The sequence below is a fragment of the Kitasatospora sp. NPDC057940 genome (assembly GCF_042887425.1).
Lineage (GTDB): Bacteria > Actinomycetota > Actinomycetes > Streptomycetales > Streptomycetaceae > Kitasatospora.
The window spans coordinates 1-56,089 of the sequence record NZ_JBHVPH010000036.1 but is presented as its reverse complement, the minus strand read 5'-3'; the positions used below and the strand labels follow the sequence as shown (position 1 = coordinate 56,089).

At 74.6% G+C, this 56,089-nt stretch carries 49 protein-coding genes and 1 pseudogene (1 of these 50 cut by a window edge); 23 read left to right on the top strand and 27 right to left on the bottom strand.

The genetic code is table 11. The features are described from left to right. The 3 genes from ACFVTF_RS34575 to ACFVTF_RS34565 all read right to left on the bottom strand — a co-directional run. Window positions 1–598, bottom strand: partial view of a DUF6643 family protein gene (locus ACFVTF_RS34575; RefSeq protein WP_371521154.1) — the 5' portion only. The gene continues 212 nt to the left of window position 1, outside the view; the window shows 598 of its 810 coding nt (coding positions 1–598); the start codon lies at window positions 596–598; the stop codon falls past the left edge of the window. Between the two features lie 345 nt (window positions 599–943). Then, window positions 944–1,393 (bottom strand): large conductance mechanosensitive channel protein MscL, encoded by a 450-nt coding sequence (mscL, locus tag ACFVTF_RS34570; RefSeq protein WP_387817978.1) that lies wholly within the window; start codon window positions 1,391–1,393, stop codon window positions 944–946. Window positions 1,394–1,600: 207 nt separating this feature from the next. Then, entirely contained in the window at window positions 1,601–2,731 is a 1,131-nt protein-coding gene (locus tag ACFVTF_RS34565) for a glycosyltransferase family 4 protein (protein ID WP_387817977.1), read from the bottom strand. A gap of 323 nt (window positions 2,732–3,054) precedes the next feature. On the opposite strand from ACFVTF_RS34565, the gene ACFVTF_RS34560 reads away from it, so the two are divergent. Continuing rightward, window positions 3,055–4,308: a glycosyltransferase family 4 protein gene (locus ACFVTF_RS34560; RefSeq protein WP_387817976.1), complete on the top strand. Its 1,254-nt coding sequence runs from the start codon at window positions 3,055–3,057 to the stop codon at window positions 4,306–4,308. A 127-nt stretch (window positions 4,309–4,435) separates the two neighbouring features. Beyond that, window positions 4,436–5,110, top strand: coding sequence for a thiol:disulfide interchange protein DsbA/DsbL (locus ACFVTF_RS34555; protein ID WP_387817975.1), 675 nt, complete (start codon window positions 4,436–4,438; stop codon window positions 5,108–5,110). A gap of 50 nt (window positions 5,111–5,160) precedes the next feature. Here ACFVTF_RS34555 and ACFVTF_RS34550 read toward each other — a convergent pair whose 3' ends face one another. Together ACFVTF_RS34550 and ACFVTF_RS34545 are read right to left on the bottom strand one after the other, a co-directional pair. Continuing rightward, window positions 5,161–5,907 (bottom strand): SAM-dependent methyltransferase, encoded by a 747-nt coding sequence (locus tag ACFVTF_RS34550; protein WP_387817974.1) that lies wholly within the window; start codon window positions 5,905–5,907, stop codon window positions 5,161–5,163. A gap of 57 nt (window positions 5,908–5,964) precedes the next feature. Continuing rightward, window positions 5,965–7,113, bottom strand: coding sequence for a glycosyltransferase (locus ACFVTF_RS34545; RefSeq protein ID WP_371521170.1), 1,149 nt, complete (start codon window positions 7,111–7,113; stop codon window positions 5,965–5,967). Between the two features lie 57 nt (window positions 7,114–7,170). Between ACFVTF_RS34545 and ACFVTF_RS34540 the strand changes: the two genes are divergently transcribed. After that, window positions 7,171–7,956, top strand: coding sequence for a glutamate racemase (locus ACFVTF_RS34540; protein WP_387817973.1), 786 nt, complete (start codon window positions 7,171–7,173; stop codon window positions 7,954–7,956). A gap of 399 nt (window positions 7,957–8,355) precedes the next feature. Here the strand turns inward: ACFVTF_RS34540 and ACFVTF_RS34535 are convergent, their stop codons facing one another. Then, the gene (locus tag ACFVTF_RS34535; RefSeq protein ID WP_371521176.1) at window positions 8,356–9,381 is read right to left on the bottom strand and encodes a polysaccharide deacetylase family protein; all 1,026 of its coding nucleotides are present in this window, start codon (window positions 9,379–9,381) and stop codon (window positions 8,356–8,358) included. Window positions 9,382–9,754: 373 nt separating this feature from the next. Here ACFVTF_RS34535 and ACFVTF_RS34530 point away from each other — a divergent pair, with 373 nt between their 5' ends. From ACFVTF_RS34530 to ACFVTF_RS34520, 3 genes are all read left to right on the top strand, one after another. Beyond that, window positions 9,755–10,027 carry a hypothetical protein gene (locus tag ACFVTF_RS34530; protein WP_350884215.1) on the top strand — a complete coding sequence of 91 codons (273 nt, stop codon included), beginning with the start codon at window positions 9,755–9,757 and terminating at the stop codon, window positions 10,025–10,027. Between the two features lie 328 nt (window positions 10,028–10,355). Further along, window positions 10,356–10,865 (top strand): sugar transferase, encoded by a 510-nt coding sequence (locus ACFVTF_RS34525; protein WP_371521179.1) that lies wholly within the window; start codon window positions 10,356–10,358, stop codon window positions 10,863–10,865. A 66-nt stretch (window positions 10,866–10,931) separates the two neighbouring features. Then, window positions 10,932–11,420: an NUDIX domain-containing protein gene (locus ACFVTF_RS34520; RefSeq protein ID WP_363586869.1), complete on the top strand. Its 489-nt coding sequence runs from the start codon at window positions 10,932–10,934 to the stop codon at window positions 11,418–11,420. A gap of 119 nt (window positions 11,421–11,539) precedes the next feature. Here ACFVTF_RS34520 and ACFVTF_RS34515 read toward each other — a convergent pair whose 3' ends face one another. Continuing rightward, on the bottom strand, window positions 11,540–11,947 hold the full coding sequence (locus ACFVTF_RS34515; RefSeq protein WP_371522959.1) for a PTS-dependent dihydroxyacetone kinase phosphotransferase subunit DhaM: 408 nt from the start codon (window positions 11,945–11,947) through the stop codon (window positions 11,540–11,542). A gap of 476 nt (window positions 11,948–12,423) precedes the next feature. Here ACFVTF_RS34515 and ACFVTF_RS34510 point away from each other — a divergent pair, with 476 nt between their 5' ends. From ACFVTF_RS34510 to ACFVTF_RS34500, 3 genes are all read left to right on the top strand, one after another. After that, window positions 12,424–12,663 carry a DUF397 domain-containing protein gene (locus tag ACFVTF_RS34510; protein WP_387817985.1) on the top strand — a complete coding sequence of 80 codons (240 nt, stop codon included), beginning with the start codon at window positions 12,424–12,426 and terminating at the stop codon, window positions 12,661–12,663. A 720-nt stretch (window positions 12,664–13,383) separates the two neighbouring features. After that, the gene (locus ACFVTF_RS34505; RefSeq protein ID WP_063350170.1) at window positions 13,384–13,878 is read left to right on the top strand and encodes a hypothetical protein; all 495 of its coding nucleotides are present in this window, start codon (window positions 13,384–13,386) and stop codon (window positions 13,876–13,878) included. Between the two features lie 318 nt (window positions 13,879–14,196). After that, window positions 14,197–15,480 carry an acyl-CoA dehydrogenase family protein gene (locus tag ACFVTF_RS34500; protein ID WP_387817971.1) on the top strand — a complete coding sequence of 428 codons (1,284 nt, stop codon included), beginning with the start codon at window positions 14,197–14,199 and terminating at the stop codon, window positions 15,478–15,480. A 36-nt stretch (window positions 15,481–15,516) separates the two neighbouring features. Here the strand turns inward: ACFVTF_RS34500 and ACFVTF_RS34495 are convergent, their stop codons facing one another. Continuing rightward, a complete protein-coding gene (locus tag ACFVTF_RS34495; RefSeq protein ID WP_371521186.1) occupies window positions 15,517–16,734 on the bottom strand; it encodes a phosphotransferase in 1,218 nt (405 codons plus the stop codon). A gap of 473 nt (window positions 16,735–17,207) precedes the next feature. On the opposite strand from ACFVTF_RS34495, the gene ACFVTF_RS34490 reads away from it, so the two are divergent. Then, a complete protein-coding gene (locus ACFVTF_RS34490) occupies window positions 17,208–18,689 on the top strand; it encodes a hypothetical protein (protein WP_371521187.1) in 1,482 nt (493 codons plus the stop codon). A gap of 115 nt (window positions 18,690–18,804) precedes the next feature. On the opposite strand, the gene ACFVTF_RS34485 is transcribed toward ACFVTF_RS34490, so the two are convergent. Then, window positions 18,805–19,329 (bottom strand): hypothetical protein, encoded by a 525-nt coding sequence (locus ACFVTF_RS34485; protein ID WP_371521190.1) that lies wholly within the window; start codon window positions 19,327–19,329, stop codon window positions 18,805–18,807. A gap of 286 nt (window positions 19,330–19,615) precedes the next feature. On the opposite strand from ACFVTF_RS34485, the gene ACFVTF_RS34480 reads away from it, so the two are divergent. Then, window positions 19,616–21,127, top strand: coding sequence for a HEAT repeat domain-containing protein (locus ACFVTF_RS34480; RefSeq protein WP_387817970.1), 1,512 nt, complete (start codon window positions 19,616–19,618; stop codon window positions 21,125–21,127). A gap of 123 nt (window positions 21,128–21,250) precedes the next feature. Here ACFVTF_RS34480 and ACFVTF_RS34475 read toward each other — a convergent pair whose 3' ends face one another. The 3 genes and pseudogenes from ACFVTF_RS34475 to ACFVTF_RS34465 all read right to left on the bottom strand — a co-directional run. Next, window positions 21,251–22,093, bottom strand: coding sequence for an undecaprenyl-diphosphate phosphatase (locus ACFVTF_RS34475; protein WP_371522961.1), 843 nt, complete (start codon window positions 22,091–22,093; stop codon window positions 21,251–21,253). A 310-nt stretch (window positions 22,094–22,403) separates the two neighbouring features. Beyond that, window positions 22,404–23,117 (bottom strand): class I SAM-dependent methyltransferase, encoded by a 714-nt coding sequence (locus ACFVTF_RS34470; RefSeq protein WP_387817969.1) that lies wholly within the window; start codon window positions 23,115–23,117, stop codon window positions 22,404–22,406. A 90-nt stretch (window positions 23,118–23,207) separates the two neighbouring features. After that, a pseudogene (locus ACFVTF_RS34465) lies at window positions 23,208–23,420 on the bottom strand (PadR family transcriptional regulator); the annotation flags it as partial. A gap of 21 nt (window positions 23,421–23,441) precedes the next feature. On the opposite strand from ACFVTF_RS34465, the gene ACFVTF_RS34460 reads away from it, so the two are divergent. The 3 genes from ACFVTF_RS34460 (at window position 23,442) to rox (ending at window position 26,577) form a co-directional block, all read left to right on the top strand. After that, window positions 23,442–23,987 carry an alpha/beta fold hydrolase gene (locus ACFVTF_RS34460; protein WP_387817984.1) on the top strand — a complete coding sequence of 182 codons (546 nt, stop codon included), beginning with the start codon at window positions 23,442–23,444 and terminating at the stop codon, window positions 23,985–23,987. Window positions 23,988–24,016: 29 nt separating this feature from the next. Further along, complete coding sequence (locus tag ACFVTF_RS34455) at window positions 24,017–24,958, top strand: aminoglycoside phosphotransferase family protein (protein ID WP_387817967.1); 942 nt, start codon at window positions 24,017–24,019, stop codon at window positions 24,956–24,958. Window positions 24,959–25,149: 191 nt separating this feature from the next. Further along, window positions 25,150–26,577: a rifampin monooxygenase gene (gene rox / locus ACFVTF_RS34450; RefSeq protein WP_387817966.1), complete on the top strand. Its 1,428-nt coding sequence runs from the start codon at window positions 25,150–25,152 to the stop codon at window positions 26,575–26,577. A 76-nt stretch (window positions 26,578–26,653) separates the two neighbouring features. On the opposite strand, the gene ACFVTF_RS34445 is transcribed toward rox, so the two are convergent. The 5 genes from ACFVTF_RS34445 to ACFVTF_RS34425 form a co-directional block, all read right to left on the bottom strand. After that, complete coding sequence (locus tag ACFVTF_RS34445) at window positions 26,654–27,517, bottom strand: biotin-dependent carboxyltransferase family protein (RefSeq protein ID WP_387817965.1); 864 nt, start codon at window positions 27,515–27,517, stop codon at window positions 26,654–26,656. A 94-nt stretch (window positions 27,518–27,611) separates the two neighbouring features. Continuing rightward, window positions 27,612–28,238: an allophanate hydrolase subunit 1 gene (locus ACFVTF_RS34440; RefSeq protein ID WP_387817964.1), complete on the bottom strand. Its 627-nt coding sequence runs from the start codon at window positions 28,236–28,238 to the stop codon at window positions 27,612–27,614. Then, window positions 28,235–29,011 (bottom strand): LamB/YcsF family protein, encoded by a 777-nt coding sequence (locus ACFVTF_RS34435; RefSeq protein ID WP_244293516.1) that lies wholly within the window; start codon window positions 29,009–29,011, stop codon window positions 28,235–28,237. Before ACFVTF_RS34435 ends, ACFVTF_RS34440 begins: the two co-directional genes overlap by 4 nt. A gap of 140 nt (window positions 29,012–29,151) precedes the next feature. Further along, window positions 29,152–29,688 (bottom strand): hypothetical protein, encoded by a 537-nt coding sequence (locus tag ACFVTF_RS34430; RefSeq protein ID WP_387817963.1) that lies wholly within the window; start codon window positions 29,686–29,688, stop codon window positions 29,152–29,154. 277 nt (window positions 29,689–29,965) lie between these two features. Beyond that, complete coding sequence (locus ACFVTF_RS34425; protein ID WP_387817962.1) at window positions 29,966–31,009, bottom strand: IPT/TIG domain-containing protein; 1,044 nt, start codon at window positions 31,007–31,009, stop codon at window positions 29,966–29,968. Window positions 31,010–31,203: 194 nt separating this feature from the next. On the opposite strand from ACFVTF_RS34425, the gene ACFVTF_RS34420 reads away from it, so the two are divergent. From ACFVTF_RS34420 to ACFVTF_RS34405, 4 genes are all read left to right on the top strand, one after another. Then, window positions 31,204–32,748, top strand: a complete 1,545-nt coding sequence (locus tag ACFVTF_RS34420; RefSeq protein ID WP_371522965.1) for a hypothetical protein — start codon at window positions 31,204–31,206, stop codon at window positions 32,746–32,748. 66 nt (window positions 32,749–32,814) lie between these two features. Continuing rightward, window positions 32,815–33,690 carry a hypothetical protein gene (locus ACFVTF_RS34415; protein WP_387817961.1) on the top strand — a complete coding sequence of 292 codons (876 nt, stop codon included), beginning with the start codon at window positions 32,815–32,817 and terminating at the stop codon, window positions 33,688–33,690. A gap of 54 nt (window positions 33,691–33,744) precedes the next feature. After that, window positions 33,745–38,337, top strand: coding sequence for a hypothetical protein (locus tag ACFVTF_RS34410; RefSeq protein ID WP_387817960.1), 4,593 nt, complete (start codon window positions 33,745–33,747; stop codon window positions 38,335–38,337). A gap of 10 nt (window positions 38,338–38,347) precedes the next feature. Beyond that, window positions 38,348–39,112 (top strand): metallophosphoesterase, encoded by a 765-nt coding sequence (locus tag ACFVTF_RS34405; protein ID WP_387817959.1) that lies wholly within the window; start codon window positions 38,348–38,350, stop codon window positions 39,110–39,112. Window positions 39,113–39,134: 22 nt separating this feature from the next. On the opposite strand, the gene ACFVTF_RS34400 is transcribed toward ACFVTF_RS34405, so the two are convergent. After that, window positions 39,135–39,485, bottom strand: a complete 351-nt coding sequence (locus ACFVTF_RS34400) for a hypothetical protein (protein WP_350884255.1) — start codon at window positions 39,483–39,485, stop codon at window positions 39,135–39,137. Window positions 39,486–39,659: 174 nt separating this feature from the next. Then, window positions 39,660–40,355, bottom strand: coding sequence for a FadR/GntR family transcriptional regulator (locus ACFVTF_RS34395; RefSeq protein WP_371521227.1), 696 nt, complete (start codon window positions 40,353–40,355; stop codon window positions 39,660–39,662). A 178-nt stretch (window positions 40,356–40,533) separates the two neighbouring features. On the opposite strand from ACFVTF_RS34395, the gene ACFVTF_RS34390 reads away from it, so the two are divergent. Next, window positions 40,534–41,100 (top strand): gluconokinase, encoded by a 567-nt coding sequence (locus ACFVTF_RS34390; RefSeq protein WP_371521230.1) that lies wholly within the window; start codon window positions 40,534–40,536, stop codon window positions 41,098–41,100. Between the two features lie 2 nt (window positions 41,101–41,102). Beyond that, entirely contained in the window at window positions 41,103–42,491 is a 1,389-nt protein-coding gene (locus ACFVTF_RS34385; RefSeq protein WP_363624848.1) for a gluconate:H+ symporter, read from the top strand. A gap of 84 nt (window positions 42,492–42,575) precedes the next feature. On the opposite strand, the gene ACFVTF_RS34380 is transcribed toward ACFVTF_RS34385, so the two are convergent. The 6 genes from ACFVTF_RS34380 to mmuM all read right to left on the bottom strand — a co-directional run bounded on the left by ACFVTF_RS34380 (window position 42,576) and on the right by mmuM (window position 49,476). Continuing rightward, complete coding sequence (locus tag ACFVTF_RS34380; RefSeq protein WP_387817958.1) at window positions 42,576–43,058, bottom strand: hypothetical protein; 483 nt, start codon at window positions 43,056–43,058, stop codon at window positions 42,576–42,578. A gap of 111 nt (window positions 43,059–43,169) precedes the next feature. Then, window positions 43,170–44,765 (bottom strand): FAD-dependent oxidoreductase, encoded by a 1,596-nt coding sequence (locus ACFVTF_RS34375; RefSeq protein ID WP_371521234.1) that lies wholly within the window; start codon window positions 44,763–44,765, stop codon window positions 43,170–43,172. Window positions 44,766–44,938: 173 nt separating this feature from the next. Further along, the gene (glpK, locus tag ACFVTF_RS34370; RefSeq protein ID WP_371521237.1) at window positions 44,939–46,459 is read right to left on the bottom strand and encodes a glycerol kinase GlpK; all 1,521 of its coding nucleotides are present in this window, start codon (window positions 46,457–46,459) and stop codon (window positions 44,939–44,941) included. A gap of 94 nt (window positions 46,460–46,553) precedes the next feature. Further along, window positions 46,554–47,291: an MIP/aquaporin family protein gene (locus ACFVTF_RS34365; RefSeq protein ID WP_371521240.1), complete on the bottom strand. Its 738-nt coding sequence runs from the start codon at window positions 47,289–47,291 to the stop codon at window positions 46,554–46,556. A 280-nt stretch (window positions 47,292–47,571) separates the two neighbouring features. After that, window positions 47,572–48,336: an IclR family transcriptional regulator gene (locus tag ACFVTF_RS34360; RefSeq protein WP_371521243.1), complete on the bottom strand. Its 765-nt coding sequence runs from the start codon at window positions 48,334–48,336 to the stop codon at window positions 47,572–47,574. Between the two features lie 195 nt (window positions 48,337–48,531). Further along, entirely contained in the window at window positions 48,532–49,476 is a 945-nt protein-coding gene (gene mmuM / locus ACFVTF_RS34355; protein WP_387817957.1) for a homocysteine S-methyltransferase, read from the bottom strand. Between the two features lie 161 nt (window positions 49,477–49,637). Between mmuM and ACFVTF_RS34350 the strand changes: the two genes are divergently transcribed. The 3 genes from ACFVTF_RS34350 to ACFVTF_RS34340 are packed head-to-tail and all read left to right on the top strand — an operon-like array spanning window position 49,638 to window position 53,301. Beyond that, window positions 49,638–50,540: an NUDIX domain-containing protein gene (locus tag ACFVTF_RS34350; RefSeq protein ID WP_387817956.1), complete on the top strand. Its 903-nt coding sequence runs from the start codon at window positions 49,638–49,640 to the stop codon at window positions 50,538–50,540. Window positions 50,541–50,573: 33 nt separating this feature from the next. Then, window positions 50,574–51,146: an NUDIX domain-containing protein gene (locus ACFVTF_RS34345; RefSeq protein ID WP_387817955.1), complete on the top strand. Its 573-nt coding sequence runs from the start codon at window positions 50,574–50,576 to the stop codon at window positions 51,144–51,146. Between the two features lie 46 nt (window positions 51,147–51,192). Then, window positions 51,193–53,301, top strand: coding sequence for an acetoacetate--CoA ligase (locus ACFVTF_RS34340; RefSeq protein WP_387817954.1), 2,109 nt, complete (start codon window positions 51,193–51,195; stop codon window positions 53,299–53,301). Window positions 53,302–53,368: 67 nt separating this feature from the next. Here the strand turns inward: ACFVTF_RS34340 and ptsP are convergent, their stop codons facing one another. Continuing rightward, window positions 53,369–55,039, bottom strand: coding sequence for a phosphoenolpyruvate--protein phosphotransferase (gene ptsP / locus ACFVTF_RS34335; protein ID WP_363586841.1), 1,671 nt, complete (start codon window positions 55,037–55,039; stop codon window positions 53,369–53,371). Between the two features lie 99 nt (window positions 55,040–55,138). Continuing rightward, the gene (locus ACFVTF_RS34330; protein ID WP_387817953.1) at window positions 55,139–55,588 is read right to left on the bottom strand and encodes a PTS glucose transporter subunit IIA; all 450 of its coding nucleotides are present in this window, start codon (window positions 55,586–55,588) and stop codon (window positions 55,139–55,141) included. Window positions 55,589–56,089 lie beyond the last annotated feature (501 nt).

Below are 56,089 nucleotides of genomic sequence, written 5' to 3'. Positions count from 1 at the left end.
GGCCGCCGAAGCTCTGCGGACCGGCCTGCGGCTGGCCGCCCGGCTGCCCGGGGCCGAACGCGCCCGGACCGCCGATCGGCTGCGCGCCGAAGGACTGCTGGCCGCCCTGGCCGCCGATGAAGGTGTTCTGGCCGCCGAAGCTCTGGCCGCCGGTCGGCTGGTAGCCGCCGCCGGCGGTCTGCGCGAAGGCCGGTGCGGCGGGCTGCGGCCGCTGGTACTGCTGGGGGGTGCCGTAGCCGGGGACGGGCGGCTGGGGCGCGGAGGCGTACGCCGGCGCGGGCTGCGCGGGGATGTACGCCGTGGCGGGACCGGCGGAGGGGCCGCTGCTCGGGCCGGGGCCCAGGGCGAGGCGGGCGGGCGGCAGCGCGGGGAGGTTGCTGCCGGCGCTCTCGTACCCGTTGCCGTACCGGTTCTCGTAGGACGGGCCGGCGCTGGCCCCGTAACCGGACGACATGGCCGGCGGCAGGGCCGCCGGCACGTTGATGGGTGCGATCTGGGGGACGCCGCGCTCAGCCACGAGGCTGTCGTAGATCGGCGTGCCGGAGGAGAAGGACGGAGAGGGGTAGCCGACTCCGTCGTAGGAGCGGGGCGAGGTCATGGGGCATACGGTAAGCCCACAACGCGCCTGCTGAGGAGAGCGGGAGGGGGAGCAGTTCGACTGTTTACACAGTCTTCGCTCGCACAAAGGTTTCGAAAGTAGGAAGAACGGACATACCGGCGCTCAGTTCCGGACAACCTCGGCGTGCCGTCAGTGATCGAACAGTACCCGGACGGCGGCGCGGCGAACCCTTGCGGTGACCGGGCGGTGGACGGTTCGGGGCCCGCCGGAGAAACTTTTGCGGACAGGGCGTGCGCCGGCGCATTCGAGCCCCCGCCGACGGTCCGACGAGGGCTCGTGAATGTTTCGGGAATAAAGTCCCCGTCAGCGGCCTCGGGCCCGTGGTCAGCTCGCCTGCAACGCTTGCGCCTGCGCCGGGAGGCCCGGCCGGCCGGCGACCTCCGAGGTGCAGAAGGAGCAGCGGGTCGCCGCGGCCGGAATCGGGCTCAGGCACTCCGGGCAGTCGACCTTCACGACCGGCGCCGGCTCGGCCGACTCGAAGCGCGCCTGGAGCCTGCCGACCGGCAGCACCACGGCGAAGTAGATCACCGCCGCGACCAGCACGAACCCGATCAGCGCGTTGACGAAGACCCCGTACGGGAACCGGGCGCCGGCCACCTCGAAGGTCTTCTGGGTGAAGTCGCCGACGGCGCCGGTGGCGACCCCGATGAGCGGGGTCAGGAAGGCGGTGACGAACCCGGTGACCACGGCGGTGAAGGCCGCGCCGATCACGATGCCGACTGCGAGGTCCACCACGTTGCCGCGCAGCAGGAAGCTGCGGAATCCCTTGAACACCGGGTGACTCCAAATCCGTACGGGGAAGGGGGAGATGAGGCAGCGTGACGGGCGCCCCGGCCGGACATCCTGCCGACCGGGCCGGGCCGAGGTCCAACCGCGTTCACCCGATCCGCGTAACCGGCCGCAGGGCGCGCCGGCCGGTTCCGGGCGCAGCCCGGGCGCTCCGCGTACGGGTCGATCCGGCCGCCCCCGGGCCGGAGGGGTTCAGAGCGGCCGCACCCGCAGCGCGCGCTCGTAGAACTCGACCATGTGCGCGGACACCTGGGAGAGCGTGAACGAGGCCAGGAACCGTGCCCGCGCGGCCTTCGCCCGCACCCGCGCCGCCGCCCGGTCGTCCAGCGTGTCGACGACCGCCGCCGCCAGTTCGGCCGGCCGCTCCGGCGCCACCAGCCGGGCGTAGTCCTCCGAGCCGACCGTCTCGCGCAGCGCCGGCACGTCCGCGCAGACCAGCGGCACCCCGACGCCCATCGCCTCGATCGCCGTGCCGCCCTGACCCGCCCAGCGGGACGGCACGGCGAGCACGTCGGCAGCGGCCATCAGATCGGCCACGTCCTCGCGCGGCCCGAGCAGCCGGACGCTCCCGGCGGACTCGGCGAGCGCCCGCAGCCGTGCGCTCTCCGGGCCCGCCGCGCCGGCGAGCAGCAGGACGGCCCCCGGCTGCGCGCGCCGGACCGCCGGCCAGGACGCCAACAGCACGTCCAGGCCCTTGCGGTGGTGCTGGCCGGCGGCGGCCAGCACCACCGGCACGTCCTGCGCCAGCTCCAGGGCGCCGCGCACGGCGGCCCGCCGCTCCGGGGTGGCCGTGCCCAGCAGCTCCGGGTCGAGCCCGCGCGGCACCACGTCGATCCGCCGCCGGGGGATGCGCAGCCGCCGCGCCATCGTGCCGGCCACGTGCCGGGTGAGCGCGTGGAAGCGGCGGGCGCCCTGGGCGGTGGCCGCGTCCAGGGCCTGCGCGGTGCGCATCCGCCAGGGGCTCGCCCCGTGCGCCGCAGACTGCTCCGGTCCGTACGCCGGGTCGAGCAGGCTGGAGACCACCGGGGTGCGGGCGGCGAGGGCGGCGGCCCGGCCGAGCACGTCCGAGGCGTGGCGGGCGGTGTGGACGAGATCGGGCCGGCGTTCGCGGATCAGCCGGCGCAGCGCGGCGGCGGTGGCGGCCCCGGTCGGTCGGCCGACGCCGAACACGGCGGCGCCCGCCGCGGTCAGCTCCGGCTGCCAGCCGCCGGGGGAGTCGTAGAGGTAGGCGACGTCCAACGTGACGCCGGCGCGCACCAGTTGGGGAGCCATCGAGACCAGGGCGCGCTCCGCCCCGCCGGCCCGGTTCACGCTGTCGACCACCAGAAGCACCTGCACCGGCCACCCCCGCCCGCTGCGGGCGCGTCCGTTCTCCCGTGCCGGACGCCCCCTGACTGGTGATCAGCATCGCAGGTGGCCGTCAGGCCCGCCAGCCGTACGGCGGCCGGGGTCGGACGCCGGGGTGCGGCGAGGCGAGGCGGGGTGAGGCAGGGCGAGAGGGGGCGGAACAGGGCGCACGACGGGAGCAACCGGCGCACGGCCGCAGTCGAGCAGCGCACATCAGGTGTATTCACGCGGGCGCACGGGCCACCACCAGGTTGCGCGAAGGGGCTGTACGGCGCGGGGCGCTGTGCCAAGGTCGGTCCATGCCCGACCATACGTCGGCCGACCCGGCCGGAACCCGTCCCCGCGTCCTGCACCTGATCAGTGATCCACGCCGCGGCGGCGCCCAGAACTTCGCCCGTGACCTCCACCGGGAACTGCGCCGCCGGGGCCAGGCCTCCGCGCTGTGCGCCCTCACCCCGCACCAGGCCGCTGGGCCCGCCCTCCCCGGGCCCCGCGCCGCGGACCGCACCGGAGTGCACGCCGGAGCCGGTCCGGGCGCCCGCCCCGACGGGCTCGACCGGCAGCCCGGCCCGCACCCCGGCGCCCGCGCCGACGAGGAGGACTTACGCGCCGCCGTCCTCGGCTCCGGCCGCCTGCGCCCCGGCACCCTGCGGGCGCTGCGCGCGGCCGCCCGCGGCGCCGACGTGGTCCTCGCCCACGGCTCCGACACCCTGGCGGCCTGCGCCCTCGCGCTGGCCGGCACCCGCACCCCCTTCGTCTACGTCTCCGTCGGCCACCCCCGCTACTGGACGGCGAACCGGCTGCGCCGGGTGCGCGGCGGCGCGCTGATGCACCGCGCGGCCGCCGTCACCACGCTCACCGACGAGGCCCGCGCCGTCCTGGAGGGGCAGTTCCGGCTGCCCGACGGCAAGGTGCACGTGATCTCCAACTCCCGGGCCGCCGAGAGCTATCCGCCCGCCGACGGCCGGGCCGACCGGCGCGCTGCCCGGCACGCGCTCGGCCTGCCCGCCGACGTCCTGCTGGTCGCCTGGATCGGCGCGATCGCCCCGGAGAAGCGGCTCGACCTCGCCCTCGACGTCCTGGACCGGCTGCCGGACGTCCGGCTGGCCATCGCCGGGGACGGCCCGCTGCGCGAGACGCTGGCCCGCCACCCGGCCGCCGCCCGCGCCCACTTCCTCGGCGCCCTGCCCGACCCGGCGCCGCTCTACCGGGCCGCCGACGCGCTGCTGCTCACCAGCGACAGCGAGGGCGTGCCCGGCGCGCTGATCGAGGCGGCGCTGGCCGGCGTGCCCGCCGTCGCCACCGACGTCGGGTGGGTGCGCGAGGTGGTCCGGGACGGTGCCACCGGCGCGCTCGTCGCCCCCGGGGACCCGCTCGCCCTCGCCGAGGCGCTGGCCAAGGTGCTGGCGTGCAACCGTGCGGGCCTCGGCGCGGCCGCCCGGGCGCACGCGTTGGAGCACTTCGAGCTCGGGGCCGTGGTGGACGCCTGGCAGGGGCTGGTCGCCGAGGTGTGGGCGGGGGGTGGTGGCCCGGGGGTGCGCACCGGTCCGTGACGGACCTGTGGCGGCGGACCGGGCCCGGCGTCGAGTCGCGCGCCGGGCTGGGCCGATCGGGCGAATCCGGGCCAGCGCGCCCGGCCGAACTCGACGGTAACGAACCGCCGCCAGCACACTTCCCGGTGTGAACTCGAAGTCGCTGCTGCGGTCCACCGTCCTGTTCGCCATCGCCGCCGGGATCGCCGTGTCCCCCCTCCAGGCCGGCGCGGTGAGTCACCAACCCCCCTCCGAGGGCTCCCAGTTCGTCAAGCTCGACCGTCCGCAGCCGGTGCGCGAGAGCGTCCGCACGGAGGCGGCCGAGTTCTTCTGGTACGACTGCTTCCACTCCCAGCAGCTCGAACAGCCCCTGCAGGCCTGGGCCGAGAAGCACCGCGCGGACGTCGCCCTGCGGCGCGTCCCGGCGATCTGGCCCGGCAGCCCGGACGAGGGCGCCCAGCGCGGCCACGCGCGCCTGTACTACACGCTGGAGCGGCTGGGCCTGGTCGAGCGTCTGCAGAGCAGCGTCTTCCGCTCGGTGCAGACCGACCGGACCGACCTCACCACCGAGGCCACCGCCACCGACTGGGCGGAACACCACGGCGTGGACGCTCAGCTCTTCCGCCGGACGTACCGCTCCGACGAGGTGGCGCGGTCGGTCGACGAGGCCGCCGCCGAGTTCGTCCGCTACGGCGTCGACGAGCTGCCGACGGTGGTCGTCCAGGGCGAGTACCGGACTTCGCCGAGCAAGGCCGGCGGCGTCGAGGCGATGCCCGAGGTGCTGGACTACCTGGTCCAGCAGGAGCAGTTGCGCGGGCACTGAGCCCGCCGCGGGCCGGGCCGAACAGCCCTCCGGCGGCCCGGCCGGGCGGTTCAGTCCCGGCGCAGCAGATACGTCACGAAGCCGAGCGTCCCCCGGTAGCCGTGCAGCCACTCCCGCCGGTGCCGGTCCGCGGCCTCCCGGGCGGCCGCCGCGTCGGGGTCGTCCGGGTGCTCCAGCGCCCACTCGGCCAGCGCGCCCGTCCACGCGAACTCGTAGTCGTCCCACTCCTGCGGGCTGCTCACGTACCCGGACACCGGTGTCCAGCCGTCCGCCAGCACCCGGTCCGTGGTGGTCGCCAGGTCCGCGTAGTCGCCCCGGGCCGCGCCCAGCCCGTCCAGGGCCGCCCGGGACGGCTCCCGCTCCCAGAAGCCCTCGCCGACCAGCACCCGCCCGCCCGGGGCCAGGTGTTCGCGGGCCGCCGCCAGCGTCGGCAGCAGCCCGCCGAAGGCGTGGGTGGCACCGACGCACAGCACCAGGTCGAAGGGCTCGACCGAGCTGAACTGCCGTGCGTCCACGTGGTGCAGGCCGATCCGGCGCACCACGCCGAGCGCGGTCGCCGCCTCCCTGGCCCGGGTCAGCGCCGCCGCGTCCAGATCGACCCCCACCGCCCGCCAGCGCGGACGCGCCGCCAGCGCCCGGACCAGCCACGCCCCCTCGCCGCAGCCGAGGTCCAGCGCCCGGCCGTCCGCCGCCCCGGCGGTCGCGCGGTCCAGCAGCAGGGCCACCGACTCGTCCGTCAGCGGTGCCGCGATCGGGTGGTGGGCATGGGCGAGACGGGAGATCCTCTGGCGGTCCATCCGAGCAGTATGGAGCCAACCGGACCGCCGTGCCCGCGAATTCGGACCCCGGAACGCTCAGGCCCGTGAGTACGTCCGGCCCTTCCACGCCGCGCCCCGGCCCCGCCAGTGCTGCACCGCCGAGTCCACCGTCATCAGCAGGTACAGGCCCGCCGTGAAGGGCAGCAGCAGCACGGCCGGCGCCGGCTGCCGGTAGTACCGCACCATCGGCAGGTAGGTGCCCGCCATCAGCGCCCAGGCCGCCCCGCCGGCCACCGCCACCGCCGGCGCCCCCGCGACCAGCCCGGTCACCGCGGCCACCGGCGGCACCAGGTACACCAGCCCCAGCCCCAGCACCGTCCCGAGCAGCAGCAGCGGCGAATGCCGCAACTGGGCGTACGCGCTGCGCGACACCATCCGCCACAGCTGCTCCAGCCGCGGGTACGGCCGGACGCTGTCCACCGCCCCGGCCAGCCCCAGCCAGGTCCGCCCGCCCGAGGACTTCACCGCCCGCGCCAGCGACACGTCGTCGATCACCGCGCCCCGGATCGCGGCCACCCCGCCGGCCCGCTCCAGCGCCTCCCGCCGCACCAGCGAGCAGCCGCCCGCCGCGGCCGCCGTCCGCCCACCGGGCCGGTTGCTCCGGCGGAACGGGTACAGCTGCGCGAAGAAGTAGACGAAGGCCGGCACGATCAGCCGCTCCCAGCCGGTCTCCACCCGCAGCCGGGCCATCTGCGACACCAGGTCCAGCCCGTTGCTCTCCGCCGCAGCCACCAGCTCCGCCAGCGAGTCCGGCCCGTGCGCGATGTCCGCGTCCGTCAGCAGCAGGTACTCGACGTCCGGACCGGCCAGCTCCACCCCGTGCCGCAGCGCCCACAACTTGCCCGTCCACCCCGGGGGCAGCGGGGGAGGGGTCGTGACGGTCAGCTCCAGCCCGTCCATCGTCCGCAGCTCCGCCGCCACCGCGCCCGTGCCGTCCGAACTGTGGTCGTCCACCAGGATCACCCGCGCCCGCCCCGGGTACTTCTGCGCCAGCAGCGTCGGCAGGCTCACCGGCAGCACCTGCGCCTCGTCCCGGGCCGGCACCACCACCACCGCCTGCGGCCAGCGAACCGGCGGACGGCGCGGCGGAAGCCGCACATCGGTGCGCCAGAACAGCCCGTGGCAGCACGCCAACCAGAGCCAGACCAGCAGGGAGGACGCGGCGATCCAGAACAGGACGGTCACTCCCGCAGTTTGCCGCAGAACCGGCCGGATCGGGCGGATCGACTAAAGTCTTGCCCCGTGAAGATCGCACTGATGGACTCCGGAATCGGCCTGCTGGCCGCCGCCGCCGCCCTTCGGAAGCTGCGCCCGGACGTCGATCTGGTGCTCTCCTCCGACCCGGCCTCGATGCCCTGGGGGCCGCGCACCCCCGAGGAGGTCACCGACCTCGCCCGAGGCTGCTCGCTCGCCGCCGCGGCGCTCGAACCGGACGCGCTGGTCATCGCCTGCAACACCGCCTCCGTGCACGCGCTCGCCACCCTCCGGGCCGAACTCGAACCCGGGCTGCCCGTCGTCGGCACCGTCCCGGCGATCAAGCCCGCCGCCGCCTTCGGCGGCTCCGTCGCCATCTGGGCCACTCCGGCCACCACCGGCAGCGCCTACCAGCGCGGCCTGATCCGGGACTTCGGCGGCACCGCGGACGTGACCGAGGTCGCCTGCCCCGGCCTCGCCGACGCCATCGAGCACGGCGACGACGCCGGCATCACCGCCGCCATCGCCGACGCCGCCGCCCGCACCCCCGCCGGCACCGCCGCGATCGTCCTCGGCTGCACGCACTACGAACTGGTCGACGACCGCATCCGTGCCGCCGTCGCCCCCACCGCCTCCCCGGCGCTCACCCTGCACGGCTCCGCCGACGCCGTCGCCGCCCAGGCCCTGCGCCGCGTCGCGGACCCCACCCGTACCGGCGCCGGCACCATCACGGTGCTCCACGCCGGCGCCCCCGCGGCCCTTCCCCCGGCCGCACTCCTCTACCCCCAGGGGCGCACCCTCGCCGCCCTGATGGGCAGCGCGCTGCCGGCGTGACCGCCACCCTCACCGCCGACGGGCCAAGTTTCGCCCGCCGGCGGTCCGCCCTTGGGCCCGCGCGGAAGGCCACCGCAGCTGATCCCCGTCCGGGGCAGCCGAGGGCAGGTTCTCTGCCAGGACTTGAGGGGCCATTCTTTGCCCTCCAACGCCCGGGAGTCGGGCGAGGGGCCGCGTGCTGGTCGGCCGTCCCGGTCTTCCACGGGGGCGGCCCGGCCGGGGCGGCTGACGCAGGAGGTCGGCCTGCCCGACGTTCTGTGCCCGTGGGGCAAAACTTTGCCCCACGGGCGGGTGGTTGGCCGCCGAGGCAGGGCCAAATTTAGCCCCCCAAGAGACCCCGCGCCGATCCCCGAGGCGGGGCTCATTTTTGCCCCTACGTCCCCCGCGCGTCCCGGCCGGTCAGGCGACGGCTTGGCGGCGCCAGCGGCGGTAGGCGGGTTCGAGGCCGGAGAGGATGGTGTCGAAGCGGCGGGTGCTGGTGGTGGAGTCGACCTGGAGCCGGCTGATCTGGAGCGGATGGGAGGGGATGCGGGGGCCGAGCCGGTGGTCGGAGAGGAAGCCGAGGCGGTAGCCGAGCTCCTGGAGGACGGCTTCGGCCCGCGGGTCGTGCCCGCCGTCCGGATAGGCGAAGGCGGTCGGGGGTTCGCCGAGCCAGTGGGTGAGGGCTTCGTGGGCGCCGGTGATCTCGGCACGGACGGTGGCGTCGTCGCAGCGGCCGAGGCAGGGGTGCCCCTGGGTGTGGTTGCCGATGGCGACGCCGCCGTCGCGCAGGGCGAGCAGGTCGGCGGGGGTGAGCTGTTCCTGGCGGGGTGGGCGGCGGTCGGCGCTGACCCGTAGCTCGTGCAGGCTGCGCCGCCGGTCGGGGTCGGGCATGGCCTTGAGCCGGGGGAGCAGCTGGGAGGGGTGCCCGCAGTCGAGCGAGCGGGCACGGCCGCCGTGCCGGGCGAGGAAGTCGGCCTCGTGCCACCAGAAGGGGCGTTCGGTGCCGATGAGCTCGGAGATGACGAAGGCGGTGGCGGGGATGCCGCGGGCGTCGAGGGCGGGCAGGGCGTGGGTGAGGACGCTGCGGTCGGCGTCGTCGAAGGTGACCAGGACGCTGCGGGGCGGCAGCGGGCGCTGTTCGGTGACGGCTTGGAGGACGGCGGTGAGCGAGACCGGGGTGGCCAGTCTTCGGAGCCGGTCGAGCTGGGCGCCGAAGGACCGGTGGTCGGTGACGCCGTGGTAGGCGAGGACGGCGAGGCGTTGTGCGGCGCGGGCGCGGAACAGGGGCTGGACGGGGGCGAACCGCAGCCATTCGCCCCGCGCGTCTGCCCGGCCCCGGTCGGCGGTCGGGTGGCGGCGGGTGGCCGTCGGCAGCGGGCGCACGAACGGGACGGGCCTGGTGGGGGCCATGGAGATCGACGTGGTGGACTGGGACTGCGGCACGGTTCCCCCTCGGTCGCCGAGCGGCGTGGCGGTACCGCCGGAGGACGGAGCCCGGCCTCCGACTCCAGGAAGCGGCGGCTCCGCCTCCTGGGTATTCCGGTCCGCGGTGGGGGGCTCGCACCCTTCCCGCGAACGGCTCCTGGATCGCTCAATGCCATTGAGACCGCTGCACCGAGCGGATGGTTGTACCGGGGGGACGAGGATTTTTCGTGGACTGATGTGAACTGATGTGGACTGATTGTGGAGCCGGAATGCACGACCGGGGCCGGGCCGCGGGGGGCTCGGGCGAGGTCGGCGGGCCGGTCGCACCGGGTGGTCGAACGTTCACTCCCCGCGGGCTGCCGCCGGCGTTCGCCGGGGGTACCTTGGGCTCATGGCAGATGCGGACCGTGATCCCTTCCACCTGCACGGCGCGACCAGGATGGCCCGTGCGTGGAGTGGTGGCGCCCTGGTCACCCACCAGCTTCCGCTGGCGATGGTGGGTTTGGCCTGCCTCGCGCTGGGCATTGTGGTGGCGGTGATCGTTCCGGACAGTGACGGTCCGGCCTGGGCGATGGCGGTGGCGGGCTGTCTGGCCGCGGGAGTGCTGCTGCTCGGCCGGATCGCGTTCGGGCTGCTGCGGTACCGCCGCCGCGCCGCGCTCTGACCGCCCCGGCGACCGGCCGGCCTTCGGCGGACGGCTGTCCTTCGATTGCCCTCGGCATTCCAGGCGGCAGATCGAGCAGCAGATCGAGCAATATTGGTCAGATCGACCGAATTTCGGCCTGTCGGACAATCCTCTGCCCACTTCTTTGACCATTCCCGGGCCACGGCTCCGAGGCGCCCCTACTGTGAATGCGTTCTTGCGGCTCGACGGTGCCGTGGACCCGACGGTGCCGTGGAGGGGAAGAGATGGGCGGCAGCGCCACGTCCGATCCGGTCGGTGAGCCGGGCGGGAAGCCGGACGGCGCACCGCGCACCACCGCGTCCGCCGGATGAGGCGCGGCGGGGACCTCGCCCTCGCCGCCCTGGCGGGGATCGTCGCGCTCCCGCTGGCCCTGGTGATCGCCGCCCTGCTGCGCTGCACGGCGCGCGGCCCGGTGCTCCTGCGGCTGACCCGGGCCGGACGGCACGGCCGGGAGTTCCAGGTCCTCCGCTTCCGGACCAGCCGGGGAGGGCGGCTCGGCGCGCTGCTCCGCCGGACCGGCCTGGACGAGCTGCCCCGGCTGTGGAACGTCGCCCGCGGCGAGATGGGGGTGATCGGCCCCCGGCCCGTCCGCCCCGACCAGGTGGTCCGCTACTCCCGCCGCGAGCGCGGCCGGCTCGACGTCCGGCCCGGACTGACCGGCTGGGCCCAACTCCAGGCCCGCCACCCGCTCGCCCGGCCGGACTGGGCCGAACTCGACCTCTGGTACGTGGAGCACCGCTCGCTCCGGCTCGACCTGCGGATCCTCGGGCTGACCGTGCTGGCCCTGCTGCGCCCGGAGGGCGGCCTCGCGCGATGAGCCCGCGCGCCGTACGTCGGTGGCGTCGGCCCGGGGCCCCGCCGCACAGGCCCTAGGCTGCGGCGCATGGCCATTCCCCCCTTCCTCGCCGATCTCCGTGCCCTGGTGGGCACCCGTCCGCTCTGGCTGACCGCCGTCGTCGCCGTCGTCCTGGACGACCGCGGCCGGGTGCTGCTGGCCCGACGGGCCGACGACGGGAGGTGGGCGCCGGTCGGCGGCATCCTCGACCCCGGTGAGCAGCCCGCCGACGGCGTGGTGCGGGAGTGCCTGGAGGAGAGCGGAGTGGTGGCGGTGCCCGAACTGCTCGCCTCGGTCACCGTCTCGCCGCAGGTCACCTACCCGAACGGCGACGTGACGCAGTACCTGGTGCTGACCTTCCGGTGCCGGGCGGTCGGCGGCGAGGCGAGGGTGAACGACGACGAGTCGCTGGAGGTCGGCTGGTACCCGCTGGACGGGCTGCCGCCGATGATCGAGGTCGAGCACGAGCGGCTGCGCCACGCGCTGGAGTGCGAGGGGTCGACGGTCTTCGTGTGGGAGGGCAAGGAGCGCCCCTGACCGGCGCACGGCGGACGGTCCGCAACCTCGCCTCCCCTCCCCGGGCGGGCCGGGAGCCCGGACCCTTCGCCGATGGTAGCCGCCCGGTCACCCCGGGTGGGGGGAGTTCGCGAGGCCGCTCAGCCCTTGCGCTGCCGGTAGGCCTCCTCCGCGGCGTCCAGGACGGCGGCGAGGTCGCCGCCCGCGGTGGCGGTGGCGGTGGCCGCCACCGCGCCCTCGACGAACGGCGCGTTCGCGAAGCGGACCGGGAACGGGAGGCCGTGCTCGTCGGCGTCGGACAGCAGGGCGCGCACGGTGGTGACGGCGCTGCCCAGGTCGGCGAGCACCACGACCCCGTGGCCCTGGTCGACCCGGCGGGTGGCGGCGGCCACCAGGACCGCGCTGATGCCGGGGCCGCCCTGGTCCCCGCCGGTCGCGGCGATCGGGGCGGGGGAGTCGGATCCGGTCAGTGCGAGCGCGAGGGTGCGCACCGCGATGGCCAGTTCCTGGCTGTGCGACACCAGGACGATCCCGACCCGGCCGTGCACGGGGGGCCGGCCGGAGGCGGGCCGGGGCAGCGTGGCGGGCGCGGGTGGCGTGCGGGGCGCCGGGGGGTGGGCCGAGGGGGCGTCGGAGATGGGGATGACATCGGCGCGGGTGCCGTCCCGGCGGCTCATCGGCTGCTCCCTCTGGGCGATGGTGGGCGATGGTGGGTGGTGCTGGGCGGTGCTGGGCGAGGTGGTGCGGGCCGCGTCCGGTGCGCATCGGGTTCCGCGGGGCCGGGACGGGCCGTCGAGGGCCCGCGTACGGCCGGCGGGGGGTGGTCCCCCGCGCTGCCAAGCACTCTGGCAGCTCCGGTGGCCCCCGTCGGGCGGGACACGCGTTGAGCGGTCCTCCGGCGGCGTCCGGGCCCGGCTGGTGGAGTCCTCGTCAACCCGCTGACCGGGGCGGGCGGGTGTGGTTAGGCTGGCCGGGAAAGCCGTCGGGAGGAGACCGGGTAGTGGCAGTCAACAGCGGGATCGACGTGGAGGCGGGCGGCGCGAAGCCGCAGCTGGCGCCGAGCGGGAAGCCGAAGGTGGACTTCACCGGGGCGAAGTGGCTGTGCAGCAGCCAGGGCGTCGGGGATGTCCAGATCGCGTTCGTGGACGGGTACATCGGGATGCGGGACGGCCGCCAGGAGGACGGTCCGGTCCTGGTGTTCACGCCGGGGGAGTGGCGGGCCTTCGTGCTCGGTGCCCGGGACGGCGAGTTCGACCTCACCTGAGCCCGGGCGATCGTCGTACGACCGCGGAGCGGGCCCCGTCGGATCGGGGCCCGCTCCGCGGTCGATTCCGGCCCCGAACATCACAACTGATGATCTATTGAACGTGCCCCGTCAGAATTTCTGTTGACTGTTAGACAAACGCAGCTCAGAGTATGAGCACAGGCAGACGCCGTGCCCACCGCCCCCACGCGGCCAGACACGGCGCCTGCTGTGCGACCCGGCAGTGTTGCCAGGCCATCCTCCCAGTCATCCCCTGCGCACCGGGGGTGCGTCGGCCGGTCCCGGCCCCGTGAGGGGCCGGCAGTCGCCGGGAGGCTGGCGTCGACGCCGAGAGCGACTCGGCGGCGACACCGTTTGCTCGGGACCCGCACGCCCCCACGCGGCGGCGTCCCGAGCAAGATCCGCGGGAGCGACGGGCCGGGGCCCCGCGGATCTGGCTTGTGGTGATGGAACTGTTGGCTTGTGTGCTGTGCTGTGTGCGACGACGAAGCTGGGTGCTCGGCAGTTCGGCACGACAATGTGCACAGTGAGGGAAACGCGTGTAGGGCCGCGTTGCGACATGCCGTCCCCCCGGAGGGTGAAACCCAGAACGGCTGTCGTGCTGAACCGAACGTAGCCCGGACGGTTGCTCAGAGTCAACATTGGTCTCTGAGCGTCGATCTCCCGACGGTGCCCCACCCACCTCGCGAGCGTGGTGTGCCGGGCACGTACGATGTTCCCATGTCTTTTCTCCGCCGTCGCTCCGGACAGCCCGCCGGCCCGGACTTCGACGTGCTCGCGATGGACCCGGGTGACTGGCCCGGCGACTTCGGTGCGGCCATGATGACCGGCCCGGACGGCTCCTGCCAGGGGATTTTCCTGCGCTACGACCTGTTCGGCGGCAGAGGCCCGGCGATGTTCATCGGCAACCTCCCCGAGGGCTCGCCCGCCCGGGAGACCGGTGACAGCGTGCCCTTCGAGGTGCGGCAGCTGCTCGCGGCGCTGGAGAACGACGAGCCGGTCGACTTCGTCTCGGCCGAGGACTTCCCGGTGATGCTCGGGGACGACCTGCTGATCGTGAAGAAGGTCAAGGTCAGCGAGGAGCGGGTGTTCTGCGCCCAGTTCGGGCGCAGCGACGGCGTGCAGGTCACCATCGCGTCCTGGGACCGACCGATTTCGGACGACCTGTATCAGCTGCTGAAGCCGCTCCCGGCCGACATGTTCCAGCAGGGCTGACCGGCCTCGACCAGGGCTCGGACGTCGCTTGACGGTTTCGATCACGGGTTCGTACAGTCGCGAACATGTCGTGCCGTCTCCCGCTGCTGACCCGTCGCAGCTACCTGGACCTGCGGCGCACCGCCAGCGCGGTGTGTCCGGGCCACTGAGGGGGAATTCGTCCCCGAGGCGGCGGGCGGTCGGCCGTTCGTGGTCGGCGCCGAATCAGGGGGCGGGCCGTGAACCGACCTCCGGGGCCGCCCGTCCGGTACCGCGCGCCCGTCCGGCGTGCCGCCCGCATCTGCCGCGCCCACGCTGCCGCCCGGAGGCCCCAGCACCATGACGACCACCGCCGCTGACCGTTCGCCCGCGGACCGCCCGTCCGACACCGCGGCCGCCGCCGTGCCCGGCGCCGTCTCGGGAGCATCGGATTCCGGCCACCCCGCGCCCGCTCCCGCGCCCGACCGCTCGGCCGTCGCCGCCGCCCTCGCCGGACTGCCCCGGGTGGTCGACCTGCTCTCCGCCCGCGCCGAGGAGCACGACCGCGACGCCACCTTCCCGTACCAGGGCATCGAGGCGGTGCACGAGGCCGGACTGCTCACCCTGACCGTCTCCCAGCGGTACGGCGGACCGGGCGGCACGCTCGCCGACACCGTCCGGGTGCTGGCCCAACTCGGCCGCGGGGACGCCTCGGTGGCCGTGGTCACCGCCTGCACGCTGCTCCAGCACGCCGAGCAGGCCCGCCGGGCGGCCTGGCCGACGGCGGGCTACCGGCGGCTGCTCACCGAGTCCCGGCGCGGGCCCGCCCTGGTCAACACGCTGCGCGCGGAGCCCGGCGGCCGGCCCGGAGCGCTGCCGGACACGGTGGCCCGACGGGACGGCGAGGGCTGGTTGCTGACGGGCCGGAAGACGTACTGCACCGGCGCCGAGGCGCTGGCCTGGATGGCGGTGACCGCGCGGACCGACGAGCCGGAGCCGAGGGTCGGGACGTTCCTGGTCCGCGGCGAGAGCGAGGGCCTGGAGATCGACCCGACCTGGGACCAGGTCGGCCTGCGGGCCAGCGCCAGCCACGACGTGGTGCTGGAGCAGGTCCGGGTGCCGACCGAGCTCGCACTCGGCCTCACCGCTCCCAAGGGCGGCGCGGCGGACGCGGCCGAGGCCGCCGAACTCTCCCTCGCCTGGCACGATCTGGCACTCTCCGCGGTGGCGATCGGGGTGGCCCGCGCCGCCCAGTCCTGGCTGATCCGCTTCCTCAACCAGCGCACTCCGGCCAATCTGACCGAGCCGCTCGGCACCCTGCCCCGCTACCGCTGCGCCCTCGGCGAGATCGAGGCCCAGCTGATCGGCGCCGAGGAACTGGTCGAGGGGCTGGCCCCCCGGGTGGACCGGGGAGAGCCGGACGCGGTCGCCCGGACCGGACCGGCCCACCTGCTGGCCACCCGGGCCGCGACGACGGCGGTCCAGCAGGCGGTCTCGCTCACCGGCAACCCCGGCCTGAGCCGGCGTCACCCGCTGGAGCGCTACCTGCGGGACGTGCTGAGCAGCCGGGTGCACCTCGCCCCGGACGAGGCCGTCCTGGAGGCCGCCGGCCGGGCCGCCCTGGAGCGCGGCGGCCGGCCGTAGCGGATTCCGGGCCCCGGGGGCTCGGGGCCCGGAGCCTCAGCGGGTGCCGACCGCGGCCCGGACGGCCCGGCGGGCGAGCGCGGCGTCGTCGTAGAGCCGGCGGATCATGATCCGCTGCTCCTCGCCGGCGCCCGGCACGTCGTACAGCCGGATCTCCCGCATCAGCACCAGCACCAGGTTGACCAGGAACGCGTCCCGGGCCAGCGTGCCGCCGCTCTGGGCGAGTTGGCTGATCTGGCGGCGCGCCGCGGTGTCGCCGGACAGCACGCTCCACAGCACCGCCAGGTCGTAGCCGGGCAGGTACCAGCCGGCCTGCTCCCAGTCGACCAGCACCGGGCCGGACGGCGCCAGCAGCATGTTGCTGAGCAGGGCGTCGCCGTGGCAGAGCTGGAGCGGGGTGTGGCCGAGGCCGTGCAGCAGGCCGCGCAGGTCGCCGGCGTCCCGGTCGGTGAGCTGGCCCACCGAGTGGTAACGGGCGATCTCCATCGGGTAGTCCATGCGTGGCTGGAACACGTCGGTCGGCGGCCGCCACAGGTTGAGCGTCCGGACGGCGGTCAGCAGCGCCCGCACCTCGCCCGGGGTGGGCGCGTTGACCGGGTGGCGCTCCCGCGCCGCCGGGCGCCCGGGAACGCGCTCCATGACGAGCACGCAGCGGTCGTGGTCGGCGGCGACCAACCGGGGCAGCCGCACCGGCGGGCGGTGCCGGACGAACGCCCGGTAGACCGCGACCTCGTGGTGGAAGTCGGCCACCAACTGCTCGAAGTACCCACTCCGCACCGCCTGCGGCGCCAGGCACTTGGCGACCACCGGGGCCCGCCCGATGGTGCCCGCCACCAGGATGTGGCGGCTGCCCTCGCGCAGCACCTGACGCGGGGTGAACGCGGGACATATCCGCGCGACGCTCGCCAGCGCGGCCCGCACCGCCGGGGTCTGCAGCGCCGACGGGTCGATCCGCTCGGGGCCGCCGCCGATCTGGCCGGGCCGGTGCGGCGGGCGCAGCACCCGGCCGTCGGCCTGGCGGGCCAGCGGGAGCCGGCCGCCGACGGCAGGGGCCGCTTCGGGGCCGCGGAGCCCCAGCGCCGTACGGCCGGACGGGACCCGGGCGTCCGTGGACCGGCCGTCGGTGCCGTGCGGAGCCACCGGGCGGCTCGACGGGGGCACCTGCTTCGGCCCGGGGCGCCCGGCGGCTGCGGTGGGGGGGCGCAGCGCGGTGCGGGTCGCGGTCGGCGAGGGGGTCGTCGCTGAGGAGTACATGGGGTGAGGGAGGTCCCTTTCTGTCCGTCGGCAGGTGCGCCCCGCGGTGCGGGGAGGGCCGGTGCCGCGTGCTTCCTGGCGTGACGGCGGCCCTGACTCGGTGCGGTGGGTGGTGCGCGGGCGCCGGGCACGGACGCGGGGTCGTGAGACCCGGACGACGGCGGTGCTCCGGCCGTCCGCACCCTGGGGAGTACGGTCGGCCGGACTGCCGTGGCCGTGCCCGGCGCCCCCGCGCCACCCGGCCGCGCCACCCCCTCGGGTGAGGACCGGGAGCGTCCCGTGCCACGGTCGGGGGACTGCCCCGACGCCGGTGGGACGCCGCCCGACCCGGGGGCGAGGTGGCGCACCCCTACAACACACCCGCGGCGCACTGGCTTAGTAGTCTGGCGGGCCCTGGCGAACGGTGGCGAATGCTCGCCTGGCACTTGCCGGAGCCTCTAGCCTCGAATCAGCCGAGGAACCTGGGGGCTTCGTTGAGCAGGGAACCCAACACCCGACTCGCTGACTTGTTCGTCCTGACCGGTTGGTCGAAGGGCGAACTCGCGCGGCTGGTCAACCGTCGGGGTGCCGCGATGGGGCAGCAGCAGCTGTCCACCGACACGTCGAGGGTACGGCGCTGGATCGAGCAGGGGGAGATCCCCCGGGATCCGGTGCCGAGGGTGCTGGCGGCCGTGTTCACGGAGCGGCTCGGCCGTGTCGTCACCACTGAGGACCTCGGTCTGGAACGACACCGGCCCACCAGGTCCGGAGCGGCGCAGTCCGCAGCAGTGCCATGGTCGCCGGATCGAACGGCCGCGGTCCTCACCGAGTTCACGGGAATGGACCTCATGCTGAACCGACGTGGATTGGTGGGCGCGGGTGCCGCGCTCACGGCCGGAACGGTCATCGCCGATTCGTTGAAGGGCTGGCTCGGGGGGGACGCGGTCGCGTACGCGGCCTCCGTCCCCGGGCCGCGCCAGGTGATCACCCAGGGCGGGGCGCGCCCCGCGGTGGACGTGTACGACGCGGGCCCGGTCGGGCTCGACGAGGTGGAGTCGCTGGAGCGCTCGGTCCAGGTGTTCCGCGCCTGGGACGCGGCGCGCGGCGGCGGGCTCCAGCGCAAGGCGGTGGTCGGTCAACTGAACGAGGTGGGAGGTCTGCTGACGCACCGGCACGCTCCGGCGGTGGAGCAGCGGCTGTGGCTGGTCGCGGCCAACCTGGCGGTGTTGGCGGGCTGGATGTCGCACGACGTGGGCCTGGAGCCCACCGCCCAGCGGTACTTCATGATCGCGGCGGAGTCGGCCAAGGAGGCCGGCGACCGGCCGCGGGCCGGCGAGGCGATCTCCCGGGCCGCGCGGCAGATGGTCCACCTGGGCCGGGCCGACGACGCGATCGACCTGATGTCGGCGGCCAAGGCGGCCGGCGGCCAGGTGCTGCCGAGAACGCGCGCGATGCTGAACACCGTCGAGGCCTGGGCGCACGCCTCGATCGGGCACTCCCAGGACACCTGGCGGCTGCTCGGCGAGGCCGAGGACCTGTTCGCCGAGGGCGCGCCGGAGCCGCCGCCGTCCTGGATGCAGGTGTTCGACGAGGCCGAACTGCGCGGCATGCAGGCGCTGGTGCTGCGCACGCTGGCGGAGCACGACCCCTCGGCGGCGGCGCAGGCGCAGCGGCACGCGGAGCGGGTGATCACCCTGCGGGAGGGCACCGGGCAGCTGCGCTCGGCGCTGTTCGACCGGATCACCCTGGCCTCGGTGCACTGGCTGAGCGGCGAGCCGGACGCGGCGGAGTTCCAGGCCAAGATGGTGATGAACCTGATCGGCCAGAACTCCTCGCACCGGACCTGGGACCGGCTGCGCGAGATGTACCGGCTGACCGCGCGCTACCGGGGCCTGCCGGTGGTGGACGAGCTGCGGGCCGAGCTGGGGCGGGAGTTGCGGGCGGCGGACGCGAAGAAGCGGCCGAAGCGGTCCTGAGGCCCGGAGGCCTGAGCCTTGGGTGTCCTGAGTCTTGGGTGTCCTGAGCCTTGGGGTTCCGGAGACTTGGAGGTGGTGAGGGGCCCGGAGGTGGTGAGGCCCCGGCGGGCCCCGGTCAGTTCGGGGGTGCCGGCCGCAGCAGCATGCGCAGGGCGGTGACGGTGCCGTCCGTGCCGAGGACGGGCTCGCCCGCGCACTCGACGCTGGCGTGCGGGGCGCCGTCGCGGCGGATCCGCAGGGTGCCGGCGGAGGTGCGGCCGTGGACCAGGGCGTCGGTCATCATCCGGCGCAGCACGGGCCGGTCGGCCTCGGGGAGGCGGTCGGGCAGTCGGTCGAGGCTGAGCGGGCCGTTGCCCGGGTCGCAGCCGAGGAGCTGGTAGGTGTCCGCGTTCCAGTGGACGCGGTCGGTGAGGAGGTCCCATTCGGCTGAGCCGATGAGGTGGTCGAGGCTGCCGTCGGGTCCGTCGCCGAGGTCGGGGTTCTTGGACGGCTCCTGCGCCGTGCCGTCCACTCTGCCGTCCGTTCCGCTGTCGGCGTCGCCGCTCGGCTCACCGCGCGCGCCGTCGTCCGTCGCGCCCGCCGGGGCGCCGTCCACCGTGGCGGTGTCCGGCGGGCGGGCGGCGCCTATGGGCATCTTCATGGCGGGTCCATCGCTCGGGGGTGGCCCGCCGCGTGCGGGCCGTCGGTGGTGAGAAGACTGTGGCACAGCGCCCTCGCCCCTGCGGGCGATTTGGACATAACGCAGGCAAAATTCCCCTGGCATATGCCACTGTGGCAACAGCCGTCGTCGCCCTGTGTGCGGAAGGTGGCGCGAGGCGGTAACCTTCGGTGATTCCGGCGCCCGGGCGCCCACCGCAGTACCGACCAGAGACCCCGGCGACGGAAATCCCGTTGCCACTACGACCGCCGCAACGGATGCTGACCTCATGTTCGAGCCAGTGATAGCACCCAGTGCCAGCCTCCTCGGCCTCCTGCAGCGAGGCCGCGGTGACGGGCAGCTCCACGCGCTGGCCGCCGACCGTACCGAGGCCATCGCCGCGCTGGAGGAGTGCGTCACCAGGGATCCGCGAGCCGACTGGCAGGTCGAGAGCCGCTCCCTCTACTACGCCCGCCTCTACATGGAGCTGGAAGCGCCCCTCGACGGCATCGAGGACCACCTCCACTCCGCCGAGGACCTCGTCAGCGACGACGAGAACCGCACCGGCCTCGCCCTCTCCGTCCTGGGCCACCTCGCCGCGTACGGCCGGCGCGACGCGCTGCTGATGCTGCGCGAGTACACCGCCACCGGCGCCAACTGGGCCTGGGCCCTCGACGAGCTCGCCCTGCGCGACGACGACCGCGGCCTGCTGCTGCTCGGCACCGCCGTCCTGGACCGCTTCGCCCCGGGCCCCGAGGGCGACGCCGAGCTGCGCGAGTTCATCCGCAACGCCTACGAGCCCCGGCCCTGGCGGCTGTGGGCGGCCTACCACCCGAGAGTGGCGGCGGCCAGCGAGCAGTCACCCTTCGACCTCTGGCAGCGCCAGCTCAACCGCGGCGGCGTCACCCCGGGCTGGTCCACCGCCGACGTCCTGGCCTGGGCCGACCAGGGGAGCCTGGGCGCCCTCGGGGCCGGTGCCTTCCTCGGCGGAGCCGACGGCCGGCCCGAGCCCGCGCCCGACGCCGCCGATCCGGCCGCGCCCGACGCCGTGGACCGCCGGGCCGCCGCGGCCGCCCGCTGCCTGACCGCCGTCGTCCGGCCCGAGGACCGCCCCACCGTGCTGGAGGCCGCCCGCGGCGGCCTGCCCGGCGCGCGCCGGGCGGCACTGCGCTACCTGGTCGACCAGCGGGACCCGGCCGCCGTCGAGCTGATCGAGGCCGCCGCCGTCGACGTCGACGACCGGATCGTGCGCGCGGCCCTGGAACTGGTCGGTCGGATGCGCGGCCCCGAGATCCTGGCGCAGGCCCGCCGCTGGGCCGACCCGGCCACCGGGGGCGCGGACAGCGCGCTCGGCGAGGCCGCCGTCAAACTGCTCGCCGACGCCGGGGAGCCGGCCGACGCGCCGTTCGTCGTCGACGGCCTGCGCCGCTGGGTATCCGTCCGCGGGGTCAGCGGTACCGGGCTCGGCTCGCTGGTCGACGGTGCGGGGCGGCTGGTCGCCGCCGACGCCGTCCCCGTGCTGCGCCACATCTACGGGGAGGCCGCCTCCTCCGAACTGCGCGGCCGTGCCGCCCGGGCGCTCGCCGTGACCGATGTGCACTTCCCCGAGGGCCCCGCCGTCGAGTGCCTCTGGGACTGCGAGGAGTCCACCCGGGAGCTCGCCGCGCGCCATGTCGCCACCACGGGTGACGCGCGCGTGCTGGAGCGACTGCGCAGGCTCGCCGCCGATCCGGCCGAGGAGGCCGAGGTCCACGCCGCCGTCCGCGGCCGGCTGACCGCCGCCCGGGAGTTCGGGCGTTAGGTCCCCGCGGCCGGTGGCTGCCTCCCCGCTTCTGGTGAACGACGGGCCGGGACACCCCTCGGGTGTCCCGGCCCACTGCTGTTCCGGGCTCGTGCTGTTCCGGGGTCCTGGTAGAACGTGGTTCTACTTCACGACGCCCGCGTCCGGGGCCAGCACGCCGCCGGCCACCAGTCCGATGATCAGGACGCCGAGCAGCACCCGGTAGACCACGAACGGCAGAAAGCTGTGGTGCGAGATGTACTTCAGGAACCAGGCGATCGCCGCGTAGCCGACCGCGAAGGCGATCGCGGTGGCCAGGATGGTCGGCCCCCAGGCCGGTGCCGGGCCCTCGCCGATCTTGAACAGCTCCAGCGCCCCCGAGGCGAGCACCGCCGGGATGGCCAGCAGGAAGGAGTAGCGGGCCGCCGCCTCCCGGCTGTAGCCGAGCAGCAGGCCCGCGCTGATCGTGCCGCCGGAGCGGGACACCCCCGGGATCAGTGCGAGCGCCTGGGCGAGGCCGTAGATGCCCGCGTGCGGCAGGGTGAGGTCGGTGATCGGCCGGGCGTGCCGGACCGCGCGGGTGCGGTCGGCGAAGGCCAGCAGCAGGCCGAAGACGATCAGCGTGGTGCCGATGATCCGCAGATCGCGCAGGTGGGTCTCGATGGTGTCCTGGAACAGCTTGCCGAGGATGCCGATCGGCAGCGTGCCGATGATCACGAACCAGCCCATCCGGGCGTCCGGGTCCGAGCGCAGCGCCGGGCGGAACAGCGACAGCGTCCAGGTCCGCACGATCGAGACGATGTCCCGGCGGAAGTAGATCAGCACCGCGGTCTCGGTGCCGAGCTGGGTCACGGCGGTGAAGGCCGCGCCCGGGTCGTCCCACCCCAGCAGGGCGGAGAAGACCCGCAGGTGGGCACTGGAGGAGACGGGCAGGAACTCGGTGAGTCCCTGGATCAGGCCGAGAACGGCCCCGTGGAACCAGTCGATCACCAGACACCCACCGGGGGTATCCGTTGGTCGTCGTACATGTGCGGTCCTCGCAGGTCGGAACGGGCGTGCGGGCAGGCGGGCAGGCCGCGACCCGCACGGCCCTCGGGCCGCGCACGGGCGGGCGCGCGGCCGATGGTACGGGGTGAAGATGACTATTCTTTGTTCACCTTTTGACCCGGCTTTGCCCGACGGCACTTCCGTGCCCCGCCGACTCGTCCGCCCGCGCTTCCGCCGGCCCTTCCGCCGGCCCTTCCCCCCGTCCTTCCGCCCGCCCTTCCGTCGACCCCGCCGCCTGCCCTTCCGCCGCTCAGCCGGCGGGTCGGACGCGGACCCAGGTGCGGTCCTCCGTCAGGTAGCTCTCGACCGTCAGACCGGCGTCCGCCAGCGCCTGGTCGAACGCGGCGGTGGTGAGCGGCCGGGAGCGGAAGGTGTGCGTCCAACGGCCGTCCGGGAACTCGTACTCGGCGTGGACGGAATTCACGCCGTCCCCGACCGGCGTCGAGGAGACGATGCGCGACACGCCGTCGGTGCCGAGCCTGCCCTCGCGCGGCACGTTGAGGTGCCAGTCCTCGCCCTCCCGCTGCATCAGCACGCAGCCGTCCGCGGCGACGTGGCGGCGGCAGGTCTCCAGCAGGCCCTGGCGGACCGCCTCGTCGCCCGCGTGGATCAGGAAGGAGGCGAGCAGGACGACGTCGAAGCGCTCGCCGAGGTCCAGCCGCTCGATCGGGCTGCGCACGGTGCGGATGCCCGCGCGCACCCTGGCCAGCATCTCGGCGGACTCGTCCACCGCCGTCACGGTGAAGCCGCGGTCGGTCAGCGGGTGCGTCATCCGGCCGACGCCGCAGCCCAGTTCGAGGATGGCGGCGCCGGCGGGCACCGCGGCCTCGATCACGTCCGGGGCGTCGCCGACGGGGAGCCGGGCCCAGAGCTCGACGGCGCAGCCGTCCGGGGTGATCGCGCCCGGGCCCGTTCCCTCGTGCCCCTCGCGTCGTACGTTGCCGCTGTGCGTGTCGTTACCCATGGGCGCCATCGGAACACGGGCAGGGCGGGGAGGGAAGGTGCCGCAGCGGGTTTTCGGTCAGCCCGTCAGTCTCGTCGGCCCGTGGGTCCGTCAGGCCGTCGGCACGTCCTCCAGTTCGGCCAGGGTGGCGTGCAGCCAGGCGAGTTCGGCCTCGCTCGTGGCGCGGGCGATCAACAGCAGGCCGCGACGGAACGGGTCGGCGAACTCCTCGGCGCCGACCGGGCGGTCGCCGTCGTAGAAGAAGCTCGCCGGCTCGGAGAGGAAGGCCAGCCGGCGGCGGAGCACGGCGGCCTCAGCGACCGGCCCGCCGACTTCGGATACACCCTGGAGGAGCACGCCGACGCCGTCGCCGCGGCCCTGGCGCAGGCCGGGCTCGCCGGAGTCGAGGTGATCGGCCACAGCATGGGCGGCGCGATCGCCGTCGTCCTCGCCCACCGGCATCCGGCGTCGGTCTCCCGACTCGTCCTGGTCGACGCCAACCTGGACCCGGTCACCCCCGGCCGCGGCCCCGGCAGCGGCGGCATCGCGAGCTTCACCGAGGAGGAGTTCCTGGCCGGCGGCCGGGACGAGGTCGCCGGGTGGGTCGGCCCGTCCTGGTGGTCCACGATGCGCCTCGCCGGGCCCGAGGCGCTGTACCGCAGCGCCGTGCACCTGGCCCGGGCGACGGTGCCGACGATGCGCGAACTGCTGCTCGGCTTCGACCTCCCGCGCACCTTCCTGTACCCGGAGGCGGACGGCGAGCCACGCGGCGCCGACCAACTCCGGGAGGCAGGCGTCCGGTTGGCGGCCGTAAAGGACTGCGGGCACAACATCATGCTCGACAACCTCGACGGCTTCGTCTCGGCGGCCGGCCTCGAACCTCGACCGTAGGCTGGGGGAGTCGGAGAGGAGCCCGCACCATGCCCGTCGAAGTCCCGCCCGTTGAGGTCCCGCCCGCGCTGGCAGCGTCGCTGGAGCAGTTCCTCGGCCCGGACGGTCGCGCCTGGGCGGCCCGACTCCCCGCCCTGGCGGCCGAGTTGCTCGACCACTGGGAGCTGCGCCCGGACGGCCCGCCCGCGCACGGCGTCGTCGCACTGGTGCTGCCCGTACGCCGCGCCGACGGTACGCCCGCAGCGCTCAAGCTCCAGCCGGTGGACGAGGAGACCGAGGGCGAGCCGGCCGCCCTCCGGGCCTGGGGCGGGCGAGGGGCCGTTCGACTCCTCGGCCACGAACCGGCCTCGGGCTCGATGCTGCTGGAACGCCTCGACCCGGGGCGTTCACTGCTGGATGTCGCGGACGATCGGGAGGCGCTGCGCGTCCTTGCGTGCCTGCTCAGGGAATTGACTAGACGTCAGGTCGAAGTCCCGGACCTGCGCCGGTTGGCGGACCTCGCCGACGATCTGCTCGCGCGGGCCCCGGCAGCGGCCGCGGCCCTCGCCGACCCGGCCGAGCAGCGCTTGCTCGCCGACTGCGCCGCGGCCCTGCGGGAGGTCCGCACCGAGCCCGGCGACCGGCTGCTGCACTGGGACCTGCACTACGGCAACGTCCTCGCCCCGCCCGAGGGCGGCGGCCGCGCCCCCTGGCTCGCCATCGACCCCAAGCCGCTCGTCGGGCACCCCGGCTTCGAACTCCTCCCGGCGCTGCGCAACCGCTGGGCCGACGTCCTGGCCACCGGCGACGTCGCCCGGGCGCTGTGGTGGCGGTTCGACGTCCTGGTGGAGGCACTGGAACTGGACCGCGGGGCGGCGCTCGCCTGGACGCTCGCCCGGGTGCTGCAGAACGCCGTGTGGGCGGCGGAGGACGGGGAGTCGGCGCTCGACCCGGGGCAGCGGGCGGTGGCGGAACTGCTGTCGGGGCGCTGAGCGGAGCGCGCGCGGCGAGCGGAGAACCGCGAGCGGCGAACAGCGGCCGGAGACCACGAAGGCAAGGAGCTCGTCGACTCTCCTTGCCACTCTCAAGGTATAGCGCGCCGGGGGGCTTGCCGCAAGGCCCCTGCCGTGCCGCAGAATGACCGGCCGAAGCCGGGATCTGCGGGTATACCTGGGGGTTTGTGATGATTGACGTGATCGTGGTCGGAGCCGGGCCGACCGGATTGATGCTGGCCGGCGAGTTGCGGTTGCACGGCGTGCGGGTGCTCGTGCTGGAGAAGGAGACGGAGCAGCCCCTGCCGGCCCGGGCTCGCGGCCTGCACGCGCGCAGCCTTGAGGTGATGGACCAGCGCGGGCTGCTGGAGCGCTTCCTGTCGCTCGGACGGAAGTTCACGGTCGGCGGCTTCTTCGCCGGCATCGGCAAGGAGTGGCCGGAGCGGTTGGACACCACCCAGGCGTACGTCCTGGCCATCCCGCAGGCGGTCACCGAACGGCTGCTGACCGAGCACGCCACCGAACTCGGCGCCGAGCTCCGGCGCGGCTGCGAACTGGTCGGGCTGAGCCAGGACGAGGACGGGGTGAGCGCCGAACTGGCCGACGGCACGCGGCTGCGCTCGCGCTACCTCGTCGGCTGCGACGGAGGCCGCAGCACGGTGCGCAAGCTGCTCGGCGTCGGGTTCCCCGGCGAGCCCTCCAGGGTGGAGACGCTGCTGGGCGACATGGAGCTGGCCGAGGAGCCGGAGACGATCGCCGCCGTCGTCGCGGAGGTCCGCAGGACCCAGCTGCGGTTCGGCGCCGTTCGCGAGGCGGAGGGGGGATACCGCGTCATCGTGCCCGCCGAGGGGGTGGCCGAGGACCGTACGGCCGCTCCGACCTTCGAGGAGTTCAAGCAGCAGCTGCGGGCCGTCGCGGGCACCGACTTCGGGGCGCACTCGCCGCGCTGGCTGTCGCGCTTCGGCGACGCCACCCGGTTGGCCGAGCGCTACCGGGTCGGCCGGGTACTGCTGGCGGGCGACTCGGCGCACATCCACCCGCCGACCGGCGGGCAGGGGCTCAACCTCGGTGTCCAGGACGCGTTCAACCTGGGCTGGAAGCTGGCCGCCGAGGTCGACGGCTGGGCGCCGGAGGGGCTGCTGGACAGCTACCACGCCGAACGGCACCCGGTGGCCGCCGAGGTGCTGGACAACACCCGCGCGCAGATCCACCTGATGTCCCTGGAGCCCGGCGCCCAGGCGGTGCGCCGGCTGCTGGCGGAACTGACGGACTTCGAGGAGGTGAACCGGTACCTGATCGAGAAGATCACCGCGATCGGGGTCCGCTACGACTTCGGCGAAGGGCATGAACTGCTCGGCCGCCGGCTGCGCGACGTGCAGCTGAAGCGCGGCCGTCTCTACGGGCTGATGCACGGCGGCCGCGGGCTGCTGCTCGACCAGGCCGGCGGGCTCTCGGTGGCGGGCTGGGCGGACCGGGTCGACCATGTCGTCGACGTCAGCGACGAGTTGGACGTGCCCGCGGTGCTGCTGCGTCCGGACGGCCACGTGGCGTGGGTCGGCGAGGACCAGCAGGGCCTGCGCGGCCACCTGTCCAGGTGGTTCGGCGCCCCCGCCGCCTGAGCGCACCGCGGCGGCCTCGGGGGCGTGCGAACAGCCATCGCGCCGGGAGCGCCGGGGGGGGCGTGCGGGCTGACGCTCAGCGCTCCCGCAGCAGTACGAAGCGCACCGGCGTGCCCGGGCGTGCCTGGGCGGCCGCCGCGAGGTCGGCGGCGGGGACGACGCCGATCACCGGGTAGCCGCCGGTGGTCGGGTGGTCGGCCAGGAAGACCACCGGCCGCCCGTCCGGCGGGATCTGCACCGCGCCCGACACCATGCCCTCACTGGGCAGTTCACCCACCCGGGCGCGGGTGACCGGCGGGCCCTCGGTGCGCAGCCCGATCCGGTTGCCGGCCGGGGAGACCAGGTACCCGTCGCGGGCCAGCCGGGTCAGCGCCGAAGGCTCGAACCAGTCCGCGTGCGGGCCGAGCCGCAGCCGCAGCACCAGTTCGGCCGGGGGAGCGGGCAGCGGCACCAGGTCGGGCCGGGGGCGGTCGGGCGGAGGCGGGCCGACCGGCAGCCGGTCGCCGGCGGCGAGCGGGGCCGGTCCGAGGCCGGAGAGCAGGTCCGTCGAGCGGCTGCCCAGGACCGGCGGGACGGCGATCGCGCCCGCGACCGCCAGGTAGCCGCGCACCCCGGCGGTCGCCGCCCCCACCTCCAGCACCGCCCCGGCCGGCACCGCGACCGGCGCACCCCACGCGGCCGGCCGCCCGTCCACCCGGACGGGCGAGGGCGCTCCGGTGACGGCCACGACCACCGGCCCGAGGGCGCGCAGGGCGACCCCGCCGAGCGTGGTCTCCAGCCCGGCGGCGCCCGGCTCGTTGCCGACCAGCCGGTTCGCGGCCCGCAGCGCGGGCTCGTCCAGCGCCCCGGCCCTGGGCACCCCGAGGTGGGCGACGCCGCGCCGTCCGAGGTCCTGGACGGTGGTCAACGGCCCGGGCCGCACCACCAGCAATCCGCTCAACGCCCCCACCCCGTCCGCCCCCGTCCCGTCCCTCGCCACCCCGTCCCCCGCCGTCCGGGGACCGCGCGCCGCCCGTCGTGGGCCCGCACCCCCGCTACGCCCGTTCCGCCGTGAACCGCACCCGCACCCCGGGCGCCAGCAGCGCCGCCGGCTCGCGCCCGGTGTCCCAGAGCACGAGCCCGGTGCGCCCGATCAGCTGCCAGCCGCCGGGGGAGGAGCCCGGGTAGACGCCGGTGTACGGGCCGGCCAGGGCGACCGAGCCGACCGGGACGCTGCTGCGCGGGGTGTCCCGGCGCGGGACCGCGTAGCGGGGCGGCAGCCCGGTCAGGTAGCCGAAGCCGGGCGCGAACCCGCAGAAGGCGACCACGTACTCGGGCCCGGTGTGGATCCGTACGGCGGCCTCCTCGGAGACCCCCCACAGGGCGGCGACCTCGGCGAGGTCGGTACCGTCGTACACCGTCGGCACCTCCAGCAGCGGCCCGGTCGCCGCCGCGGCCGCCGACGGACGGGCCGTGCGCAGCAGGGCCGCCAGGGCGTCGACGTCCGCGACGCCGTCCAGCAGCACCGTGCGCGCGGCCGGCACGATCTCCTCGACCGCGCCGAGCGCCCCGCTCTCCTGCCGCTCCCGCAGCCATCCGTACAGCGCGGCGACCTGCGCCGTGTCGTCGAGTTCGACCAGCAGTGCCCGCTCGCCGACCCGCCGGACGGCGGGGGGCGTCACGTGAACGCCTCCACCCGGACCCCGGCGGAGGCGAGGGCGCCGCGGATCCGCCAGGCGAGCTGGGCGGCGCCGGGGGTGTCGCCGTGGACGCACAGGGAGCGGGCCTCGACGGCGATCCGTTCGCCGCCGACGGCCTCCACCGAGGCGTCCCGGGCGATGCCGACGGCGCGGGTGATCACCGATTCGGGGTCGTGCACCACGGCGTCCGGGTCGCGGCGCGGGACGAGGGTGCCGGCCCAGGTGTACGCGCGGTCGGCGAAGGCCTCGGCGACGACCGCGAGGCCGACGCCCTCGGCGACGGCGAGCAGCCGGGAGCCGGGCAGTCCGAGCACCGGCAGCGGTCCGTCGCAGACCGCTCCGGCCCGCAGCACGCCGGCCACCACGGCCTCGGCCTGTTCGGAGTCGGTGACCACCCGGTTGTAGAGGGCGCCGTGCGGTTTGACGTAGGAGACCCGGGAGCCGGCCGCGCGGGCGAAGACCTGGAGGGCGCCGATCTGGTAGGCGATCTCGTCGGCGAGCTCCTCCGGGGGGACGTCCATGGCCCGGCGGCCGAAGCCGGCCAGGTCGCGGTAGGAGACCTGGGCGCCGATCCGGACGCCGCGTTCGGCGGCCAGCGCGCAGACCCGGCGCATCGTCGACGGATCTCCCGCGTGGAAGCCGCAGGCGACGTTGGCGCTGGTCACCACGGACAGCAGGGCCTCGTCGTCGGTCAGCGTCCAGCGTCCGAACCCCTCACCGAGGTCCGCATTGAGATCGATCACCGCATCGGCCACGCCCGTCCGCCTTCCAGCAGCTGTTGAGCCAGATGGTAGGGCCTGCGGATGAAGGCCGTTGCCCGTGACCCGGGCCCAGGGGGCCCACCGGCGCGCGACGCCTGGTCACACGCCCTGGGGCGGCGCTGGGCGGCTCCGGCTCAGCTCGCGGCCACCGGTCCCTGGAAGGAACGTTCCAGCGGGCGCAGCGCCCGCAGCACGATCAGCAGCGGGACGACGCCGACGATTCCGAACGACATGTCGATGAATCGCCAGCCCAGGGGGATCCCCCGCAGCGGTCCGCAGACCAGGGCCAGGGGGATGACGGCGCCGCAGGCGAGCACGGCCCAGCGGATCACCCAGATGTTGCGGACCGGGTCCTTGATCGGGCCCCAGAAGGCGGCGGCGATCACCAGGTGGGCGAAGGCGAGCCAGTCGGTGCCGTAGGCCAGGAAGGGGTAGCGGTCGTTGGTCTCCGCGACGCCGGCGCGGACGCGTTCGATCCAGTCCAGCGCGGCCGGGAAGCGGTCGGCCAGCGGCGCGGCCGGCCCGGTCGCGAGGTCGGCCAGCCAGCGGGTCTCGGTCTCCAGGGGGAAGGCCGTCAGGCCGCTGAGCACCAGGCAGACCACGAAGATCCAGAGCCAGCGCCGGACCCTGCGCAGTGCCGCCGCGGGACCGGTGCCCGGATTGGTGTCCATGGTGCGAACCTCCATGCCGAAGAGCAGGCGGGGCCTTGTCCCGTCTGTACGGAACCGACTCTAGACCCTGCTTTTGAACGTGTTCAACTAGCGCCTGACGTGCGGGCACGCCCCGGACGCCGGGCCGCCGCGCCACCCACGGACGCCGGGCCGCCGCGCCACCCACGGGCGCCGTGCGGGCGCGCGCCCCCGGACACGCCGATGCCCGGGTGCCGGAGCACCCGGGCATCGGAACCGCCGGGACTGCGCGGTGTACGTCGGGACTACTGCGTCGGGACTACGCGGTGTACGTGAAGGTCACCGGGGCACTGGTGCCGCCCGCCGTGGTCACCGTGACGTCCACCGGGCCGGGGCCCGCCGCCGCCGGGGAGGTGGCCGAGCAGAAGGACGGGCCGCAGGAGACGTGCGCGGCCGGCACCCCGCCGAACGCGACCGTCCCGTACGTCAGGTTGGTGCCCTGGAGGTACACCTGGGTGCCGCCGGCGGCCGGGCCGCTGGAGGAGTAGGTCAGGTTGCCGACCGTCGGCGCGGGCGGCGGCGGGGGCGGGGCGCCCGTGTAGTCGAAGGCGGCCGGCGCCGCGACCGTGCCGCCGGGGGTCACCACGGAGACGGGGGCGCTGCCCGAGCCGCCGGGAGTGGTCACCGTGCAGGCGGTGTCGGTGCAGGTGCCGGCCGCCGGGACGCCGCCGACCAGCACCATGCCGTGCGCCAGGTTGCTGCCGCTGACGGTCACCGCGGTGCCGCCCGCGCCCGGGCCGGTGGTGGTGTCGAGGCCGTTGACCGTGGGCGGCGCCTGGACGACCGGCGCCGGGGTGGTCCCGTCGACCGACAGGGCCGTCACGTGGCCGGTCGGGTCGGTGTCGTTCGGATTGGACACGGTCACGACGATCTGGCCGGTCAGCTGCTGGGTGTAGTCGCGGCCCACGTTCAGCTTCATGAACTCGTAGCGCCCGGGCCTGCGGGTGCCGATGAGGACGGCGTCCAGGTGGCGCCCGTCGGGCGAGAGGGACTCCGTGAAGGTGTAGTCGTACGGGGTGGAGAAGAACATGCCGAGCTCGGTGGTGAGCCCGGGCGGCAGGTCGACGGTGATGTGGGTCGGCCCGGTGAGGTCCTGGGTGCCGGCGGAGGTCCAGCCGGCCGAGAGCTTGCCCGGTCCGGGAGGGGTGGTGCCGGGCAGGAAGCCGTTGAGGGCCGCGGTCACGTGCTGCCCCTGAACGGCGGGGGCGTCGGCGGGGGCGGCTGACGAGGCGGCGGCACCGGTGGCGAGGGTGGTCACGGCCAGCGCGGCGGCGAAGCCTGCTTTGACCAGTCGAGTGATCATAGGCCGATCATCACGGTAGCGACGCGCCGCCTTCACGGGTTTGCCGAATATCGGTTCGGAATTGGCGGAATCCCGTCGAAATCCCGTTCTGAATTCACCCCCGACACGCCCTCCGGCCTGCCGCGCAGCCCGCCCACAAGGCCCGTTTCGGTCGATGTCGGTGCGAACCTCTAATCTTGTCCACCGTGACCGCCATCGCTGACCCGCCCACCCTGCCCGGCCCCCGGCCGCCCGCCGGGTCCGTCGCGGCGAGGCCCGCGCCCGGCCCCGCCGCCGACGAGGGCCTGGCCCGCCGGCTCAAGGCGCTGGCCTGCACCGCCCCCCTGCACGACCTGGACAACCGCAAGGTCAACCTGGCGGGCGAGTACGGCGGCTACGCGATGGCCGAGGTCGGCCTCGCCGCGATCGACCTGGTCACCCTGCACATGGACTTCGACACCGGCGCCGACCGCGACATAGTGCTCGCCCGCCTGCTGCCCCGGGTCGCCGCCCAGGCCGCCGGCCGCCCCGCCGCCGAGCACGAGCGGGTCGCCCGCTGGGTGCTGGAGTCGCTGATCAACGTCGGCAGCGTCGACCGGGGCTTCCGCGCCGTCTACGGCACCTTCGGCGCGGACGGCGCGTACGTCCGGCGCGACTACGACTTCAAGCTGATCGAGGAGGTCCCCGGCCCCGACGGCGGCGTCTACCTGCGCACCACCGACGAGGCGGTCAACGTCCTGGTCGGCGCGCTCGACACCGACGTCACCTCGGCCCAGATCGCCGCCGAGGTCAAGCTGGAGGTGCTGATCCGCCGCGGCCGCCTGGCCGACGCCCAGCTCGCCGCCGAGCAGGCCCGCTACCGCACCGTGCAGTACGCCGAGACGCTGCGCCGCGCCCTCGACGCGACCCGGCGCAACGTTCGCGCCGTCGACTGGATGCGCGCCATCCCCGACCTCATCGACGAGGCGCTGGACCACATCGCCGACCGCTACCGGCACGAGAACGCGATTCTCACCAATATCCGCAAGGCCCGCGACGAGGCCGAGCCCCACACCCCCGAAGGGGCCGAGCACAAGCGCCGCGCCGCCGAGCTGCTCGACATCGTCAAGGACTGCATCCGCCGGCACACGAAGCTGCAGACCCGCCTGCTGGAGGCCGGCCCGCTGTTCCGCGCCGAGCAGGACCGGCAGGCCTTCGCCACCCCCGGCGCCCGCAGCGGCATCGACCTCTACGGCCAACTGCTCGCCCCCGTGCTGCGGCTGCCGGTCGAGCAGGCCGTCGGCCCCACCGGTGCCTTCTTCGCCCGCGGCGCCGGCCTGCGCACCCCGGTCTCCGTCCGGGTCGCCGACCTGGTCGACCTGCTGCTCACCCCGCCGGTCGAGCGCGAGCACCTCGGCGCCGAACTGCCCGACCCTGACCTGGTCGCCACCCCGGACGACAGCCGCTTCTCCGAAGCCCAGCTGGAGGCCGCGCTGCTCCTGCTCGACCTGCCCGCCGACGCCCCCCGCCGGCTCTCCGGCCTGCTCGCCGAGGCCCGCGAGCAGGACCCGGAGCTGCCGTACCTCGTCGCCCTGCTGGCCGTCCACGCGGCCAGCCCGCCGGTCGGCACCGCCTACCGACAGGGCGAGGAGCGGCTGCTGTTCGCCGTGGACGACGGCACCCCGCTGCGCGACCCGCAGTTCGGCGGCGCCGACCTGATCGTCGGCAGCGCCCTGCTCGACGCGGCCGGCATGGCCGCCGACCGCAAGGACGCCGGCTGACGAAGCCGCCGCCCCGCCGCACCACCAGATCGCCCGTACCAGCAACAGCCCCGAGGAGCACCGCCCGTGACGACCCACCACGACGCGTCCTGGGCGGCCGAGACCGAACCCGCGGCCCCCGCCCCGATCACCCCCGGCGACGTCGCCGACGCAGCCCGGCTGGTCTCCTTCGGCCTCCAGGCCAAGCTGCTCCCAGCCCGCGACGCCGAGTACGCCGAACTCGTCCGCCGCCACCGCGAGGACCCGCCGTTCGCCCGGCTCGCCGACGCCGTCGCCACCGGCATGGGCCTGGTCGTCCTGGAGGTCTCGCCGCGCGCCGGCATGGCCGTCGCCGCCGCCGAGGACTCGCTGTTCGCCGTCCGGATGGGCGACTACTCGCGCCGCGCCGCCACCGAGTCCACCGACCGCTTCCTGCACGGCCTGGCCCACCTCGCCGTCGCCGCGATGGCGTTCCCCCGGCCCGAGGACCTCGCCGACGACGGCTACCTCGGCCGGATCACCGTCAACGGCGTCGACGCCTTCGTCCGCCAGGCCTGCCGCCGCCTGGAGGAACAGGCCGCGACCGAGGGCGACAACACCGACCCGCAGTCCGACGCCCCCGGCCTGGAGGCCGCCTGGCGGGTCTGGGCCCGGCGCACCGCCACCGGCGCCACCAAGGACGCCCGCCGGCTCTCCGGCTCCACCATCGGCATCGTCGCCAAGGCCGTGCTGTTCCTGGTCGACTCCGGCTTCCTGCAGAAGGTCTCCGACGACTCCGGCGGCACCTACCGCACCACCGCCCGCTACCAGCTCCAGGTCCGCGACCTGGCCGGCAGTTCGGCCATGGCCGAACTGCTCGACCTCGGCATCGTCCCGGTCTCCGACGGCACCGCCAGCCTGCTGCCGCCGGACACCGGCGACGAACTGGTGGCCGACGCAGGCCTGCCGTTCCACTCGCTCTGACCCCGCTACCCGACTCGCACCCCTACCCGACTCGCCCACGGAGAACCGCCGCACATGTACGAGCTCAACCGGGTCCGCCTCTACTCGATCGGACCGGCCGGCGCCCGCTACGCCGACACGGTGCTCGACCTGCGCGGCGTCGGCGAGCCCGTCGCCGACCCGGCCCCGCAGCAGATCGGCCTGTTCGGCGAGGACGTCGAGGGCCCGGTCCGCCGCCCCGCCCCGGCCGGCGTGCTCTTCCTGGAGAACGGCGGCGGCAAGTCCGTCCTGCTCAAGCTGATCTTCTCGGTGATGCTCCCCGGCCACCGCAACACCCTCGGCGGCGCCAGCTCCGGCGTGCTGCGCAAGTTCCTGCTCGCCGACGACTGCGGCCACGTCGCGCTGGAGTGGCAGCACACCGTCACCGGCGAGCTGATCGTGGTCGGCAAGGTCAGCGAGTGGCGCGGCCGCCAGGTCTCCTCCGACCCGCGCAAGTTCGCCGAGACCTGGTACTCCTTCCGCCCCGGCCCCGGCCTCACCCTGGACTCGCTGCCGGTCGCCGAACGGATCAGCCTGGCCGGCGACCAGAAGGCCCGCGGCCGCCGCCGCACCATGAAGGGCTTCCGCGACGCCCTCACCGAGGCCGGCAAGGCCCACCCGCACCTCGACCTGGTCTTCGAGGACGGCCACGACCGCTGGACCGAGCACCTCGGCGAACTCGGCCTCGACCCCGAACTCTTCCGCTACCAGCGCGAGATGAACGCCGACGAGGGCGAGGCCGCCGGCCTCTTCGCGGTCAAGCACGACAGCGACTTCACCGACCTGCTGCTGCGCGCCGTCACCGACACCCGGGACACCGACGGCCTCGCCGACCTCGTCCACGGCTTCGCCGCCAAGCTCGGCCGCCGCGCCGAACTCACCGCCGAACGCGACTTCACCGCCGGCTCCCTCGACCTGCTGGAACGCATCGTCGAGGCGACCGCCGCCCGCGAGAGCGTCCGCGAGGCCCACCGCACCGCCGAACGCCGCACCCGCCGCCTCGCCCACGCCCTCACCTCCCGCGCCGCCGCCGAACGCGACCGCGCCCAGGACCTCGCCATCGAGGTCGCCGCCGCCGCGGGCGCCGTCACCGCCGCCGAGGCCGACCGCACCCGGCACACCCTCATCACCGCCGAACTCACCCACCGGCACGCCACCCTGGGCCTCGCCGCGGCCACCGCCGAGGCCGCCGCGCTGCGCCGCGAACTCATCGACGCCCGCACCCTGCACTCCGCCTGGCAGGCCGCCGAGACCGTCCTGCGCCAGCGCGCCGCCGCCGACCGGGTCACCCGGGTCGCCGCCGCCATCCGCGAGGCCGAACTCGACGCCGCCCCCGCGCTCGCCGCCCGGGCCCGCGCCGCCACCGCCCTGGCCCGCGCCCTGGAGGCCGCCGCCGCGGCCGCCGAAGCCCGCGCCGACACCGAGGAGCAGCGCGCCGGCGAGCTCCAGGACGACGGCGCCAAGGCCCAGTCCGACGCCACCGAGGCCGCCACCGCCGCCCAGAAGGCCCGCAGCGAGGTCGACCACCTGCGCCAGCGCCTCGCCGAGGTCGAGCAGGAGACCGCCGCCGCCGTCGAGGCCGGCTTCATCGACGCCGACGGCGACGTCGACCCGGCCCGCGCCGCCCTGTACGCCGCCGACGTCGAGAAGGCCGCCGGCGCCGCCCTCGCCCAGGCCCGTACGACCGCCGAGGCCTGCGCCGCCCGGCTGCGCGAGGCCGCCGCCGCCACCGGCCGCGCCGAACTCGCCGCCGAACGCGCCGGCGACGCCCGCACGGCCGCCGCCCGGGCGCTCGCCGCCGAGCAGCGCACCGCCGCCCTGCTCGCCACCGAGCAGCGCCTCGCCGACCTGCTCTCCCTGACCCCCGCACCCACCGACTGGAGCGACGACGGGTCAGGGGCCGAGGAGGACGCCGGCTTCCTCACCCCCGCCGTCCTCGACCGCAACGCCGAGTACCTGCGCGAACTCCTCGACGAGTCCATCGCCACCGCCGAACGCACCCTGTTCGACCTGCGCACCGCCGCCGCCGACGACTCCCGCATCCTCGCCGCCCTCGGCGACGGCGGACTGCTGCCGCCCGGCCCGGACGTCCTGGCCACCGTCGAGTACCTCGCCGAGCACGGCATCCCCGCCCTGCCGGGCTGGCGCTACCTCGCCCAGTCCGTCGACCCGGCCGACCACGAGGCGATCCTCGCCGCCCGCCCCGAACTCGTCGACGGCGTCGTCGTCACCGACCCCGCCTCGCTGGAGCGGGCCCGCGAGGCCTTGCAGGCCGCCGCCCTGCTGCCCCGCTCCACCGTCGCCGTCGGCGCCGCCGCCTCCCTGATCGCCCCGATCACCGACCAGCCCGCGTTCTTCCTGGTGCCGCCGAACCCGGCCATGCACGACGAGTCCGCCGCCGACGACGAGCGCCGCGAACTGCGCGCCCGGGCGGGCGCCCGCGAGGAGCACATCCGCGAACTCGCCGCCCGCCTCGGTGCCGACCGGGCCCTCGCCGCCCGCCTCGCCTCCTGGCACGCCAGCTGCCCGCCCGGCACCCTCGCCGAACTCGCCGCCGCCGCCGAGGCCGCCCGCGAGCACGCCGAGCAGGCCGCCGCCGCCCTGGCCACCCTGCGCGCCGACCACGACGAGGCCGAGACCGACCACGCCGCCGCGGCCGCCGCCCACGAGGAGCACCGCGAGGCCGCCCAGCGCGCCCGCCGCCGCGCCGACGCCCTCTCCGGCCTCGCCTTCCGGCTGCGCGAGCGCGCCAACTGGGCCCGCCGCCAGCGCGAACTCGCCGAGGACGCCGCCGAGTGCGACCGCCGCCAGGCCGTCTGCGCCGAACGCGCCCGCACCTGCGACGAGGACCGCCGCGCCGCCCAGCGCGCCGCCGACGACGCCCGCCGCACCGCCCGCACCGTGCGCGCCGAACGCGCCGAGATCCCCGCCGCCGAGCAGGCCGACGAGCCCTCCGAGACGGCCCCCGCCGCACTGCCCGCCCTGCGCGAGGCCTACCGCGCCGCCTCCCAGCTGTACGAGAAGGTCGGCGTCGGCGCCGACCTGCGCGCCGAGCAGGCCCGCGCCGAGGGCGACGAGGCCGCCGCCGCGACCGAACTCGACCGCCTCACCAACAAGGTCCGCACCCGCGCCGAGGAACTCCTCGGCAGCCCCGACGGCGCCGACGGCCCGGCCCGCCAGGCCGCGGCCGCTCGTGCCGAGGACCTGGTCGCCACCATCGAGGCCCGCTCCGCCGCCGCCAGCGAGCAGCTCGGACGCCTGCGCGGCGAGGCCGAGCGCTCCGCCCCCGCCGACGGCGAGGCGCACACCGAACTGCCCGAGGACCTCGTCCCCGCCGACCCCGAGCACGCCCAGGTCCTGCTGCGCACCGCCACCAGCCGGCTCGCCGAACGCCGGGAGGCCCTGGACGCCGCCCGCACCGCGCACGCCGACCTGCAACGCACCTTCGACGCCGCCCAGTCGGCCGCCGCCGACTTCGACGAACTCGCCGGCCAGCTGCGCGACGGCCTGCGCGAGCAGCAGGAGGACGACGGCCAGTCCGTCGAGCCCTACCTCGGCTCGCTGCCGGAGGCGCGCGGCACCGCCGCCGAGGCCCGCCGCGCCCTGCGCACCGCCGCCGGCGAGCTGTCCTCCGCCGAACTCGCCGTCCGCGACGCCTCCGACGCCCTCGTCCGGCACGCCAACGCCGCCCGCTACGAGGCCGTCCGCACCCCCGCCCGCCAGCAGATCCGCGAACTGCCCGCCGCCGCGCTGCCCGAGCACGCCGCCGCCTGGGCCGCCGCCTTCGCGCCCCGGCTGCGCGTGCTGACCGACGAACTCGCCCAGCTGGAGCGCAACCGCGGCTCGATCGTCGACCGCCTGCGCGGCCTGGTCGAGTCCTCGCTCACCACCCTGCGCGCCGCCCAGCGGCTCTCCCGGCTGCCCGAGGGCCTGGGGGAGTGGTCCGGCCAGGAGTTCCTGCGGATCCGCTTCGAGGACCCGGACCACGCCACCCTGGTCGAGCGCCTCGGCGAGGTCATCGACGAGGCCACCCGCGCCGCCGTCCGCAAGAACAGCGACCTGCGCCGCGACGGCATGTCCCTGCTGCTGCGCGGGGTCGCCGCCGCGATCGGCCCGAAGGGCGTCAGCGTCGAGATCCTCAAGCCGGACGCGGTGCTGCGCGCCGAGCGGGTCGGCGTCGGCCAGATGTCCGACGTCTTCTCCGGCGGCCAGCTGCTCACCGCCGCCATCGCGCTGTACTGCACGATGGCCGCGCTGCGCGCCAACGACCGCGGCCAGTCCCAACTGCGGCACGCCGGCACGCTGTTCCTGGACAACCCGATCGGCCGCGCGAACGCCACCTACCTGCTGGAGCTCCAGCGGGCCGTGGCCGATGCGCTCGGCGTCCAACTGATCTACACCACCGGCCTGTTCGACACCACCGCGCTCGCCGAGTTCCCGCTGGTCATCCGGCTGCGCAACGACGCCGACCTGCGGGCGGGCCTCAAGTACATCTCGGTCGAGGAGCACCTGCGCCCCGGCCTGCCCGCCCCGCAGGACCCGGACGGCCCGGCCATCCACGGCGAGATCACCGCCACCCGGATGTTCAAGCGTCCGGCCGAGGTTCCGGCGCAGTCCGCAACTGACTAGCGTGGCATGCATGCTGACGATCGCGCACTTCAGTGACATCCACCTCGGGCAGGAGCACCGCCGGGACGGCGGCGGTCGCGCCCTGCGGCGGGCCGGGCAGGTGATGGCGTACCTCGACGCCCTGCCCGGCCCGCTGGACGCCGTGCTCGTCACCGGGGACCTCGCCGACCACGGCCTGGCCGCCGAGTACGAGCAGGTGGCCAAGGTGCTGGACTCCCGGTACCCGGTGCTCATCTGCCCCGGCAACCACGACCGCCGGGCGCCCTACCGGGAGGTGCTGCTCGGCGAGGCCCCCGCGGACGGCCCGGTCAACCGGCTGCACCGACTGCCCGGCGCCGACGTGCTGATGCTGGACTCCTCGATCCCGGGCCGCGACGACGGCCTGCTGGACGAGGAGACGCTGGCCTGGCTGGACGCCGAACTGGCGGCCGGCCGCGCCGACCTGCCCGCGCTGGTGGCCTTCCACCACCCGCCGGCCGTCCTGCACCTGCCGAAGGTCGACCCGATCCGCCAGTTCGGCGAGGAGGCGCTCGGCGCGGTGCTGGCCCGGCACCCCCGGGTGGCAGGCCTGCTCTGCGGCCACTCCCACACCGGCGCCGCCACCACCTTCGCCGGGCTGCCCCTGCTGGTCGCCCCGGGTGTGGTCTCCACCGTCACGCTGCCCTGCGAGGGCGGGCCCGGCATCTCCTTCACCCAGCCGCCGATGCTCGCCTTCCACGTCCTGGACGACACGGGTCGGCTCACCACCCACTACCGGGCCGTCCCGGAGGACTGATGGCGGCGCCGGCCGCGGGTGTCTACGCGGCCGGCAGCCGCGGCTGCCGCTGCGGCCCGCCGGGGCGGGGGAGCGGCCGGGCGGCCAGCGGGTCGGGCGCCCGGCTGCCCGCCATCGGGTGCGCGGAGCCGGGCGCGCGCTGCCGCTGGGCGGCGACCTGGCGCGAGATCAGGATCTCCAGCAGGCACCACATCGTGCCGAACACCCCGAGCCCCATCGCCATCAGCGCCGGCGTCATCAGCCAACTGTCCGCGTACGAGGCGAGCGTGGCGACGACCACGCCGACCAGCGTGAAGGACAGGCAGAGCACCGCCCGGACGGCGGCGGCGCGCACCTCGTCGGGCAGGCGGCGACGGCGGCGTGGCACGGACATCGATCGACCCCCAGGCGCGGACTCGGCGGCGGACACGGGACGGGCGCACGCGAAACGCGCCCCCTCGCCTCACTCTGCCCCGTCGAACCAGGACTATGCGTCCGAATCCACCGAACTGCCGTCAAAGCGCGTGATCCGGGCAGCCCGCAGCGGGCGGCCCGCCGCCGGGGGAGGTCAGCCCAACTGCTGGTTGAGCTCCTCCAGGGCGCCCGCCACGATCGTCCGCATGGCCTGCTCGGCCTGGACGGCGTCCCCCGCGCAGATCGCGTCGGCGACTTCGCGGTGCAGCCGGATCGCGTACGGCTCAGGCTGATGGGGCATCAGATGGTACTCGGTCCGCCCGGTGAGCACCGCCCCCACGGTGTCTCCGAGGTGGGCGAACATCTCGTTGCCGGAGGCGCGCAGCACGGTGGCGTGGAAGTCGATGTCGTGCTGGAGGAAGGTGGTGAGGTCGGCGGCCCGCGCCGAGACGGTCAACTCCACGGCCAGCGAGCCGAGTTGGCGCCGGTCGTCGTCGCTCGCGTGCACCGCGGCGAGCGCGGCCGCGGCCGGCTCGACGGCCACCCGCAGCGAGCCGAGCGAGCGCAGCTGGGCCGAGCGGTCCGCGCCGGCCAGCCGCCAGCGGATCACCAGCGGGTCGAAGACGTCCCAGAGCGACCTGGGCTGCACGGTGATCCCGACCCGCCGCCGGGACGCCACCAGGCGCATCCCCTCCAGGATCCGCACCGCCTCCCGGACGACCGTCCGGGACACCCCGAACCGCTCCTCCAGCTCCTCGCCGCGCAGCACCGCGCCCTCGGGAATCTCCCCCGACGCGATCGCCGGCCCGAGCTCGTCAAGCAGCCGACCGGGCAGCCCCTGGATCTCCATCCGCCCAGCGTAGACGCCCACCCCGCCGCCACCACCGGCGCGTACCGGGTCCCGCGCCGCACGTCCCGCCCTGCGATCTACCCCACAGCCAAAAAGTATGATGATTTGGTTTCCACCACTTGAATACGTCATATCTTTGAGGCGATAGTGGCGGCCAGGCAACGAAGGAGCACCACCCATGGCTCTCAGCGTCGAGAACCACGACCTCCCGGCAGTGACACCGGCGGGCCCTCTCACCATCGTGGTGATGGGCGTCTCCGGTGTCGGCAAGACCACCCTGGCCCGCCTGCTGGCCGAACGCCTCGACCTCCCCTACGCGGAGGCGGACGACTTCCACCCGGCGGCCAACATCGCCAAGATGTCGGCCGGCATCCCGCTGGACGACGAGGACCGCGCCCCCTGGCTGCGCGCCCTCGGCGCCTGGCTCAAGGAGCGGGCCGAGGACGGCACCGGCGGCGTGGTCACCTGCTCGGCGCTGAAGCACCGCTACCGCGACACCCTGCGCGCGGCGTGCCCGGGTGCCTACTTCCTGCACCTCAGCGGCGGTCACGAGCTGGTCGAGGACCGGCTCGCCCACCGCACCGGCCACTTCATGCCGTCGTCGCTGCTCGACTCGCAGTACGCCGCCCTGGAACCCCTGGGCGCGCACGAGCGCGGCGCCGTCCTGGACGTCGGTCCGTCCCCCGAAGAACTCGTCGAGATGGCCGTGGCGCTGCTGCGGCCGGTCAATGGAGACCTCGCGTGAGTATTGCCCCCACTCTGCTCGCGGCCGCCCCACCGGCCCTGCCGCACACCAGCAGCGACTCCCAGCTGCTGATCGCGGTCCTGCTCAGCATCGGTGTGATCGTCCTCCTGATCACCAAGCTGAAGCTGCACCCCTTCCTCGCCCTCACACTCGGCTCCGGCCTGCTGGCCGCCGTCGCGGGCGCCCCGTTCGACAAGCTGCTCAACAGCTTCTCCACGGGCTTCGGCTCCACCGTGGCCGGCGTCGGCCTGCTGATCGGGCTGGGCGCGATGCTCGGCAAGCTGCTCGCCGACTCCGGCGGCGCCAACATCATCGCGGACACCGTGCTGGCCCGGTCGGGCAACAAGGCACTGCCCTGGGCGATGGCGCTGATCGCCGCCGTCCTCGGCCTGCCGCTGTTCTTCGAGGTCGGCGTCGTCCTGCTGATCCCGATCGTGCTGCTGGTCGCCCGCCGCGGCAACGTGCCGCTGATGCGGATCGGCATCCCCGCGCTGGCCGGCCTGTCCGTGCTGCACGGCCTGGTGCCCCCGCACCCGGGCCCGCTGGTCGCCGTCGACGCCCTGAAGGCGGACCTCGGCATCACCCTGGCGCTCGGCCTGCTGATCGCCGTGCCCACCCTGATCGTGGCCGGCCCGCTGTTCTCCCGCCTGGCCGAGCGCTGGGTCGGCCCGCTGGAGATCCCGAAGGCCACCGCGCCCGAGGAGACCACCAAGCCCGAGCACACGCCGTCCTTCGGCGCGGTGCTGGCGACGATCCTGCTGCCGGTCGTGCTGATGCTCGGCAAGGCCCTGACCGACGTGGTGGTCGACAACCCGAAGGCGATGGCCCAGCGGGTCTTCGACTTCATCGGTTCGCCGCTGATCGCGCTGCTCGCCGCGACCCTGCTCGGCATGCTGACCCTCGGCAAGGCGGCCGGCTTCGACAAGGCCCGGATCTCCGACACCGTCGGCAAGTCGCTCGGCCCGATCGCCGGCATCGTGTTCATCGTCGGCGCCGGCGGCGGCTTCAAGCAGACCCTGATCGACGTGGGCGTCGGCAACGCGGTGAGCGAGTGGTCCGGCAAGTGGCACATCTCTGCGCTGCTGCTCGGCTGGCTGATCGCGGTGCTGATCCGCCTGGCCACCGGCTCGGCGACGGTCGCCACCATCACCGCCGCCGGGATCGTCGCCCCGCTCGCCGCCGACATGTCCTCCACCCACGCGGCCCTGCTGGTCCTGGCGATCGGCGCCGGCTCGCTCTTCCTGTCGCACGTCAACGACGCCGGCTTCTGGCTGGTGAAGGAGTACTTCGGGATGAGCGTCGGGCAGACGCTGAAGTCCTGGTCGGTGATGGAGACGGTGATCTCGGTCGTCGCCATCGCCCTGATCATGCCGCTCAGCCTGATCATCTAGACCGGACGGCGCCCGCCGCCGACATCCGCCGAGGGGCGGCACCCGCACGGGTGCCGCCCCTCGGGCGTGTCCGACATCCGAGGCTCAGCGCAGCACGACCCGCCAACCGTCGCCGCCGTCCCGGCCGCCGGGCCGGAGCACGAGCTCCTTCACCTGTCCGGTGTCGTGGAAGGTCAGCACCACGGTCTGGCGCTCGGTCGGGTCGTCCTGGAAGTCGGCCGTGACCGCCCCTTGGGCGCCCCGCCCGAACTCGCGGACCCAGGCCGCCGAAGCGGCCGCGCCGTCCATGCCGTCCGAGGCGCTCATGCCGTCCGAGACGCCGAGCTCCGCCAGCCGCCCCTCGGCCCCTTCGGCGAGCCGCCACACCACCTGCTGGACCACGCCGAGCGTGCCGGTGGACGGGTACCCCGTCACCCGCAGGTGCGGGTGGGCGGCGTAGTCGGCCTTGTACGCCAGCTCGGCCTCCGCGGCCCCGCCGGAGCACCCGGTGAGCAGCACGACCGCGAGGCCCGCCGCGGCCAGGCCCGCGGCGCGGCGGGCGGTCCGAAATCCAGACAAGATCATCATCAGGGAGAATCATGCGCGAAGGGCGGGCACCCCGAGAACCCGGGTGCCCGCCCTTCGCGAGACTCTGCCTAGCTGGCTGCCTACTTGGTTCCGCGCTTCGCGAGGCTGTGCCTACTTGGTTCCACGCTTCGCGAGGAAGGCCTCGACCTCGTCCCGGATCTCCGGCGTGTCCAGCCCGCGCACGGTCATCGTGGTGCGGCGCCGCAGCACGTCGTCCGCCGTGTACGCCCACTCGCTGTCGGCCGCGTAGGCGACCTGCGCCCAGACGTCCGGGCCGTCCTCGTGGATCGGCCGGCCCAGCTCCGGGTTCTCGTCGATCATGCGGGCGATCTCGAAGGACAGCGTGCCGTAGTGGCTGGCCAGGTGCTTGGCCACCAGCGGCTCCATCCGGGAGCCCGGGTCGCGGTCGATCAGCAGCCGGTGCGCGACGGCGTTCGGCGCGCCGACGCCCGGCAGCGGCACGGTCGCCGCGATCGGGGACATGTCCTCGCCGAGGCTGGTGCCGGGCACGTGCGCCAGCTTCTCCAGCACGGTGCGGCCGATGTGGCGGTAGGTGGTCCACTTGCCGCCGGCGACCGACAGCATGCCGCCCTTGCCCTCGGTGACGACCGTCTCGCGCTTGGCGGCGGCGGTGTCGCCCGGGCCGCCGGGCAGCACCCGCAGGCCGGCGAAGGAGTAGGTGATCAGGTCGCGGTCGAGGTGCTCGTCGCGGATGGCGTGCGCGGCCTCGCCCATGATCTGGTCGATGTCCGCCTCGGTGGCCCGGACGTCCTTCGGGTCGCCGGTGTACTCCTCGTCGGTGGTGCCGAGCAGGACGTGGTCCTCCCACGGGATGGCGAAGGAGACGCGGTACTTGTCGATCGGGATGGTCAGCGCGGCGCGCCACGGCGAGCGGCGCTTGACGACGACGTGCGCGCCCTTGGAGAGGCGGATCGACGGCGCGGCGCCGGCGTCCTCCATCTTGCGCAGGTGGTCGACCCACGGGCCGGTGGCGTTGAGCACCAGGCGGGCGTCGATGCCGAACTCGGTGCCGTCGAGGCGGTCGCGCAGCTCGGCGCCGGTGACCCGGCCGGCGGTGAAGCGCAGGCCGGTGACCTCGGCGTGGTTGAGCACCACGGCGCCGGCGTCGACGGCGGCGCGCACGGTCATCACGGCGACGCGCGAGTCGTTCATCTGGTGGTCGCCGTAGACGGCCACCGAGCGCAGGCCCTCGGTGCGCAGCGCGGGCACCTGCTGGGCGGCGTGCGCGGCGGTGGAGACCCGGCCCATGCCGTCGCGGAAGGCGGACAGCGCGGAGTACAGGAAGACGCCGGCGCCGAGCTTGGGCGCGCTGTGCGGGCCGCCCTTGTAGACCGGCACGAAGAAGGTCAGCGGGTTGACCAGGTGCGGCGCGACGTCGGTGGCGAGCGCGCGGCGCTCCTTGTGGTTCTCGGCGACGAGCTTGACCGCGCCGGTCTGCAGGTAGCGCAGACCGCCGTGGACGAGCTTGGAGGAGGCGCTGGAGGTGGCGCCGGCGAAGTCGCCGCCGTCGACCATGGCGACCTTGAGTCCGGCCTGGGAGGCGGTCCAGGCGACGGCCGTGCCGAGGATGCCGCCCCCGATCACCAGCAGGTCGTAGGTGGCCTTGCCGAGCAGCTCACGGGTCTCGGCGCGGGAGGCGGTGCGGCCGGCGGTGCGCTCGGCGCCCAGGGTCGGGATGGTTGCCATGGTGGTTGTGTACGGCGCGCGGGTCAGGCGGCGCCGTTACTCCTCTCGTGTGCGGTGCGGCCTCTGCTGAGAGGCCGGTCGGCCCGGTGCGGCGGGCCGGTGAAACGCGGTGACACCCGCTGCCGGAACGGCGGGCGGCCGGTCGGGGCTCGGGGCCCCGACCGGCTTGTCGGTCAGTCGGTCTCTTCTTCCTCCACCCAGCCCATGGTGCGCTCCACGGCCTTGAGCCACTTCTTGTACTCGCGCTCCCGAGTGGCTTCGTCCATGCGCGGGGTCCATTCGGCGGCGCGGTGCCAGTTGGCGCGCAGGGTGTCGAGGTCGGTCCAGAAGCCGACGGCGAGTCCGGCGGCGTAGGCGGCGCCGAGGGCGGTGGTCTCGGCCACGTACGGGCGCTCGACCGGGGCGTCCAGGACGTCGGCGATGTTCTGCATGAGCAGGTTGTTGCTGGTCATGCCGCCGTCGACCTTGAGGGCGGTGAGCTCGACGCCGGAGTCCTTCTGCATGGCGTCGACGACCTCGCGGGTCTGCCAGGCGGTGGCCTCCAGGACGGCCCGGGCCAGGTGGCCCTTGGTGACGTACCGGGTCAGGCCGGCGATCACACCGCGGGCGTCGGAGCGCCAGTACGGGGCGAACAGGCCGGAGAAGGCCGGGACGAAGTAGGCGCCGCCGTTGTCCTCGACGGTGTTGGCGAGGGTCTCGATCTCGGCGGCGGTGGAGATGATGCCGAGCTGGTCGCGCAGCCACTGGACGAGCGAGCCGGTGACGGCGATCGAGCCTTCCAGGGCGTAGACCGGGGCCTGGTCGCCGATCCGGTAGCCGACGGTGGTCAGCAGGCCGTGGTACGAGTTGACGATCTTCTCGCCGGTGTTGAGCAGCAGGAAGGTGCCGGTGCCGTAGGTGGACTTGGCCTCGCCCTCGTCGAAGCAGGTCTGGCCGAACAGCGCGGCCTGCTGGTCGCCGAGCGCGGAGGCGACCGGGACGCCGGCCAGGTCGCCGACGGCCTCGCCGTAGACCTCGGCGGAGGAGCGGATCTCCGGCAGGACGGCCATCGGCACGCCCATCGACTCGGCGATGCTCTCGTCCCAGGCGAGCGACTTGAGGTTCATCAGCATGGTGCGGCTGGCGTTGGTGACGTCGGTGACGTGCTTGCCGCCGTTGACACCGCCGGTGAGGTTCCAGATCACCCAGGTGTCCATGGTGCCGAACAGGATCTCGCCGGCCTCGGCGCGCTCGCGCAGGCCCTCGACGTTGTCCAGCAGCCAGCGGATCTTCGGGCCGGCGAAGTAGCTGGCGAGCGGGAGGCCGGTCTCGCGGCGGAAGCGGTCCTGGCCGACGTTGCGGCCGAGCTCGCGGCAGAGGCCCTCGGTGCGGGTGTCCTGCCACACCAGCGCGTTGTGGACCGGCTCGCCGGTGTTCTTGTCCCACAGGACGGTGGTCTCGCGCTGGTTGGTGATGCCGATCGCGCGGATGTCGTCCTTGGTCAGGCCGGCCTTCTCCAGCGCGCCGCGGACGACCGACTGCACCCGGGTCCAGATCTCGGCGGCGTCGTGCTCGACGTAGCCGGGCTGCGGGAAGATCTGCCGGTGCTCCTGCTGGTCGACGGCGACGATCCGGCCGTCGGCGCCGAAGATGATGCAACGGCTGGAGGTGGTGCCCTGGTCGATCGCGGCGATGTAGTTGCCAGTGGAGGTCATCAGAGGGTCCTCGGCTCAGGATTCGGGGGTTACGGGGTGGGTGGGCCCGACACAGTGGTCGGTCCCCGTGCTCGGCGGGTTCGAACCCGGTCCGTCAGAACATCGCGTTGTACAGACCGCCGGCCAGTGCGCCGCCGATCAGCGGGCCGACGACCGGCACCCAGGCGTACGACCAGTCGGAGCCGCCCTTGTTCGGGATGGGCAGCAGCGAGTGCACGATGCGCGGGCCGAGGTCGCGGACCGGGTTGATCGCGTAGCCGGTGGGGCCGCCCAGCGAGAGGCCGATGCCGACGACCGTGAGGGCCACGATCAGGGTGCTGAGGCCGCCGGCGGCCAGACCGTCGTTCTTGCCGAGGGTGAGGATCGCCATGCAGAGGATGAAGGTGCCGATGACCTCGGTGACGACGTTCTGGACCGGGTTCCGGATCTCGGGCCCGGTCGAGAAGATGCCGAGGGTGGGCTCCTCGTTGGCCTGGAACTGGCCGAGGTAGGTGAGCCACACCAGTACGGCGCCGATCATCGCGCCGATGAGCTGGGAGCCGAGGTAGAGCGGCACCTGGCTCCAGTCCCCGCTCTTGATGGCGAGCGCGACGGTGACGGCCGGGTTGAGGTGGGCGCCGGACTTCGGAGCCGAGATGTACGCGGCGATCAGGACCGCGAAGCCCCAGCCGAAGGTGATCGCCAGCCAGCCGGCGTTGAGGGCCTTCGACTTCTTGAGGGTCACGGCGGCGCAGACGCCGCCACCGAGAAGTATCAGGGCGGCGGTGCCGAGGGTTTCGCCGACGAAGACGTCGCCGTTGGAGAACGCGGACACAAAGACTCCCTTGTCCATATGGCCCGGAGGTGTGGGTGGGGGCGGCCGGCCGATCGTTGTGCGGGTGAGCGCATCGGGGGATTGATCTTCCCGGCCATCGTTCGACAATGTCGACCGTTATGCGGAAGCTTCCTCCCCTGGTTGCCCTCACGTCAAGGCAGGGTTACGGAGCTGTGACCCTTCCCCCGAAGTTACCCAGCGGAGCGGGCCAAACCAGGGCAAAACGCCAAGGCGCGGACAGGCCGATGCCCGTCCGCGCCTCAGCGTGACGATGTGGCCGCCGGTGCGGCCTCGGATTTCAGAAGCGTCCGGCGCCCAGATCGCGGGAGATCGCCCGCGCCGCGCTGCGCACCGAGGCCACCAGCGACGGCTTCACGAAGCCGTCCTCGCAGACCCGCTCCACCGGGCCGCTGATGCACACCGCGCCCACCGGGTTGCGCCGCCGGTCCTGGATCAGCGCGCCGATCGAGGCCACGCCCTCCCAGGTCTCCTCGATCGAGTCCGTCCAGCCGCGCTCGCGGATCAGCGCGCACTCGGCGTCCACGTCGGCCGCCTCGGTCAGCGTCCGCAGGGTGTACGACTCGTACGGCCCGTCGCCCAACTCGCCGCGCGCGACCGGGTCGTAGGCCACCAGCACCTTGCCCAGCGCGGTGCTGTGCAGCGGCTGCATCGAGCCGACCTCCAGCACCTGCCGGGTGTCGTCCGGCCGGAAGACGTGGTGCACGACCAGCACGCCCTGCTGGTGCAGCACCCCCAGGTAGACGGTCTCGCCGGCCGCCCGGGCCAGGTCGTCCGCCCAGACCAGCGCCCGCGCCCGCAGCTCGTGCACGTCCAGGTAGCTCTGCCCCAGCCGCAGCAGTTCGGCGCCCAGCTGGTACTTGCCGCTCTCCGCGTCCTGCTCGACGAACCCCTCCTGCTGGAGCGTGCGCAGGATGCCATGCGCGGTGCCCTTGGCGAGGTCCAGTGACGTCGCGACCTCGGACAGGCCCAGGCGGCGCTCACCGCCGGCCAGCAGGCGCAAGATCGCGGCGGCCCGGGAGAGCGACTGGATCGGGCCGGGCATGGGGACCTCCGCGCTGACAGGCGGTCGACATTGTCGACCGCAGTGGTAACGGGACGAGTCTGCCAGGCCGTCGGCGGTCCGTGCACCTTCCCCCTCGGTAACCCGCGCTCGGCCGTTTGTTAACCTCCGCCGCCCGCCGACCCGCCTACCCGCCACGCCGCTCACCCCCGGACGGCCCTCAGCCGCCGAGGTCCCTCACCCCTCGACGCCGCCCGAGAGCCCCCGCCGCACCGCGACCTCCGCCGCCAGCGCGGCGATCCCGTCCGGCCCCACCCGGCAGCAGCCGCCCACCAGCCGTGCGCCGTCCGCCAGCCAGCCGCCCACCCGCGCCGAGCGGAACGTCGGCTCGCCGCGCCAGTCCCGGCGCGCGGCGTCCCACTCCTCCCCGCTGTTCGGGTACACCACCACCGGCTTGCCGGTCACCTCGGCCGCCAGCGCCACCGCCCGGTCCGCGTCCTGCGGGGTGCAGCAGTTCACGCCCACCGCCAGCACCTCGTCCACCCCGGCGGCCAGGGCGAACGCCTCCGCCAGCGGCTGGCCCGCCCTGGTCCGGTCGCCCGCCACGCTGAACGACAGCCAGGCCGGCACGCCCAGCTCGCGCACCAGCTCCAGCAGCGCCCGCGCCTCGTCCGCGTCCGGCACCGTCTCCAGCGCCAGCACGTCCGGCCCGGCCGCCGCCAGCGCCTCCAGCCGCGGCCGGTGGAAGGCCACCAGCTCCGCGGTGCTCAGCCCGTACCGGCCCCGGTACTCCGAACCGTCCGCCAGCACCGCCCCGTACGGCCCCACCGACGCCGCCACCCAGCGCCGCCGCCCGCCCGGCTCGGCCCGCGCCGCCTCCCGGGCCAGCTCCACGCTGCGCGCCAGCAGCCGCGCGGCCTCGGCCCGGCCCGTCCCGCGCCGGGCGAAGCCCTCGAAGCTCGCCTGGTAGCTCGCCGTGATGGCGACGTCCGCCCCGGCCGCGAAGTACGCCCGGTGCGCCGCCACCACCGCCTCCGGCGCGTCCGCCAGCAGCCGCGCCGACCACAGCTCGTCGAGGAGCTCGTGCCCGGCCGCCGCCAGCTGGTTCGACATCCCGCCGTCCAGCACCAGCGGACCGGCCGCCAGCGCCGCGGCGAAGTCCGGCGGGGGAGCAGTGGGCATGGGGCCTCCTCGGGCGCGGTCGTTCCTGGTCACAGCCTAGAAGCCGGGCATCCCCGCCGACCCGGAAAACCATTTGCCGCCGGGGAACGGAATCGCTACGTTGTGCTCAGCCGGAGAACGACAGCACCCCGTACGGCGGCGAGCGCGGAGAGGAGCCGGTGATGGAAGCGGACGGTCCGTCCACCCCGCCCCCGACCACGCCCGCGAGCGAGCAGGAGTGGCTCGCCGCCTACGACCCGCGCGCCTACGCCCCGATCGCCGTCACCGTCGACGTGGTCGCCCTGACCTTGCGCCACGGCGGCCTGCACGTCCTGCTCGTCCAGCGCGGCGCCCCGCCCTACCAGGGCTGCTGGGCCCTGCCCGGCGGCTTCCTGCGCGCCGGAGAGGAGAGCCTGGACGAGGCCGCCGCCCGCGAACTCGCCGAGGAGACCGGTCTGCTCGGCGGCTCCGAGGTCGAGGCCGCGCTCTGCCGCGTCCACCTCGAACAGCTCGGCACCTACGGCGCCCCCGAGCGCGATCCGCGCATGCACGTCGTCTCCGTCGCCTACCTCGCCTTCGCCCCCGACCTGCCCGACCCGCAGGCCGGCACGGACGCCGCGGCCGCCACCTGGCACCCCGTCGCCGACCTCGACCTGGGCATACGGCCCTGCGGCCGACCTCGAGCCGCCGGTGCGCCCGCCGACACCCACGGGGGTGGTGTCGGCGGGCCCACCGGCCAGTCCTCCCGCACACTCGCCTTCGACCACGCGCGCATCCTCGCCGACGGCCTCGACCGCGTCCGGGCCAAACTCGAGTACAGCCCGCTCGCCACCGCCTTCCTGCCCTACGACTTCACCATCCCCGACCTGCGCGCCGTCTACGAGGCCGTCTGGGACGAGAAGCTCCACCCCGGCAACTTCCACCGCAAGGTCCTCTCCGTCCCCGGCTTCGTCGAGAGCACCGGCGCCACCACCGCCCGCGGCGGCGCCCGCGGCGGCCCCCGGGCCCGCACCTACCACGCCGGCGACGCCAGCCTCCTGCACCCCGCCCTGCTCCGCCCCGCCCGCGACGGCGAGCTCCGCTGACGGCAGCCGCGCACACCCGGCTACCATCCGGCCATGACCACTGACGACCCGACACGCGCGGTCAACCAGCCCTTCTCCCACTGCCACTTCTGCGGCACGCCCTACCCGGCCGGCACCGACCGCTGGCCCCGCACCTGCCCCGGCTGCGCCGAGATCAGCTACCGCAACCCGCTGCCCGTCGTGGTCACCCTCCTCCCGGTCACCCGCCCCGACACCGACCCCACCCTCGTCGTCATCCGCCGCACCATCGAGCCCGGCTACGGCCAACTCGCCTTCCCCGGCGGTTACGTGGACTACGGCGAGAGCTGGCAGCAGGCGTGCGTGCGCGAACTGTGCGAGGAGACCGGCATCCTGGCCGACGCCGCCGACATCACCCTGGTCGCCACCGACTCCGACGCCAGGGGAGGCTTCCTCTGCCTCTTCGGCCTGCTCCCGGCCCGTCCGCTCGCCGACCTCCCGCCCTCGCGCCCCACCGACGAGACCGACGGCTGGCAGCTCGCCGCCCCCGACACCCCGCTCGCCTTCCCCTTCCACACCCGGGTCTCCCGCTCCTGGTTCGGCGGGGAGTTCAACGGTGAGTCCAGCGGCGGGATCTCCGGCCGCTGACCGGCCCGGCACCCACCGGGCGGACCCTGGCGCAGCGGCCGATCGCATGGCATGGTCTGCACCGACAGCCCAACCGGACGGGCCTGCCACAAGCACTCCCGTCCCCACCACCGGCCGGGAGACCACCACCGTGAGCACCCCACCCCAGGACCAACCGCTCTGGCGCCCCAACCCCGCTCGCGCCGCAGCCACCAGCCTGGTGGCCTTCCAGGCCTGGGCCGCCGAACACCACGGCGCCCCGGCCGCCCCGCTCGCCCCGGCCGCCGACGACCAGCAGGCCGCCCAGCGCTACGCCGACCTGCACGCCTGGTCCACCGCCGACCTCGACCGCTTCTGGACCGCGATCACCCAGTGGTTCGACGTCCGCTTCACCCAGGCCCCCGAGGCCGTCCTCGCCGACCCCGCCATGCCCGGCGCCCGCTGGTTCCCCGGCGCCCGCCTCAACTACGCCGAGCACGCCCTGCGCGCCGCCGAGGACCCGGCCAACGCCGACCGCCCGGCCGTCCTGCACCTCGACGAGACCACCGAGCAGCCGGCCGTCCTCACCTGGTCCGAACTGCGCCGCCAGGTCGGCTCGTTGGCCGCCGCCCTGCGCGCCCGGGGCATCGGCCCCGGCGACCGCGTCAGCGCCTACCTGCCCAACATCCCGCAGGCCGCCGTCGCCCTCCTCGCCACCGCCGCCGTCGGTGCGATCTGGACCAGCTGCGCCCCCGACTTCGGCGCCCGCAGCGTCCTGGACCGCCTCCAGCAGATCGAACCCGCCGTCCTCTTCGCCGTCGACGGCTACCACTACGGCGGCAAGGACCACGACCGCACCGAGGTCGTCGCCGAACTGCGCCGCGAACTCCCCACCCTGCGCACCGTCGTCCACGTCCCGCTGCTCGGCGCCCCCGCCCCCGAGGGTGCCCTGCACTGGGACGACCTGGTCGCCGACGACGTCGAGCCGGTCTACGAGGCCGTCCCCTTCGACCACCCGCTCTGGGTGCTCTACTCCTCCGGCACCACCGGCCTGCCCAAGGCCATCGTCCAGAGCCAGGGCGGCATCCTGCTCGAACACCTCAAGCAGGCCGGCCTCCACCTCGACCTCGGCCCCCGGGACCGCTTCCTCTGGTACACCTCCACCGGCTGGATGATGTGGAACTTCCTGCTGGCCGGCCTCCTGGTCGGGGCCACGATCGTCACCTACGACGGCAGCCCCGGCCACCCCGACACCGGCGCCCTCTGGTCGGTCGCCGCCCGCACCCGCGCCACCGTCCTCGGCACCTCCGCCGCCTACGTGATCGCCAGCCGCAAGGCCGAGCTGCACCCCGGCCGCGACCTCGACCTCTCCGCCGTCCGCTGCATCGGCACCACCGGCTCCCCGCTCCCGCCGGACGGCTTCCGCTGGATCTACGAGGAGGTCAAGGAGGACGTCTGGCTCGCCTCCGTCAGCGGCGGCACCGACGTCTGCTCCTGCTTCGTCGGCGGCGTCCCCACCCTGCCCGTCCACCTCGGCGAGATCCAGGCCCCCTGCCTCGGCGCCGCCGTCGAGTCCTGGGACGTCCAGGGCCACCCGCACACCGACACCGTTGGCGAACTCGTCGTCACCAAGCCCATCCCGTCCATGCCCACCGGCTTCTGGAACGACCCCGAGGGCACCCGGTACCACGACAGCTACTTCGACACGTACCCCGGCGTCTGGCGCCACGGCGACTGGATCACCGTCACCTCCCGGGGCACCGTGGTCATCCACGGCCGCTCCGACTCCACGCTCAACCGCCAGGGCGTCCGGATGGGCTCCTCGGACATCTACGAGGTCGTCGAGCGCCTCCCCGAGATCGCCGAATCCCTGGTCATCGGCCTGGAGGAGCCCGACGGCGGCTACTGGATGCCGCTGTTCGTCGTCCTCGCCCCCGGAGCCGAGCTCGACGAGGGGCTGATCGGCCGCATCCGCACCTCGCTGCGCACCGAACTCTCCCCGCGTCACGTCCCCGACGAGGTCATCGCGGTGCGCGGCCTCCCGCACACCCTCACCGGCAAGCGCATCGAGGTCCCGGTCAAGCGGATCCTCTCCGGCACCCCGCTGGAGCAGGCCGTCAACCCCGGCTCCGTCGACGACATCGACCACCTGCGCTTCTTCGAGCAGCTCCGCCGCGACCGGCAGAGCCCCGCCTGACCGGACACGCCGAAGGGGTGCTCCCACCGGACCCGGTGGGAGCACCCCTTCCTGCTGTTCGCCCGTCCTACTCGCCGGAGAGCACCTGCTGCGCGGCGGCCCGCGCCTCCTCGGCGCTGTCCGTCGCCCGGGCCGCCTCGGCCGCCCGGCGGCACTGCGCCAGCGTGTACTTGGCCAGCGTCGACCGCACGTAGGGGATCGAGGCCGAGCCCATCGACAGGCTGGTGACGCCCAGACCGGTCAGCACCACGGCCAGCAGCGGGTCGGCGGCCGCCTCACCGCAGACGCCGCAGCTCTTGCCGGTGGCCTGCGCCGCCTCGGCGGCCGCGGCGATCAGGTCCAGCAGCGCCGGCTGCCACGGGTCCTGCAGCCGGGCCAGCGCGCCCACCTGACGGTCGGCGGCGAAGGTGTACTGCGCGAGGTCGTTGGTCCCCAGCGACAGGAACTCGACCTCCTGGAGGATCGACCGGGCCCGCAGCGCGGCCGACGGGATCTCCACCATCGCGCCGAACTTGGCCTCCAGCCCCGCCTCGCGACACGCCTGGGCGAAGTCCTTGGCGTCCTTGCGGTCGGCCACCATCGGGGCCATCACCTCAAGGTGCACCGGCAGGCCCTCGGCGGCCCGGGCCAGCGCCCGCAGCTGCGTCCGCAGCACCTCCGGGTGCTCCAGCAGGGTGCGCAGACCGCGCACGCCCAGCGCCGGGTTCGGCTCGTCGGCCGGGGTGAGGAAGTCCAGCGGCTTGTCCGCGCCCGCGTCCAGCGCCCGGACCACGACCCGGCCCTCCGGGAACGCCTCCAGCACCTTGCGGTACGCCTCGACCTGCTTCTCCTCGGTGGGCGCCTTCGCGGAGTCGTCCAGGAAGAGGAACTCGGTCCGGAACAGGCCGACGCCCTCGGCGCCGTTCTCCAGCGCGGCCGGCACGTCCGCCGGGCCGCCTACGTTGGCCAGCAGCGGCACGCGGTGCCCGTCCGAGGTCTGCCCCGGACCGGAGGACGCGGCCAGCGCGGCCTTGCGCTGGGCGGCGACCGCCCGCAGCTCGTCCTGCTTCTCCTGCGAGGGGTCCAGCAGCACGTCACCGGAGCTGCCGTCCACGGCGACGACGGTGCCCTCGGCGACGTCCGTCGCAGCGGGCAGCGCGACCACGGCCGGCACGCCCAACGCCCGCGCCAGGATGGCGCTGTGGCTGGTCGGCCCGCCCTCCTCGGTCACGAAGCCGAGCACCAGCGTCGGGTCGAGCAGCGCGGTGTCGGCCGGCGCCAGGTCCCGCGCGAACAGCACGTACGGCTCGTCGCTGTCCGGCACGCCCGGCATCGGCACGCCCAGCAGCCGGGCCACGATGCGGTTGCGGACGTCGTCCAGGTCGGCGACCCGCCCGGCCAGGTAGTCGCCGGCGGAGGCGAGCAGGGCCCGGTAGGCGGCGAAGGCGTCGTACACGCCGCGCTCGGCGCTGCTGCCGACGGCGATCCGGCGGGACACGTCGGCCATCAGCTCCGGATCCTGAGCCATCAGCGCCTGGGCCTCCAGGACGGCCTGCGCCTCGCCACCGGCCAGGTTGCCGCGGGCGATCAGGTCCGCGGCGACCGCCTCGACGGCAGCCTGGGCACGGGCCTGCTCGCGGGGGGCGTCCTCGGTCGGGATCTGGGTGGCCGGGGGCTCCAAGACCGCCGTCCCCATGTGCCGCACCTGGCCGATCGCGACCCCGTGGCTGACACCCACGCCGCGCAGCGTCTTCTTCATGTCACCTGTCTCCGCTGAGAGGAGCGGCCCCGCCGGGAACCGCTGTGTGCCGGGCCGCCCCGATAACTCCTGCGGGGCGGGTGTGTGCAAAGTAAGAGGTCAGCTCCAGCTGAACAGGGCCTCGCCGGAGACGGCCTCGCCGTCCTCCCGCAGGTCGCTCAGCGAGTCGGCGTTCGCCTCCAGCGCCACGATCGGCGAGATGGGCGACTTGCCCGCGGCCTCGACGGCGGCCGGGTCCCACTTGATGACGGCCTGGCCGCGGGTCACCGTGTCACCCTTGTTGACCAGCAGCTCGAAGCCCTCGCCGTTCAACTGCACGGTGTCGATCCCCAGGTGGGTCAGTACACCGTGGCCCTCGGCGTCCACCACGACGAACGCGTGCGGGTGCATGGAGACGACGACGCCGTCCACCGGAGCGACCGCCTCGGTCGGCCGGCGCTCCGGGTCGATCGCGGTGCCGGGGCCGACCATCGCGCCGGAGAACACCGGGTCGGGCACGCCGGCGAGCCCGACGACCTTGCCGGTCAGCGGCGACGTCACAGTGGTCATGGTTCTGCCTCCCAAGTGAGCGGTACAGCGAGCGGCCGCGAGCAGCGGCAGGACGATCGACTGAAGCCTAAATCATGTCAACTTCGGACATCTGCTGACATTCCCGGGCGAAGACCCACACCCAGCCCGGCTCGTCGTCCGGCGGCTCACCGACCGTTAGTGGTCTAGTCCTCTTAGTCGATGCGCCGCACTCTACAGGCATCTTGGCGAATCGGGACCATTGCTGTATATGCTCGCGAGAGCAACAAATCATGCCGCCGACCGGGTGACACCGGGAGTGCCTCGATTCGCACTCCGGCGGGCGACCCGCTATGGTTGGGCGAGTCGCCGCGACTTGGCGGTTAACACCAGATTTCAGATGCGAAAACCCCCGGTAAACGGGGCGGAAAACGTCTGGTAAGCTGGGACACGAAAGAACGAAGCGCCCGGAGGGCTCGCTGGAAGGCGGTCCGAAGGAAGTGTCCGTTCCTTGAGAACTCAACAGCGTGCCAAAAGTCAACG

What these genes read in the sequence shown, in the direction of transcription:
- ACFVTF_RS34560 (WP_387817976.1), top strand. Translation starts at nt 3,055, where the DNA reads ATGCCCGACCATACGTCGGCCGACCCGGCCGGAACCCGTCCCCGCGTC.
- ACFVTF_RS34550 (WP_387817974.1), bottom strand. Translation starts at nt 5,907, where the DNA reads ATGGACCGCCAGAGGATCTCCCGTCTCGCCCATGCCCACCACCCGATC.
- ACFVTF_RS34530 (WP_350884215.1), top strand. Translation starts at nt 9,755, where the DNA reads ATGGCAGATGCGGACCGTGATCCCTTCCACCTGCACGGCGCGACCAGG.
- ACFVTF_RS34525 (WP_371521179.1), top strand. Translation starts at nt 10,356, where the DNA reads ATGAGGCGCGGCGGGGACCTCGCCCTCGCCGCCCTGGCGGGGATCGTC.
- ACFVTF_RS34520 (WP_363586869.1), top strand. Translation starts at nt 10,932, where the DNA reads ATGGCCATTCCCCCCTTCCTCGCCGATCTCCGTGCCCTGGTGGGCACC.
- ACFVTF_RS34505 (WP_063350170.1), top strand. Translation starts at nt 13,384, where the DNA reads ATGTCTTTTCTCCGCCGTCGCTCCGGACAGCCCGCCGGCCCGGACTTC.
- ACFVTF_RS34500 (WP_387817971.1), top strand. Translation starts at nt 14,197, where the DNA reads ATGACGACCACCGCCGCTGACCGTTCGCCCGCGGACCGCCCGTCCGAC.
- ACFVTF_RS34495 (WP_371521186.1), bottom strand. Translation starts at nt 16,734, where the DNA reads ATGTACTCCTCAGCGACGACCCCCTCGCCGACCGCGACCCGCACCGCG.
- ACFVTF_RS34485 (WP_371521190.1), bottom strand. Translation starts at nt 19,329, where the DNA reads ATGAAGATGCCCATAGGCGCCGCCCGCCCGCCGGACACCGCCACGGTG.
- ACFVTF_RS34480 (WP_387817970.1), top strand. Translation starts at nt 19,616, where the DNA reads ATGTTCGAGCCAGTGATAGCACCCAGTGCCAGCCTCCTCGGCCTCCTG.
- ACFVTF_RS34470 (WP_387817969.1), bottom strand. Translation starts at nt 23,117, where the DNA reads ATGGGTAACGACACGCACAGCGGCAACGTACGACGCGAGGGGCACGAG.
- ACFVTF_RS34455 (WP_387817967.1), top strand. Translation starts at nt 24,017, where the DNA reads ATGCCCGTCGAAGTCCCGCCCGTTGAGGTCCCGCCCGCGCTGGCAGCG.
- rox (WP_387817966.1), top strand. Translation starts at nt 25,150, where the DNA reads ATGATTGACGTGATCGTGGTCGGAGCCGGGCCGACCGGATTGATGCTG.
- ACFVTF_RS34430 (WP_387817963.1), bottom strand. Translation starts at nt 29,688, where the DNA reads ATGGACACCAATCCGGGCACCGGTCCCGCGGCGGCACTGCGCAGGGTC.
- ACFVTF_RS34425 (WP_387817962.1), bottom strand. Translation starts at nt 31,009, where the DNA reads ATGATCACTCGACTGGTCAAAGCAGGCTTCGCCGCCGCGCTGGCCGTG.
- ACFVTF_RS34410 (WP_387817960.1), top strand. Translation starts at nt 33,745, where the DNA reads ATGTACGAGCTCAACCGGGTCCGCCTCTACTCGATCGGACCGGCCGGC.
- ACFVTF_RS34405 (WP_387817959.1), top strand. Translation starts at nt 38,348, where the DNA reads ATGCTGACGATCGCGCACTTCAGTGACATCCACCTCGGGCAGGAGCAC.
- ACFVTF_RS34400 (WP_350884255.1), bottom strand. Translation starts at nt 39,485, where the DNA reads ATGTCCGTGCCACGCCGCCGTCGCCGCCTGCCCGACGAGGTGCGCGCC.
- ACFVTF_RS34395 (WP_371521227.1), bottom strand. Translation starts at nt 40,355, where the DNA reads ATGGAGATCCAGGGGCTGCCCGGTCGGCTGCTTGACGAGCTCGGGCCG.
- ACFVTF_RS34390 (WP_371521230.1), top strand. Translation starts at nt 40,534, where the DNA reads ATGGCTCTCAGCGTCGAGAACCACGACCTCCCGGCAGTGACACCGGCG.
- ACFVTF_RS34380 (WP_387817958.1), bottom strand. Translation starts at nt 43,058, where the DNA reads ATGATGATCTTGTCTGGATTTCGGACCGCCCGCCGCGCCGCGGGCCTG.
- ACFVTF_RS34375 (WP_371521234.1), bottom strand. Translation starts at nt 44,765, where the DNA reads ATGGCAACCATCCCGACCCTGGGCGCCGAGCGCACCGCCGGCCGCACC.
- glpK (WP_371521237.1), bottom strand. Translation starts at nt 46,459, where the DNA reads ATGACCTCCACTGGCAACTACATCGCCGCGATCGACCAGGGCACCACC.
- ACFVTF_RS34365 (WP_371521240.1), bottom strand. Translation starts at nt 47,291, where the DNA reads ATGGACAAGGGAGTCTTTGTGTCCGCGTTCTCCAACGGCGACGTCTTC.
- ACFVTF_RS34360 (WP_371521243.1), bottom strand. Translation starts at nt 48,336, where the DNA reads ATGCCCGGCCCGATCCAGTCGCTCTCCCGGGCCGCCGCGATCTTGCGC.
- mmuM (WP_387817957.1), bottom strand. Translation starts at nt 49,476, where the DNA reads ATGCCCACTGCTCCCCCGCCGGACTTCGCCGCGGCGCTGGCGGCCGGT.
- ACFVTF_RS34350 (WP_387817956.1), top strand. Translation starts at nt 49,638, where the DNA reads ATGGAAGCGGACGGTCCGTCCACCCCGCCCCCGACCACGCCCGCGAGC.
- ACFVTF_RS34345 (WP_387817955.1), top strand. Translation starts at nt 50,574, where the DNA reads ATGACCACTGACGACCCGACACGCGCGGTCAACCAGCCCTTCTCCCAC.
- ACFVTF_RS34340 (WP_387817954.1), top strand. Translation starts at nt 51,193, where the DNA reads ATGGCATGGTCTGCACCGACAGCCCAACCGGACGGGCCTGCCACAAGC.
- ptsP (WP_363586841.1), bottom strand. Translation starts at nt 55,039, where the DNA reads ATGAAGAAGACGCTGCGCGGCGTGGGTGTCAGCCACGGGGTCGCGATC.
- ACFVTF_RS34330 (WP_387817953.1), bottom strand. Translation starts at nt 55,588, where the DNA reads ATGACCACTGTGACGTCGCCGCTGACCGGCAAGGTCGTCGGGCTCGCC.